Below are 43,070 nucleotides of genomic sequence, written 5' to 3'. Positions count from 1 at the left end.
CACCCTGTCGGTATGAAACCCCCACGGTAAGGATATTCCCCGGGGCAACCATGAGGTCAGATTGGATTTCGGCCTGGCAGGTTTTACTCGGTGATTCCGAGACCTTGCCCGTACCGCTGTCCCAGGTGGCTGAACTATTGGGCGTGGTATACCAGTTCTTGTTTCGGTCGGTCAGGCTGGCATTCAGTTTGAGGGAACAGCGGTCAGCCGGCTGCGTCTCAATTCGGAGGGTATATATGTCCGCAGCCGTCTTCCCCTCCCCAGTTAGAAAATTGGATTCGCTTAAAGACGCCTTTTGTGCTGGATTATCGAAGGTTACGGATCCGCTGATGACCGGGTCGCCGGAGGCATCCCGCAGATAAGACTCATATCGGTCATAATCATAGGCCCGCTGCTGGCGGACATAGCCTAGGGTAAGTTTTGACGTATTGGGCAGGTCCAAAGCAACCTTGGCGTCAAAGTTGCCTTGTGACCAGGTGTTATTACCTGTGTTGCCAACGAGATAGGTAGTAGAACCTGTGCTCGTAGTGGTCCTGGTCCAGCCCGTAACCGGAATGCCTGCTCCAACCGAGGTGGTCTTGGTAACCAGGTTAGCCGGATAACCGTCCGTATCAAGATATTCCGCACCCAGCCGGAAGCTGATTTTATCGAGAACCTTGTTGCCATAACCGAGGCGGGTTGACCAGGTCTGGTCGGTTCCGTATCCGGCCTTGACCAGTATTTCCTGTTTTTCCGGCATCCGGGTAATGATGTTTACTACGCCGCCCATGGCATTGCCGCCGTAAAGGGCAGATACAGGCCCCCGGACGACCTCAATCTGTTCGACAGATTCGACAGGCAGCCCAGCCCACTCCACGCTATTCGTATAACTATCATTTAATGGAAGACCATCCAGTAAAATAGCGGTACGCTCTTTTCCCGGTAGGCCGCGGAGCGAGATATGGGCTAGGGTGTCCATCAGGCCCTTGCCGCGGCGTTCGAAGACGCCCGGCAGTTCCCGCAGGGCCTGATCCAGGGCCTGGATGTTTCTCTTACTGATATCTTCCCTGGTTACCACGCTGGCGCTGGCCGGGACATTTTCTATTTCTTGAGGGGTCTTGGTAGCGGTTACGATTATTTCTTTTATCGAGGCCGTGTCCTTTGTCTCTTCAGCAACTCCAGACGCGGGGGGTAAAAATACCGTAAACAGAATGACCAAAAGCCACAAACAATACATCTTTAAATCTCCCTTCTTCACAGAGTTTGACAAAAGTCCTCAACTCTGTTACGAAGAGAGTTGAGGTGCGTCCGCCTCTGGCGAGACGTACTTCCTGGAAAGGCAGCTCACATCCTGGCAGAGGGGGCTGCCTTTTCCTTATTTTTCCTTCAGCACCATACGGTGATCGAGAAAGTTTATCTCCTGAATATCAGCCTCTACGTACATCTCTTTTCCCAGAAGACCTCGGAGGTATATCTTGCCGTCTTCCGGACGGAGAAGAATGACGCTGTCCATCAAAAGTTCTTCCTTATCATCTTTTAAGATATAGGCGTTTGTCTCACACATATTCACACCCCCTCATTTAAATTTATCAGGACACAGATTTTCGCAGATACCCGCAGAAAAATGTTTTCTATATTTGATGAATCCGTAAAAAAGCTTTTTCACCGCTGAGCACGCAGAGTCCGCAGAGAAAAACCGTAAAACATCCAATATGTTATCTCAGCGTTCTCTGCGACCTCTGCGGTAAAATTTTACTTTTTCCGAAGCCGTCATATTTAACATCTTGTAAATTTGCGTTCATCTGCGTCCAAAAACAGGAATTCCTACTATCTGTTTACCAACTTAAATACCAGCGGTACATCCAGAGAAAGCCTGTTCATGGCCAGTTCCTCTGGGATGGACGGAAATCTGCTGATGCGCCTTACCGTCCGTTCTGCTGCCTCATCCAGGATACTGAACCCGGAAGACCTGGCGACCCTCAAATCCTCTACCTTCCCATCTCTGCATATGACGAAATGCAGACCCACGGTCCCTTCCCGGTTGTTTCTTTGGGCCCACAAAGGATATTCTTTATACTCTTCCAGCAGGGTCCGGATAAGGGCTAAGTACCCTTCAAAGACGTTGTGTTTTCGGGCCGCAGAAGCAGGACCGGGGGACGAGTTCGTCCCTGAACCAGCCGTCCCGGCCAGCATAGCACTCAGAAACGGGCAAGGAGAAGGCCGCTGTGCCACATCCGGCGTCTCATTTTCCATCCTGCCTTCATTTGCGGGAGCAGATGTCTGTTTCGGCGGCAGCTTCTCAGCCTGTACCGTCTCTTTAGGCGTAAGCGGCTGCGCTGCCTTTGTATCCTTTTTAACGGTTCTCTTCCCGGCCTGACTTGCCGCCCTTACCGGATGACCGGGGGCCGCCGCAGTAACCTCAGAAAATACAAAACGGAGGACAGGGGCCGGCAACCGATGTGGCGACACCTTGTTTTTGAGATCCATTCCCCACAGAAAGAGGACATGTAAGAGGCAGGAGACCAGAAAGAAATAAGGTATGTTGTCAGCGGCCCTTCTCACCGGTCTTTTTCCTCCGCTGAAAGAAGCAGGCCGCGGGCGCCGGCCAGCCGTATCTCGTCCATGATCGAGATCAGGGTCTGCACCCGGCAATCCCGGTCGGACTTGACCACGACCTCTTTCCTGCTGGTTTCGGCCAGCCGCATCTGTAAGGCCTGACGCAGGTCCCGTAGGCCAACTTCGACCTCGTCCACAAAAACCCGGCCTTGCCTGTCGATCGAGACTGTAAGGGGGATGGGCCGGGAAGCCCCGGCCACCTTTGACTGGGGGAGTTCGAGGCTGATCCCGGTCTCCTCTATAAAATGGGCCGACAGCATAAAGAAAATGAGGAGCAGAAAGACCATGTCTATCAGCGGAGCCATGTCCAGCCCTAAGGATTTTTTTTGAGTACGGCGGATGTTTACCAGCATCTGTTTTCCATTTAATCCTGGCGGCTTCGTAAAAAGTCCATTTGCTACGAAATAGCCATCAGCCATCAGCTTTCAGCGATCAGCTAATCGAGTGGGTATTTTTTACTCCTCGCCCCCCTTTACTAAAAGGAGGATAATAAGAAGCACGCCTTATTTTAAGAGAAATTTGTCCGCACTCTTTTACGATGAGCCAATATATTAAGCTGAATGCTGATAGCTGAGTGCTGACTGCCCTTGTTATTTGCGCGCCTTGCAACTGGAGCTTTTTACTGTGCCGTCCAACCCTTGACTTTTACGACTTCATCAATCCTGTTTTTTCAGTTCCTTTTCTCCTACGGCGCCGCTGCCGACTCCCGACTTTCCTCAACCGTCGCTAACAGCCGGGAGGCGGCCATTTCCACCTCACCTGCCAGGCTGTCCACTTTTCTTTCCAGGACAAAGTGACAAAAGGCGGTAGGAATGGCCACAGAGAGTCCGAAGGCCGTGGTAAGCATGGCTTCCCAGATACCGCCGGCCAAGGCCATGGCGTTTACTTTGCCGCCGATGTGTTCAATTACCTGAAAGGCCTGGATCATCCCGGTAACTGTGCCAAGAAGCCCCAAAAGGGGCGCAAGTTGCACAACCAGGGGAAGAATCTTTATCCGGCCCTCGATATTGTCCACGGCCTGGCTCCCCACGGCTGAAGCAATCTCGATGAGCTCTGCCCGTTTCTTTCCTTCGGAAAGATTCAGGATCAGGGCGGTCAGAACTACAGCAACCGGGTTTCTGTTGCCGCTGACGAGTGAAAGAGCGCTATCACCCCCCCCGGCATTAACGGCCCGGACTATCGTGTTCAGGTCCACCCTTGGCGTCCTGGCCAGGCGGTAAAGACAAAAAGAGCGCTCCAAAATAATGGCCAGGGCCAATATGGACAGAAAGAGAATGGGGTACATGACAACCCCACCCTGGAAAAAATAATCTATCAAGGCAAACTCCTTAATTTTAATATCTTCTGAAAATAAACGTTTAACAGCCCCGCCGGGGGCTGTCAAGCATAAGTTCTTTCGGGCCGTATGATCCAATTGAGCAGGCACAGGTGCGGCAGACCGGGTCAAATAGTAGCACGAAAATTAATAAAGTGTTACTTAACAAACTTGTAGGCGATTGTCAATAAGTGGGTGTAGAAAACTTGCAAAAAGTTTGTGATGCTATAAAGACGGTGAGTGATGGGTGAATTAATAGCTGATAGCTGATTTCTGGTTAAACGCTTATCTTTCTGCCTGTAAGTTGTAACTTTTCTCTATACTCTTAACCAGAATGGTCAAGACCTCGTTTACCGGGGTGGCGATGCCCAGGGTTTTTGCTTCCTTGACAACAGCCCCGTTTATGGCCTCGATTTCAGTCCGCTTCTTATTTAAGACGTCCTGCAACATTGAGGAGCGATTTTCGACTGTGGCCAGGCAGGCCGCTTTTGCCTCCTCCACGGCTTGGGGGTTGGCCCGGAGACCCTTGCCGCGGGCTACGGCAAGGGCTTCGGTAATGGCCATAGCCATGAGATTCTGTATCTCCGGGAATTTTACCAGATTGCCATTTTCAAGCCTGGTTAGGGCCGAGAGGGCATTAATCCCTATGTTAACCATGAGCTTGTTCCAGACAATTTCTTCAATGTTATCAACCAGTTTTGTAGCCAATCCAGCGGCAGTTAATATCTCCGCCAGCTTGGCAAGTTGCCCTGACATCCTCTCATCTGGAAGAAAAGACCCGATGCAGGTCGGCCCTGCACCCGCATGGCGGATGTGCCCGGTTTCAACCAGGGTTACGCCGTGAAAGGTGACGCCAACAGCGATTTGTCTCTCCGGCAAGACCTTTTTAAGAACCTCGACATGGCCCAGACCGTTTTGCAGGGTGAGGACCAAAGTATTTTGATGAATGAGCGATGGTAACAGAGATGCCGCTGATTCCGTGTCATAGGATTTTACACAGATGATGACCAGATCGCACGGGCCGATGCCGGCCGTATCGGTGGTTACCTTAATAGGAATAGACGTAACTCCGGTGGGTTCCTCCAGCAATAGATCATGCTTTACGAGATAGGCGGCCCGCTCTTCCGACTTATCCAGAAAACGGACATCCAACCCCAGGCGGCTCAAAAGGCCACCGAAAAAGAGTCCAATAGCGCCCGGGCCGATCACCGCTATCCGCAGTGTAGTACTACTAAGAGGGATTTTTAGGGTTTCCGAATGAATACTATTTTGCCTTCCGGAAGTTTTTCTCTGCGTTCTTTGCGTGCTCTGCGGTGAGATATTTTGGTTGCGGCCATGCCGTGCTGCGCGCTCATGCGGAATGTCGGTCAAAACAGAGGCTCCTGGCTTGATTCCCTGGGCTTCTGATTGAGGTATTGATAGGCGAGGCGGGTGGCAACCCGGCCGCGGGGTGTACGGCTTATGTACCCGCACTGGATCAGGTAAGGCTCATAGACGTCTTCAATCGTATCTTTTTCTTCACATACTGCCGTAGAGAGTGTATCCAGGCCGATAGGCCCGCCGTCAAATTTTTCGATAATCGTAAGGAGTATCTGGCGGTCCATCCGGTCGAATCCCCGATCGTCCACCTCCAGCATATGCAGGGCGGCGTCCGCTACATTTTTGGTGATTACTCCGTCGGCCTTCACCTGGGCAAAATCGCGGACACGACGCAGGAGACGGTTGGCGATACGGGGGGTGCCCCGCGAACGGCGGGCTATTTCGAAGGCCCCTTCTTTATCGATAGAGATGCCCAAAATCCTTGCGGAGCGCGTGATAATGATCTCAAGTTCCTCCGGTGTGTAAAAGTCCACACGCAAGACCACACCAAAGCGGTCTCGCAAGGGCGGGGTTAGAAGCCCGGCTCGGGTAGTCGCCCCTACTAAGGTGAAACGCGGGAGTTCAAGCTTGATAATCCGGGCGCTAGGTCCCTGGCCGATAATGATGTCCAGTTGATAGTCTTCCATGGCCGGATAGAGCATTTCTTCTACCACGCGGTTCAACCGGTGGACCTCATCGATAAAAAGGACATCATGATCTTTCAGATTAGTGAGGATGGCGGCTAAGTCGCCTGTTTTTTCAATAACCGGGCCGGAAGTAGCCCTTATATTCACTGAAAGCTCTTTAGCTAAGATATACGCCAGGGTAGTCTTGCCCAGTCCCGGGTGACCATGAAAGAGCACATGATCCAGGGATTCTTTTCGGTTCCGGGCGGCCTCGATAAAAACACGCAAATTAGCTTTCAGGTTCTCCTGGCCTATGTATTCTTCCAGGTTCCGGGGGCGCAGATTGCTCTCATAACGGGCTTCGTCGTCTTCGATGGTCGGTGCTATCGGCGAGGGTCGCTTTTTGTTGTCTGTAGTTGAATTCATGGCCGTGATATGACCCTTAGGACTTGTTTTAAGAGCTCTTCCAAAGAAAACAGGCCGTTATTTTCCCTTTCGACTCTGGCCATGGCAGCTTCCGCAGCGGCCTTTTTATAACCAAGATTGACCAGGGCAGAGACGGCGTCTGCATAAAGCCTCTTGTTTTCTGCGGTCACCGGGATAGTGGCAGGGTAGGATTCAGGCGTTTTTTTACCTATCTTGTCCCTTAATTCGATCACCATTCGTTCCGCCGTCTTCTTGCCTACGCCCGGAATACTGATTATCCGGCTTACATCTCCCGATAGTATGGCCTGTTCCAGATCAGCCACACCGATGCCTGAAAGGATGTTAAGCGCCAGTTTGGGGCCTATACCTGAGATACTTATCAGGGACATAAACATTATTTTCTCGGCCATAGTCTTAAAGCCATAAAGCTGCAACACATCTTCCCGCAGGTGTGTATAGGTCTGCAGGCTGACCGGGCTATCCGCCTCCGGCAACTCATAAAAGGTGGAAAGCGGGATGAACACCTGATAGCCGACTCCATTTACATTAAGGATGACATATTCCGGCGATTTATAAAGTATATTTCCTTCCAAGCGGGCAATCATCGGTTTTAACCTGATATAGTAGTGTGAATATGGCAGATAGCCACGGCCAGGGCATCGGCGGTATCCGGAGACGGCATCTCTTTTAGACTTACAAGGGCCTGCACCATCTTTTGCACCTGCTCTTTACTGGCCTGCCCATAGCCTACGACGGCCAGTTTCACTGCACGGGGTGAATATTCGTAAATTTTCAGACCGGCCTCGGCCGAGGCCAGCATGGTTACACCTCTTGCATGGCTTAATTTTATAGCCGACTTAGGGTTTTTGGCCAAAAAAACATCCTCTATAGCCACCTCGTCCGGCTCAAAATCGTTGATGACTGTCTGAAGGGATCGATAGATACCCTTCAGGCGCACCGCAAAGGATTCCCGGGCCGACGGACGAATCGCACCGCTATGGACATGGATCAGGCCGTTATTTCCCTTCTCCAGTATAGCAAATCCGGTTACTATTGAACCGGGATCAATGCCCAGGACTCTCATCATAATAATTATGTTCGAATCGTTAACCGTTCGAACGTTCGAACGATCCTAATTCTGACAGGAATCAGCCGATAGCCTCCAGGATAGCGTCAGGTATATCAAAATTGGCATACGCATGCTGGACATCATCATAGTCTTCCAGGGCCTCCATTAATCGCAATACCTGCTGGGCCTGCTTTTCGTCTTCTATCTGCACCGTGGTCTTGGGAAGCATAGTGATTTCGGCTGCCAGATAAGAAACCTTTTGGTCATTCAGGGCCTTTTTTACGGTCTCGAAATCAGACGCCGGGGTTACTACCTCATATTCTTCCTCTTGCTCGCGTACATCCTCGGCGCCGGCCTCTAAGGCGATGTCCATCAGCTTCTCCTCGTTTACGGCCTTCTTATCTACGGTGATGAGGCCTTTCTTATCAAACAGCCAGGCCACACAGCCGTTTTCTCCCATGTTGCCGCCGTTTTTGCTAAATATGTACCTTATATCCGAAACCGTCCGGTTTTTATTATCCGTCACGCTTTCCACCAGGACAGCCACACCGCCCGTCCCGTAACCCTCGTAGATCACCTCTTCGTAGGATTGCCCTTCCAGTTCGCCGGTTCCTTTTTTAATCGCCCTTTCGATATTATCCTTAGGCATATTTTCGGTCCTGGCGTCGGCTACAGCCGCCCTCAATCTTGGGTTCATGTTGATATCTCCGCCGCCCAAGCGGGCTGCCACAATGATTTCCTTGGCCAGCTTTGTAAAGATCTTGCCACGTTTGGCGTCAGTAGCGCCTTTCTTACGTTTGATAGTACTCCACTTGGAATGGCCGGACATAACTGCTTGATTCCTCCTGCTATATTACTTTATCCGTTGTTTGTTGACCTTTGCCGCTGATCCGCCGGAGGCGGAACGACGGACCACTGACGGGTAGAGGCGGCATCCGTCCTCTACGGCCTTTTGTTCAAGGCCAGTATAAAGACCTCTTTGCTTTCCGGTCGCGAGCCCTTAGGTTTGAAAAACCTTACCTGGGCGAATGCCTGCTCGACTTCTTTTTTGAACACCGGCAAGTCTTCACCCTGAAAGACCTTGACGAATAATGTCCCCCCGGTCCTGAGCAATTTTCCGGCTATTAAAAATGCCGCACGGGCCAACTCAATAGACTTTGTGTGATCCACGATCTTTACGCCCGATGTCTGCGGAGCCATATCACTCAAGACTACATCAAAGTTATCCCGGATTTTTTTTATTTCTTCCGGGTCCAGGGCCAGGACATCCGCCTGCAAAGATTGCGCGTTAGGGCCGGGCAGTGATTTTAATTCCTGTTGGTCAATACCCAGTACGAAACCCTGCGGCCCTACCGCCTCGGCGCAATACTGTAACCAGGATCCCGGGAAACAGCCGAGATCCAAGACTACACCGCGCCTGTGCAGGAATTTATATTTTTCATTTGCCTCTTTTAATTTATAGACGGACCGTGCGGCATAATGCTCTCTTTTTGCCTTGTAAAAATAATAATCCTTGACTTTGCGACGCAACATGTCTTGAAATTATATTATTTACTGCTATTTGACAAGGGATTTTGTGCGTTGATTTATCGTGTCGTCTGTAGTATAGATTTGAAATAACTGAAAAATATTACGAGGAGGAAGCCATGTCTATAAAAGCGTATGTACTTATCAACACGGCCATAGGCAAGACCGCCGAGGTGGCGAAGACCGTTTCCAGGATAAAAGGGGTTAAAAGGCTGGATGTCATAATGGGGCCGTATGATATTATTATTGAGGTTGAGGCCAGGGATCACGATGAACTCTCGGACGTGGTTCTTACCAAGATACAGACCATAAAGGCCATACGGCACACTATGACCTGCCCGGTGGTAAAGATGCAGGAAGAGAAAAAGGCCGGGAAGGGAAAGTCTGTCAAGGCATAGTTTTTAGATACGTCAAAACCAAATGGCTAACCGTTACATATCCAGGACAGCCGGAACGGCTGTCTTCCCCCATAATTGCTCGTTTGTCACTGGTAGCCTGCCAAAGACGGATCGTCCCGGCGCGTTATTCAGGGGACGAACTGCCGGATATTTCTGCTCCATCATGGTTTGTCTCATTTTGATTTTTGGGGTTACCACCGGAGCCTTTGCCCTTACGACAGAGGAAATCATAAAACTAAAAAAGGCCGGGGTAAGTGACGAGACCATCCAGCTTCTCATTAAGACCGAGTACGAGGAGCGGGAAAGGCATAGGAGATATGACCCGGGGCGTATGGTAGGTTCTAAGGAGATTACCTTACCCGATGGGCGAAAACAGATCATCTATTACAGTGTTACAGACCCTGTAGAGGCGGAAAGACAGCGTAAAGAAGAAGAGGAGAAGTTAGAGAAGTCCTGGGATGTCCTGAAACATTTGATTATTGACCAGAGAACGAATAACTAGTTTTCATCCGGAAACTACCGTTTCCGGCTTCAAGCTCTCAGCGATCAGCTTTCAGCCGTCAGCAAAAACCTAAAACAAACAACATATTAAGCTGAATGCTGATAGCTGAGAGCTGATTGCTCCATCCGAAATTTTGGGTTTTTCGGATGGAAACTAACTAAATACAACACCGCCGTCTGGCCTCGGCATTGTCCAGCCGCAGCCAATGCCCCCTTGACTTATACCACCAGGTCTGTCCATCAAACTTGGCAGCTAATGTGCCGTGGAACCGCATCATTTTTCTGACCTGTTCCGTGGAATAAGGATTACAGTAAGTTCCGCTGGTCTCCCCGTCGGGACGGGCAGCCGCAAAAACCAGCCACGCAGTCAGGCCTATTATCGGCAGAAGAATCCACTTTTGTATAGATGACTTCCATTCCATAAGGCGACTTCTACCCGGATAAGGGCGTAAGTGTCAAGGTTTTTTTGTATATCTCATTGATAACAAAGGAGAAAAATAGCTATTTTTCTGTTCCCTCTGCGGCCTTGCGACTTCCGGCTTTTCTTGGGTGAACCTTTATCTCTTCGCTTCACGGCTTGCGCAGTGACCCTTTCGGGGTTCGCAGGCGGGGACTACTTGCCCCTTCCAGCCTCTAAAGGGCTGGCTTTCCCCTTCCTGCTTGCCCCGGTGGGTGCCCCACTGCTTCAGCAAGTTTCGCTCAGAGAAAGAGGTCTCCTAAAAACTCAGGGAACTCTGGGCCGGTTTAAAACTTGACAACGTATTTTAAGGTTTATATATACTCAAGCTGGAAGTGGATAGCTCTCTGGTGAGGCTCCCGGACTTCAAATCCGGTGCGGGGGGTTAGTAGCCTCTCGGGTGGGTTCGATTCCCATGCACTTCCGCCAATATAACACCTGAATAAGGGCCGCCTTTTTATCTCTCGCGCCTTTGAGTGCCGGATTTTTCTCCGCTACTTGACAGGTATGCAAATATATGTTTAAGTAATCAACTTTTAATAAGGCATTAAATTGTCTTTTATTCCAATTAGATAGATATGGAGATGGACTCATGAAGAGAACATTTCAACCCAGTAACATTAGACGCAAGAGGACGCATGGGTTCTTAAGTAAGATGAGAACACGAGCCGGGAGAGCTGTAATCAACAGGAGAAGGGCTAAGGGGCGAAAGCGCCTTACGGTATAGCGGCCCTAAAGGTTAACTGAGAAAATCATTAGTGGCGTATCAGAAGATATGGGAGGGTATGCGCTCAAGAAGGTTGACAGGGTACGCAGAAGACAAGATTATGTCGCTGCATACAAGTCAGGTAAGCGTATTGCAACACAACACTTTATCATCATTGTCCGGTCCAATGACCTCGGAATACCTCGCATGGGTATAGCTATTAGCCGTAAAATAAAAGGCGCGGTAAGGCGCAACAGGATGAAGCGGTTGATAAGAGAGTTTTTTCGCCTGCATAAATCCTGTTTTCCGCCTTCAAATGACTATATTTTTTCGGTCAGAAGCCTGCCATCGAGGCCTGCATATCCGGATATTGAGCATGAGCTGAAGAAATCGCCTTTGCTTCGAACATGTTGAAGAAATTATGTATCGCAATAATCAGGCTGTATCAGTGCCTTATTTCTCCTGTCTTAAAACCCTCCTGCCGGTTTATACCGACCTGTTCTCAGTATGCCATTGAAGCTATAGAACATTATGGGCCGGCAAGGGGGATTCTCATGGCCGGCATGCGGATTCTAAGGTGTCATCCCTTCCATAGGGGCGGATACGACCCTGTTAGAGAAAAATAGGCGACCTTATTCACCGGAGAAGATAATACATGGACCGCAAAACTGTTTTTGCCGTAGTCTTGTCTATACTTACTTTAGTAATATACCAATATTTTTTTGCCGAACAGCCTGAAACACAGAAAACGCCTACGGCAAAATCAGAGGTGCAGTCCACGCCTGCCCAAAGCCAGTCGGCTGTTCAGCCCGTTCCTGTACCGCTAAAACCCTCGGAAAGCGCGGCCGGCGATATTTCCTCGGCCAAAGATATTGTTGTTTCCACAAATTTTTATGAGGCTACCTTTACCGAATTCGGCGGACGTCTCAAGAGTTTTAAGCTGAAGAAATACCGGGAGAGTTTGGACGAAAAATCCCCCCTTAAGGAGCTGATTAAGGTAGAGCAGCCCGTTTACCTTCCTCTGGGGATGAGTTTCCCCGGCGGACTCCTTCCGCAGGTGCAGGATGCCGTATTTAAGGCCGACTGCTATGCCATAGACCTTGATCCGAAAAAAAATCAGGCTGCCCTTTCACTGGCTTATGTTTCTCCGGAGGGCTGGCAATTTATAAGAAAATATATTTTTTATAACGATACATATAAGATAGACCTCGAGATGATGGTTTTTAACCCGACTACCCAGCCGGTGCGCGAAGACGTGTCTTTGGACCTCATTAACCGCCCCTATGACAAAGACAATGGCTATACCTTTAATGGCCCGGCCGCTTATGTTAATGATACCCTGGAAGAGATAGCGGCTAAAAAATTGAAAGAAGACAGGGTACTTAACGGTAAGGTGTCCTGGGTGGCTTATGAGGATAGATACTTTATATCCGCTATTGTCCCGCGGGTCGTGGAATCAGGTCATGTGAGGATGTCGAAAATAAAGGGGGATGTTACTCTCACCTCTTTTATTTATCCTTCGGTGGTTATCCCGGCCCAGAAGCAAACCACTCTGAATTACCAGCTATATCTTGGTCCCAAAGACCTCTCTTCCCTCAAGCCGTTGGGCCTGAAATTGGAAAAATCCGTGGATTTTGGCTGGTTTGACATCATTGCCAAGCCCCTGTTGCTTACATTAAATATTTTTGACCGCTTTATCCATAATTACGGGGTTGCTATTATTCTGGTAACAGTCTTAATCAAAATCCTTTTTTGGCCTCTTACGCATAAGAGTTACCATTCCATGAAGGAGATGCAAAAGCTACAACCTAAGATGGCCAAAATCCGCGAGAAGTACAAGGATGACAAACAGAAAATGAACGAAGAGCTCATGGGGCTTTACAAAACCTACAAGATCAACCCCCTGGGGGGATGCCTGCCCATGTTTCTCCAGATCCCGGTCTTTTTCGCCCTTTATAAGGTGCTGTTGAACGCCATAGAATTACGCCATGCCCCGTTTGCGTTGTGGATAAATGATCTCTCGGCGCCGGATCGGCTGCCGGTAGGTTTTGATATACCGTATGTGGGCGGATTGCCGATTTTAACCATTTTTATGGGGGCATCCATGTTTATTCAGCAGAAGATGACCCCTACCACCGGCGATCCTGTCCAGGCCAAGATAATGTTACTCCTGCCGGTCATCTTTACTTTTTTGTTTGTCAATTTCCCTGCCGGCCTGGTCTTATACTGGCTGGTTAACAACATTCTATCCATTGGTCAGCAGTATTATATCAACAAGAAGGCTGCATGATAAGTGGGGGGTCGCATGTCAGAAAGTATATTTGAAGGAAAAACAGTAGAAGAAGCTATAGAGTTGGCCTGTCAGGAGTTGGGTCTCCCCCGGGAACATTTAAAGATCGAGGTTATTTCTACCGGGTCGAGCGGCGTGTTTGGTCTGGGTTTGAAAAAGGCAAAGGTTCGGGTCAGCGTCCCGGCTCCGGAAGCGCAGCCTGAAGAACCCGGAATAGAGAAGGCTGATCCGGAGCAGATATTACAGGAATTGATTGCTTTGCTTGATTTTGACCTGGCCGTAGAAAGCAGCGTTGAGAATGGCTTCGAAGTCCTTAACCTCCGGGGTAAGGATGCGGGTCTCCTTATTGGCAAACAGGGGCAGACCATTGATGCGCTGCAATATCTCTTAAACAAGATGCTCAGTAAGGTAGCCGGAGAAAAAATCCAGGTGGTTTTGGACTGTGAGGGTTACCGGGAGAGGCGAAAGGCTTATCTTACCGAGATGGCCATGCGCCTTAAAGAGAGAGCCCAGAAGACGGGAAAATCATTCTATACAGACCTGCTTAGTGCTGCGGACAGGCGCGCCATACATATCGCCCTGCAAAATGATCCGGTCGTTAAGACCAAAAGTATCGGGGATGGACTGTTGAAAAAGGTTGCCGTTTTCGCGCGGGAGCGGGGAAAAGCAAAAGGTATGTCCCGTTAGATCCTCTAAGTCCGACAGGCTCCTAGGGCGGATAAATTCCGGCGGGAATCCAGGGGTAAACTCTAACGGGAATTTAGGATATAGATTCCTGCTCCCTGGCTGGGGTCAGGGACAAGCTTCGCAGGGATGACTTATTCTGCCTACCGCATATATGTATCGTCACGGGGATACCATAGCGGCTATAGCCACGCCGGTAGGCGCAGGTGGTATCGGGATAATCAAAATCAGCGGCCCCCGGGCCGAAGACATAGTTCGTAATATCTTTCGGCCCCGTAACCCCATCGATCACTTCCAGAGTCATCACCTCTATTTCGGACACATCGTTGATCCGGCAAACGGAGAGGTCATAGACGAAGTCCTCCTCTCCGTGATGCGCCGTCCGCATACCTACACGCGTGAAGACGTGGCCGAGATAAACTGCCACAGCGGCTATATCATTTTGCAGAGAATACTGTCTGTGGTTCTGGCCTGTGGCGCCCGCCTGGCTGATACGGGTGAATTCACCAAACGGGCCTTCCTGAACGGGCGGATTGACCTTACGCAGGCCGAGGCGGTTATGGAGAGTATCGCGGCGCGAACGAGCCGTGGCCTCAAGCTGGCTACCGGCCAGCTTATGGGCGGACTTACGGAGCGGGTGAATACTATAAAAAACGGCCTGTTGGATGCGCTGGCTGTCCTGGAAGTGGCCATAGACTTTCCGGAGGAGGATGTGGAGATCGTGGAGGCCGAAAAACTGGCCCACCGGCTGGAAGGCGAGGTGGTCAAACCCATTCGGGCCCTCCTGGCCTCTTACGAACAGGGAAGGGTTTACCGGGAAGGAGTCACGGTGGCCATAATGGGCAGACCCAATGTCGGCAAATCCAGTCTTCTGAACGCCTTACTGGAGGAGGAAAGGGCCATTGTTACGGCCATACCCGGGACAACTCGGGATATTATCGAAGAGCTTTTAAACGTGCAGGGGATACCGGTTAAGATTATCGATACCGCCGGCCTCCGGGAGGCACGCGATGAGATAGAGGGAATCGGCATAAAGCTGACCCGAAAGCGGATAGCCGGGGCCGATCTGCTCCTTTTCGTGATAGACGGCAGCGCTGATTTGAGCCCGGAGGATTACGAGATTTATAAGGACATCCAGGGCCGGGTCTTCATAGTCGTAGTCAATAAGATGGACTTGGGCATTAAGCTGGATACAGAGAGGCTGCGCGAATTTTTTGGCCCCAGAGACCTGGTAGTGATTTCCGCCCTCCGGGGGACGAATCTGGGAAAACTCAAAGAGGCTGTTTTTTCGGCTGTGGTCGGAGGCGCAGCGGATATGCCAGATACCGCCATTATTCCCAATGCCCGGCAGTATGCGGCCCTGGCCCAGGCCCTGCCTTTTCTTGGCCAGGCCCGGGAGAACCTTCTTAAGGGGATCACGCCGGATATAGTAGCTATCGACATTCAGGAGGCCCTCGATCGCCTGGGTGAGATCACTGGGCAGTCCACACCGGAAGACGTCCTGGACCGTATCTTCAGCCAGTTCTGCATCGGCAAATAATATTCTTTGGGGACAGTGTCATTACGAGTCCACCGGGATAGGGCGATTTCCCTTTTATCAAAGGGGTCAGGGGGATTCTCAGGTGAAGGGATCGGCATCAGAGCTTTTACTACAGGCAGCCGCTGAGATCAATATATTCCTTTCTGACTCCCAGGTAGAGAAATTTCTGTTCTATCTTGCGGAGTTAAAGGAATGGAATAAAAAAATAAATCTGACCGCCCTGAAGACCGACCGAGAAATTATCTCTAAACATTTTATAGATTCACTGACGCCGCTTCCCCTTATCCCGCCGCACAGCCATGTCCTGGATATAGGCTCAGGGGCCGGGTTCCCGGGTATCCCGCTGAAGATAGCCAATCCGGGATTTTCTATAACCCTGGTCGAGGCCAGAGAGAAGAAGGTCTTTTTTGTAAGACATATAATCCGCGCCCTCGGCCTTCGGGGAATCCGGGCCGAGCGTCTGCATCTGGATGCGGCTATGGCCCAAGAGCTGCAATGGCGCGAAAAATTTGACGTGGTCATCTCGCGGGCGGCTTTTGACTTAAAAATCTTCCTCGATTTGTCCCGATTTGTTCTCAAAGAGAAGGGTTATGCCATTGCCATGAAAGGGCCGCGGGTGCAGGAGGAGATTGACGCCGTGGCCCGGGATGCCCGGCTCCAGGTCTTTCATCTGGTCAATAACCTGGGAATTACCCTGCCGGTTACGCACGAAAAACGGCGGCTTGTCGTTTATCGCAGGAATTGACACTATGCCACAGTAATAGGTGGCCTTTGGAATCGTGTGGACTTTCCCCACATCTTTATGGAAACCATCATTTCTGAGCGTAACTTGCCGGTAATCAGGGGCCCCAAATCCACCGTCTAATTTAGCTATCGAGATTAAAATCAGCAGGTTATGGATTATTCCTGATCACCAGCAAGATATTAGATGCAAGGCGCCGAGGAGCGATCGAAGGCAACGCCGCAGATGATGCCTTGCTGGTGGATCAGGGGGGCAATCGTTCCTTGACAGATACCGGCAAAGATATTAAAGATACAGGCAGATTAAGGTGTTTAATGCCAGAGGGGATGTAGCTCAGCTGGGAGAGCGCCACGTTCGCAACGTGGAGGTCGTGGGTTCGATCCCCATCATCTCCACCAGGAAGATCAAGGGGCTATCTGATACAGTCAGATAGCCCCTTTCGGTTTTAGTAACGTATTAGTAACCACCTGCAAAAAACAGGTAACCAATAGGTGACCAAAAACAAAAAGGCTATCCGCCGAGGAGGATAGCCTTTAATTTTACTGGTGCCCCCGGCGCGACTCGAACGCACGACACCCAGATTAGGAATCTGGTGCTCTATCCACCTGAGCTACGGGGGCGCAAAAGATGGTACAATTTCTCGTGTTCTCTAACACGGAGAAGGCTTACTGTCAAGTGACCGGGCCGTTTAGGGCGCAGGAAGTGATTTTGCGGACTGAAGCTTTATAAGCCCTATTCTCTCCTTCATCCGGTTTAGATGGCTGCCCGGCCAGTAAACCTTCCCACAAAGGGGACACCGGGCGAATGAAGAAGCCGTCCGGCGTACGTATTCCGGCACCAGGGTATCTACCGCTTCATTGGAGACATTTGTAAGCGGCACGTTACACAAAATACAGCGGCTAAACCACATCTCCTCTTTAAAGTCGATATGGCCTGTCCTGTAGAGCTGTCCGAGCTGCGCATCCACATGGTCTGAGGAGATAAATACCTCGCCGGGAACGTTATGTAGCAGTCTTCTGTCGCGGGTTAAAAAGATGCGCCCTTGCGCTACTTGCTCCCTTATTTCAGGCAAAACAGGATACTCCAGATAAATGGTATCAAAACCCAGGATGCGCAGCCACCTGGCAAGCTTGCCCAACATTTTGTCGGCCAGGAACCGCATATTAATTGAAGGTTTTATGCTGGAATCCTGGCGGGCAGGGGAGGGAAAATACCATAGAAGGCGCATTGGATAAAAGATTTACCTTTTTGTAGGCCATGGATAGGCGCAGTCCGGATAACGGCAGAGAAAAACAGACCGCTCCCGGATAAGAGAAATCCCCATTTTTTACCACGCCATCGCTTTCTGCAGTTAGAAGCTCATTGTCCCGGATATCCTTTAATACCAGTCGCCTAACCACGCCTTCCGATGGTTCAAGCCAGACCTCCTCCCTTAATCCTGATCGTTCATTCGATAGTTCCATTACCACCAGAGACGGATTAAGCTTATGAGGATAAATGGAAATCAGCCGCCGGTCTTTAAAATCAAAGCCTCCCAGGAACCAGTGATATATATCCTGTATTTGTACGCCGCCTGGGATAAGAGAGGCCACAGCCGGTGACGACAGATTCCCGTCGTAATATCTCATGGCCAGGACAGAAATAAGGGCAAAATGTTCTCCATCCGTGGCAAAAGATAAGACCGGTTGGCTGAAAAGACCGAGACAGTCCAGACGCAGTGAAGACGGCCCCTGTCCTACAATCAGGGCTTGGCCTCTGTAATCTACGCCTGAATACGCAAGGGTTATATCAGCCTCGGCCTCAAAGCCGCTCATTGCCCCATTGCGCCGGTCAAGGCAGGCCCTTATCTCCTTTTCAAGGGCGCTTGTCTTATCGCCGGGCTGTTCAATAGCTTTCGGCGCTACTGCACAGGAGGCCGTTGTCAACAAAATCAGCAAGAGAAAAATCAGTTTTTTCACCTGGGAATACCTCTTATCTGTCATTCCGTGCCTGACACGGAATCCAGGGGTTTAGTTTCTGGATTCCTGCTCCCTGATCGGGGTCAGGGACAAGCTTCGCAGGAATGACACACGGGGCAGGAATGACTTTTTCACCTGAAAATCCCCCTGTATCCCCCTTTTCCAAAGGGGGACTTTTAACACCCCCCTTTAGCAAAGGGGGGCCTGGGGGGATTATTTTCATTGTCCTTTGTGTCGCTATGCGACATGTGTATTTTATTGTTCTTTGTGCCGACCTGTCGGCGTTTCATTGCGTACTATTTTTTGTTTTTATTTGTCGTTCAGGCTATCTTTCCCCAGTATAGACATGACTTCCTCTATCTTGGCGGAAACCTTGTCCTTGTCTTCCTTTTTGGTATAGGCAGACTCTGCTTTAAGATAACTTTCCAGCGCTTTGGGGAAAAGTCCTTTCTTGTAATAGACATCCCCCAGGTGTTCGGATATTACAGGATCTCCTCCCACCGATTCGTTCGCCTTTTCCAGTTCCTTAATAGCTTCGTCATAACGTCCTTTTTTGTAATATACCCAACCCAGGCTATCTGTAATATAGGCATCGTCAGGCCTTATCTGGAGGGCCTCTTTGATCATTTTTTCCGCTTCGTCCAGCTTAACTCCTAAGTCCGCATAGGTATAACCCAGATAGTTCAAGGCATAGGCATGCCGGGGATTAGCAACGAGAACCTCCTCCATCTTCGCTATGCTCTTTTCCTTCTCACCACGCTTATCAAAAACCACTCCTAACTGAAACTGGAGCTCTATGTCTTCAGGGAACTTTTTGATGCCCTCCCGCAAAACGGACTCTGCCTGGTCCAGCCGGTCGGTATCCTCATAAGCATAAGCCAGGGCGATATAAAGCCCGGACTTTATTGATTTGGAAGATATGGCTTCCTGTAAGATCGCTATAGCTTCATCCGGCCTCTTCTGCCGACGCAGGATATTGGCCAGTTGTATGCGTGCCTCAACGTAGGCCTCTGATCCATCCGGGATTTTCTTATATTCTTCAATGGACCGGTCAAGCTCCCCTTTCTCGGCATACGCCGCGGCCAGGTAATAACGCGCCCTGTCATCATCGGGTTTGGCCGAAAGCGCCTTCTCCAGTTCCTTAATAGCTTCGTCATACTTGCCTTCCGCCAGATAGACCATGCCGATACGCGCCAACACCCTGGTATCATCGGGAGAGACCTTCTTGGCCTCTTCGAATTGTTTAAGGGCGTCAGAAAATCGGCCTTCGCTGAGATAATAACCCCCTAACCGGATTAACACCTCAGTATTATGGGGATGAAAGGAAACGATCCGTTCATACATGGAAATTACTTTATCCTGTTTCCTCTCGGCCTCATAAAGGGCCGCCAGGTCGAAAAGCGCCGGCTCAAAATATGGATTAATATCCAGGGCCTTTAAGTAATATCTCTCCGCCTCCGTCCAGAGCCTTGTCTCAGAGTAAACCCGCCCCAGATAATAATAGGCCATTAATGCCTCATCGTTTTTTTCTATCAGACGTTTTAAGGTCTTAACCGCCATCTCGTATTCTTTGTTTTTCGCATAAAGCATTCCCAAAAGTAGATAGGACTCCTGATCTTCGGGGTTTGACTTTATTATCTGCTCATACTCATTAATAGCCTCCCCGAACTGTTCAAGGCTTGTATAAATACGGCCCAACAGCAGGTGAACAGATACCGAATCATCAAGTTGCGCAGACTTTCTCGCCCAGTAAAGGGCGTCCCGGAAATGTTCTTGTTGGGCCAGGGCAGAGGCCAGTTCAAACATCAACTGAGCGGACTGCGGGTCATAATCCAGGGCCTTTTTATATTGGTCAACAGCACCTTTCAGGTTACCGGCCTTCCACTCCATCTGGGCCTGCAAATAATAATAGTAGGCTTTTCCCTGTCCTTCATCTGCTCCTGAATACGCCACAGAAGCGCTTAGGCACAGGAAGGTAAGTGTTAAAATCAAAAGGTAACCAACTCTACAATACGGCATTAAGTTATACCTCCAATAAACCCATAACCATGAACTATGAGCCATTATATAGAACCTACTCTCCGGTAATTGCCACATAATCTTCGATATTCGGCAGTTCCTTCTTCAAATAGTCCTTGAGGCGTTTCATCAGGCCGGCCTCAATCTGGCGTGCCCGTTCTCTGGTTACACCAAACCTGTCGCCGATTTCCCGGAGAGTAAGAGGAATTTCTGCCAGCATGCGCATTTCAAATATCTCTTTCTCCCGCCCTTTCAGCGTATCTCCAAATTCCCTTAGCTTACGTTGCAGTTTCTCTGAAAGCTCTGAGTGTGCTATTTTATCTTCAACCGCCGGCCCTTCCGCCCTTATAGTGCTGCCGTACGTACTACCCGTATCGTCTTTTTGGGCCGGGGCATCAAGCGAAACCCCCCATCCTCCCATCCGTTCCGCCATCTCTATTACGTCCTGTTCTTTAACCTGGAGCCTTTCTGAAATAAGTTTGGGGACCGGCTCATATCCCAACGCATCCAGCCGATCCCTTTCCTTCTTAAGATTATAGAAAAGCTTTCGTTGTGCCTGGGTGGTTCCGATCTTTATCAGGCTCCAATTGTCCATGATAAATTTCAAGATATACGCCTTAATCCAGTAAGAGGCATAATAGGAAAACTTAACCCCCTTAAAGGGGTCGAATTTCCGCACCGCCCGCATAAGCCCGATATTCCCTTCCTGGATAATATCCAAAAAATTCTGCATCCAGTACTTCTGGAAATCAAGCGCTATCTTCACAACCAGACGAAGATTGGAAGTCACCAGCCCGTAAGCGGCCTCCATATCTTTATCTTTAAAATAGCGCAAGGCCAGGTCTTGCGCTTCTTCCCTGGTGAGGAGGGGATAACGGTTGATCTCCATTAAATATTGACGCAGCGGGTCATGGGAGACGAGCGAGTTTGTTTTCTTTTCAGACGCATTGGTATCTTCTTCAGAACGGTGGCTACTATTTATGGAGTCTGTCAATATACTGCCTTTAACCGGAATTTTAAATGGAGGGCGGGCGCACTGTCTGGCTAAAATTAAAGCTATTTTAACATAATATTGATATTCGTCAACAGCGTTAAACTTTGCCGAGATAGACGAAAAAAGGACTTCCTAACCCTTATTGTGGCTATTGACTTTTAGGCCTCTGTGCACTATAAGAAAGACCTTCTTGTGCATCCCTTGATACTAAAATATATCCGGAAGGATTTCTAATTTTGCCATGAGTAAATCATCTCGTTATACCGAAGCCGGTGTTGATATTACACGGGCCGACCGTTTCATAAGCAAGATCAAGCCCCTGGTGGCCTCTACTTTCAAAAGCGCGGTCATATCCGAACTCGGCGGGTTTGCCGGCCTGTTCTCCTTAAGCGCCATCAGATATCAAAAACCAGTGCTTGTCTCTTCAACAGACGGTGTGGGGACGAAGCTAAAGATAGCCGCCCTTCTTAATAAACACGACACCATCGGCATAGATCTGGTCGCCATGTGCGTAAACGATATAATTGTTCATGGCGCCCAACCCCTCTTTTTTCTTGATTATCTATCTACCGGTAAGTTGCTGCCTGATGTAGCGGTCGACATAGTCAAGGGCATTGTCAAGGGGTGTAAGGAGGCCGGGTGCTCTCTAATAGGCGGGGAAACAGCGGAAATGCCAGGAATGTACGCACCGGGTGACTATGATCTGGCCGGATTCGTGGTCGGCGTAGTCGAACAGGATAAGATTATATATGGCTCTGAGATATCTGTGGGCTGTAAATTGATCGGCCTTGCCTCCAGCGGCCTGCATAGCAACGGCTACTCTCTGGTGCGTAAACTCTTTTTTGAAGAGCTGAAGTGGGAGTTGGAACAGGAGATTCCTGAGTTAGGCCGGACGTTAGGCAAAGAGCTGTTAGAACCGACCCGGATTTACGCCAAAACTATACTCAATATCCTGAAACATCAAAAGATATCCGGTATTGCACATATCACCGGAGGTGGTTTCATAGATAACATCCCGCGCATCCTGCCACAAAGCTGTAAGGCCATCATCCATAAGGGATCGTGGGATATCCCCCCCATATTCAGCCTTATTCAGAAAGAAGGCCGTGTTACAGATGACGAGATGTATAGGGTGTTTAACAACGGTATTGGCCTGGTACTTATCGTTCCCTCAGAAGTCTCCCAGGACGTGCTTTTCCAGGCTCAGGCCAATAAAGAAAAGGCCTTTGTCATTGGCGAAATAGTGCCCCGGAAAAAAGGTGAGGTTTCCGTTCAGATTGTGGGCTAAGTGACCGTTCACCGTTGACCGTTAGCCGACAAGACGTTTTTCTCGGATCTTACGGACAGTGGTGGCCAAACGAAGGAAAGCACGATTGGATTTACGAAAATGCCGCTTTTCAGGTCCTTACGGACAACGGTGAACGGATACAAACATCTTAAGCTGAATGCTGATAGCTCCATCCAGAACTGTTTCGGTTCCGGATGAAAGGGCCGTCATCCCACTTTTCACAGTAGATCATCCCTAGTCCGACAGGCTCCTAGTGCCCGCTCGGAAAAAAGACCGAGCTGACCCAGTAAAGGACGAAAAGCAGGCCTACACCAAGGCCTATGCTCCACCCTATCAGTTGTTTCTCAACCCGAAGAAGCGGTTCGTACTCCATCTTCTTCAGTTCTTCTGCCAACTTCGGTTCTTCTGCTAACTTCTGTTCCTGCACCATACGATCTCCTTGCCCTTTGAACTCTTGTACTTTTTATGGGGCTATGCCCCGTAACCGTTGACCGTTAGCCGTTCACCGAAAAAGACGTTTTGTTCGGTTCTTACGGACAGTGGTGGCCAATAACCGTTTACTGCTTACCGTCCACCGAAAGAGATCCGCTGCGGCGGACTATTCACGGACAACCGTGGCCGAACAACGAAGAAGGGATTGCCATTTTCTGCCTGTCCGCAGAGAGGCTCACCGAAAAGGAGCACTTTTCATGTCCATACGGTCAACGGATAACGAATAACGGTGAACGGTTGCTATGCCCCTATCACCGGTGGTTTTACCCCGTGGAAGAAGAGCCATGAGATGAGCAAGGCCACCCAGATAATAAACCCGAACAGGCACAGTACGTACACCGCAGCCAGTTTGCCTATGCCTTCCTCCCACAGTTTCCGGAAATTGGATATGATACCGATGGTAAAAAAGGTGAATACAAAGAACATTACCCTGAATACGTTGCCTTCATCGGTTGCCGTCTTTGCTGCGGCCATGGTGGCCTTTGGTTCCCTGATCTGCTCATTCAACGCCTCTATCCTGGCCTTGGCGTCCTTGACTTGCGCATCCAGGGCCGCCAGTGCCATTGGATCGGCCGTGGTTGCCATGCGCTTTTCCGCGCCGGAGATCTCCTGTTTGAGCGGTTTGATCTGTCTTTCCACGGGGCCGATAAGCGCACCCGCCGGCAAACAGATTGTCAGCAGGAGGAAGAAGGTCACAACATATCCGATCACAAACTTCGGGAATCTCCTCCATATCTCCACCGCCTGAACCTTCTGCCCCTCTTTGCGGTCAATCTTGGTACACCAGACTATGGCCAACACGAATGCCCATATCCCGATGAAGACATCAATAAACATCTTCACTGTGGTTGCTGTCATGGTTATCCAGCCGTCCTGATAGTTGATGCCCGCCATGGCAATGGCCTTCGCCCTTATCAGCGCGTCCGCAATCGCGCCGCTTGCCACAGCCCCTCCATCAGTCTTGACCGCGAGGGCCATCCATGCCCCTGCCACCAGCGGCTCCGTCCACAGAAAGGTCTGTGCCAGGAAGGGCAGGATAATCATCTCCACCACGGCAAAGACAACTACAAGGGACGAAACCATAATCGGCACCACCGGCCGCGCCCTTATGGCCGCACCCGTAGCTATTGCTGCCGAGACGCCGCAAATAGATATGCCCGATGCCAGGGGAGCCGCCCATTCTCTGCTGAACTTGAAGTACTTCCGGGCAACAAAATACACCACCGCCCAGTAAATCAAATAGGCCTCCACGATCGCGCACAACCCGCGAAACATGACGTTTGTCGCCAGGCTGAGCGACTCGGCCGCCTTAAGACCCAGTCCGGCGCCCATAATGACGATCGCGGTCTTTATGTACAGTTCAGGGCGAGACGCCTCCTTCAACGTCTCAGATAGTTTTGGGAAAAAGTTGCCTACGACCAGTCCGGCAAGGAGGGCAATGATGAACCCGGCTTCCCCCGTTAGACTCATTGACCATGGGATGCCGTAATCTTTCAACTCGTTTGTTGTCGCCGCTATGTATGCATAGTGTCCGAGAAACCAGCATACATAACTTATCCAGAACACGACGGAAAAACCCACGATAAACTTGACTACGTCCGTGCCCAGCAGTCTGGCCCCTACCCCCATTATGATGAGCATGGCAAGATAGGTTAAGAACAGAGAAACCATGCCGGACAGCCCCTTCTTCTTGTACTCTCCTCCGACCTTGAGGCCCGCTGTGTCCTCTGTTACGGTGACGGTCTCCTCTTTGCCGTCCGCCTTCTTGAGAGTGAGCTTTTGGCCGTCAATCTTGGTAATCACTCCGGCCACCGAAGCATAATTCTTGGACACGGGCGATATGGCTTTGGATGAGTCCATCCATACCTTGGTCTTTGTCCCCCATCCAAGGATGTCGAGGCCTCCAAAAGCACCCAGAGAAAGGACAAAAATAAAGAGGCCGAGCCACAGGGCCAGCCAGTCTTCACTAATACCCCGCTTATTCTCCTCCATAAGACATACCCCCTTTTGTATGGCTTGATCTAACCGATTAGGCCCTTGCAAAAGGCCTTGTTCTGTCATTCCCGCGGTGATTCTCAGCGGGAATCTGGTTCTAACCGGCTGAAAACCGTATCCCCGATAGATACACTCGGGGATGACTGAGAGTTTTGCAAGAGGCTACGATAATATGCAATCCTCCTGAGCCTCTTGCAAAACGTCCTCTTTTGCCCAATCTCTGCGTCAGGCTCAGATTCTAATCCTCAAAATACGTCCAGTATTCCTCCGGTTAAAATCTTCGCCTTCCTTGACCTTGGCCAAAATTGAACATTTTGCAAGAGGCTCGCCTGTAATGTGCAATCCTGTTGCCTCCGTACGCGTCCCGTTCACCTCCTTCATATTCTTTGGCTACCTGAGCAGGCCGTTTGGCCACACATGGGATAAACGGCCTTGAGTCTTCTAGGGCAGGGAAGCGGAAGTACCGCCGGTAACTGACTTTACCCAAACCGCGAAGATCTCGATCCACTCATTAACAGCATGTACTTGCGAGATTATCTGACATAAACACAAAAAGTCAAGTCTTTTCGTTCACCCGACTTCGCCGCCAACGTACTCCTTGACGCTGCGTCCCATGCCGATATGCTTAAGGTGAACACTTGCCCTTTCCAGCCTCTGAGACTGTGTCATAATCATCATTTGTCATTGCGAGCGACCGAATGGCGTAGCAATCTCTATGATTTCAACACGTTGTGAGATTGCTTCGGTCGTTTCACTCCCTCGCAATGACATTGCGACACAGTCTCTCTGAAGGGCGGGCTTTCCCCTTCCTGCTCACCCTCGATCCGCCTAAGGTCCGCCGCAGGCGGACTCCAGTAAATTTCGCTCAGGAACGTCGGATTCCATTAAAAATGGGGAAAGTCCAGCTTATGGGAGAATTTTTGTAGAATTACTGCTTAAACGTTTTATCCGTTTAGGGGAGAGCCGGGGAATTAATAGGTTGATCCGATGGCGCTTCTTACCACCCGGGCCATATTTTGTATCTTATAAGGTTTTTTTATAAAACCATTCGCCTTTTTATCCAACAGGGGTTCCAATACCCCGTCCTTGGCATAGCCGGTTGAGATAACTACCTTGATATCTGGATTTATCTGCCGCAAACGCTCAAAGGTCTCTTTCCCGCCCAGATTAGGCATGATCAGATCCAGGATAACCAGATCGATCTTATCCCGGTGTTTTTCATATAAGTCTATAGCCGCCAGACCGTCCTCGGCCACGAAAACATTGTACCCCAGTTGTTCCAATGCGTCTTTGCCCAGTTCACGGATTATGCTCTCGTCATCCACCAGGAGGATGGTTTCACCCTTTCCTTTAGGAACATCGGGGGCCTTCTCCTGCTCCTCTATCTTTTCTGCTTCAGAAGGGCTTTTAGAAATGGGTAAGAATACGCTGAATGCTGTTCCGGCCCCGGGTGTACTCTCAACTTCAATGTATCCGTTGAATTCATTAATTACACCATAGACCATAGCTAAGCCCAGGCCGGTGCCGCCGGATTCTCCTTTAGTGGTAAAAAAAGGGTCAAATATCCTCTGCCGGGTTTCGCCATCCATGCCCCCACCGGTATCAACAACAGAAAGCCGGACGTACTTCCCATCTGTCGGCTGATGGGGCAATTTCTTCTCCATGCCGTCAAAAGAATAAAAAGACACCTCGGTCTTAATGGTCAGTTTCCCGCCATTGGGCATAGCCTCGACGGCATTAACGCAGATATTCATAACAACCTGCTCCATCTTGGCTGAATCTATATCCACATAACAAGGCTTAGGTGACAGAATATGGCCGATCTTAATACTGCGATCCGTTGTTCGCCCTAGTATTTGTAATACCTCCAGGACAATCTCATTAAGGTCGGCTGTTTTGATCTCAAAACGGCCACGGCGGGCAAATGTCAGTATCATACTGGTAAGCTCTGCGGCCCGTACGGCCGAGCGTTCGATCTGCATAACATAGCGCGCGATAGGGCTGTCTGCAGGGAGCTTGGTCCTGATAAGAGAGGCAAACCCCAGGATGCCGGTTAAGATGTTATTAAAATCATGCGCAATTCCTCCAGCCAGGGTGCCCAAAGACTCCATTTTTTGGGCCTGCAAAAGCTGTCCCTGCGTCATTTTTAACTCTTCAATGGCCATGTCAAGTTCGGCATTCCTCTCCGCCAATTTGGCGCGGGAGACTTCCAGATCAGACATGATTTTTTTAAAAGGTGAGATGTCGCGAAAGGCATACAAATACCCCACGAGTTTGCCGGCTGAGTCCTTGATCAGGGAGGCGCTGACCAGGGCAGGGATGGTTTCGCCGGTAGCCGTAGTTATGGTGGTTTCAATATTAAAGATATTTTGATCGCTGTCCAGGGCGCGTTTGACAGCACATTCCGTCTCACAAAGCCCTGACTTTAAAACATCTTTGCAATACATCCCCTGGGCTTCATGGCCCCGGAACCCGGTTATCTTCTCTGCGGCCCTATTAAAATAGGTGATGCGCGCCTGCAGATCGGTTACAAGGACGGCATCCGGCAGAGAATGCAGAATAGCCGACGCACTAATATTCCCTGCCCAAGTCTCCGGGCTTCTATATCCTTCGGTCAAGGCTTTCTACTCCTTGATGTTACGTTCGGCTATAAATCGGCAGATAGGAGCTCCCGTGGAACGGCATGAAATCTCGCGGGAGACAAACGTACCCATTCCGGTCGGGTAACGAGGCCCATAAACCAGGTCCATATAGGAGGCTGTACACGCATTAAACATATAACATCGGCCATGCGGTTGGGGGCCATATTCCTCCAGATAACGGCCGGGATCGTAGGCGTTCTTAACTGTCGTGACCAGTCTCTCGCCCGGCGCCAGCTCTTCTACTTCTATGTATCCTATACCAAAGACATTGGTAAAGGCCACCAGGGCCTGAACTTCGTCTTCCGGAGACTTGATCATGGGCAGGATGTGTTCCCGCCAGTGCATGGATGTCCGTGCCCCGTGGAAGGTATGATACCCGCATTCCAGCACCGCGTCATAAAGTTTTTGCTCTACTACCTGCGCCGCATTCTCATCTACCTTATGGATGACACGGGAGACGGCCTTAAAAAAGAATTCATTGTAATTTATGGCCGCGTATATCCCAAAAGCAGCCATGATCCCCCGCTCATTACTTTCAATGGGCAGGCGCGAAGCCAGTTCTATTACCTTTTTGCTGTCCATAGCCATCACTTATTAACTGATACGGTAAATTCACATCGATCGCAGCCCGTAATCATGCAATGATCTTCCTCAACCCTATATTTACCCACCGTCCCTCCATAAATGGCCGCCAGTATTCCCGCCAAAAAACCACGGGTTAAATGGCAGACTGGTCTCCGGCGACGGCCATATTTGGCCAACCAGCCTACCACATAGTAAGAGGAATCAGCCCAGGCCCTGCCCCCGGATTCATTCAACTGCGAGAAATCCAACCGGCCGAACCCCATAAACCGGTACAGTTCAGTGGCGGCCTCCAGCTTGTCCCGATCGGTCTTGTCCTTTCCCAGACTCAATATATAATTATTGAAATTAAGGTAAAATTCTTCGGCTGCCGCACGGACAAAGATATCCACCGCATTAATTTCCTCTATTTCTTCAAGCGCCTTGACTAACCCACAATTATAATGATGGCAATGGAGGGATACCATCACCCCGTCAAGTTTCATGATATTAAGATTGGAGTCAAAACAGACAAGCATAACAAAGAAATCCTTAGCATTTGTAGTGTATGTTACTTATTTAACAAATTCCATCGGCAAATATCAAGTAATTCTTTAGTAAGACCTCGGGGACATGGGCATGATTTCTGGTTGTGCGATGTAGATTAATGAGGAGGGGTTGAGACCTAATGCAGAGGATTGGGTTAGAGAAATTGCAGGAATGCAATAATCAGTTGCAATAACGCAATGATATTCCGGTATTTTAAAAGATGAACCTATCTAATCAAGCGGATATATTTTAATTTTTGTGAACGCTATAAGGGCAACCGACAAGAAAGCAGGACAGAGATAATATTGGCACATTAATTGCTTAACCTAAGGTTAGGCTGTTAGGTGCCGGGAGAGGGAACAGGGATGAGAATTTTGCCCCCTATCTATCCTGTTCCCCTCCCGGTTTTTTTATTGTAATATACAAGCGAAGTTAGACCAATGGAGGTAGGATACATGTAAATAGTGCTCATCCGGAAACCGCCGTTTCCGGCTTCACTAACTAGCGATTTCGGCAAAGGTTCCTTGTGGTTAATCTTTTGATAATACGACGAATAACAGACGAAAGGGAAAAGTATGGCAGAGGAAAACGGAAAAAGTTGCAGTTGTGATAACGCGCGGGATGCGGCTCTGGCGGTTCAAGACGAGATGATAAGAGACTCGCTGGGTAAGATTAAAAATATCCTGCTGGTCATGAGCGGCAAAGGCGGCGTGGGCAAAAGCACGGTGGCCACGAATCTGGCGGTTGGCTTGAGCCAGTCCGGGTATAAAGTAGGCCTGATGGATGTTGACCTGCATGGGCCGAATATTCCACGGATGCTTGGGGTTACCGGGCAACCGGAGAATCTTCCGGGACATCGGGTTGGGCCGGTACGGTATTCGAATAACCTCGGGATTATTTCGATCGAATCAGTGATGAGCGATAAGGATCAGGCCGTAATTTGGCGCGGCCCGGTAAAAATTTCGGCAATTCGTCAATTTTTATCGGATGTGGAATGGGGTGAGATGGATTATCTGATTGTCGATGCTCCTCCGGGGACAGGGGATGAACCGTTGACTGTGGCCCAGACTATCCCGGAGGCCCGGGCAGTGATTGTGACCACTCCGCAGGAGGTCTCTTTGGCCGATGTCCGTAAATCCATAAATTTTTGCCGTGAGGTAAAGCTGGAGATACTGGGTATTGTGGAGAATATGAGCGGACAAAAATGTCCGCAGTGCGGGCATGAAATCTCGTTGTTTAAGAGCGGCGGCGGTGAGAGAACGGCCCGTGATATGGGGATACCGTTTTTAGGCAAAATACCCATTGATCCGGCGGTAGTGACGGCAGGCGATGCCGGCAAACCTTATGTGCTAAATACGGATAATGGCGTTGCGGCGAAGGCATTTAAGGAGCTGATTGATAAGATAATTTCGATGAGCAAATGATGTTTTCCCCGTGTCGGCATTTTGTATGGTGATCGGATGACGCGAGAGGCCGCTACGGCGTTTGATGCCTTGGCTCGTGAATATGATGCCTGGTATGAAAAGGAGCCGCTCCTTTTTGCTATAGAGCTGGAGGCGATAAGATGCGTCTGCCCTTCCCCGGGTAGGCCGTCGTTAGAAGTGGGAACGGGAAGCGGCCGTTTTGCCGCAGCCTTAGGGGTTGAGTTTGGAATTGACCCTTCCATGACTATGCTTAATCTGGCCAAGGCCAAGGGAGTTATATCCGTCCGGGCCATGGGGGAGGCTATTCCTTTCCGGAGTGAGACCCTTACCGCCGTCTTTATCCTTTTTGCATTGTGTTTTGTACAACGTCCCTTGAATTTATTTAAAGAATGCGGGCGGATTTTGAGGCCGGGGGGACGGATAGTCACCGCCTGCATTAATAAAAACAGCGCATGGGGCAAGCTCTATGCGGAAAAGAAGCAGGCCGGACACCCCTTATATAGATATGCCACTTTTTATGCTTCTACTGAGGTGGAAGGGTTGCTGATTGCAGCCGGATTCAAAGTGGAAAGATTATACTCGACCCTTTTGCAGCCACCGGGGCAGGTGGAGTCGATGGAGTATCCGAGAACCGGACTTTTAGACGAGGCAGGTATTACCCTTTTTTTAGGCAAAAAATGCTGAACTGCGAATTTGGGGAGATTTGTTATGGCGTGGAAAAGTTGTTGACATCAGGGACAGGATGAATAAGATAGCTGTCAAATTTTGCCGTCTTCATTTTGGCTTACCGGTTTGCGGGGGGGATACGACATGGGTACGAAATTGAGCTTAAATGGTTTTAAAAATCCATTACTGGTGTTCTCGGTAACCGTCTGGTTTACAGCCTTTCTCCTGTTTCCGTCTTTAGCTACGGCCGCCCTTTCTGGCTCCATTCTGAGCAGCCCGGGGGCATCTCTGGCGCGGGAGGCAGAACTGGCTAAGGTCAGGCAGGTCCTGGAGAACAAGATAGCCGCGCAGAAGCTAAAGGATTTTGGCCTGAGCCCGGATGAGGTCTCAGGCAAGCTATCTTCGATGACTGATGAACAGATTCATCACCTGGCTTCGCTTTCTGATCGCATCACCGCCGGCGGTGATGGGGTAGGCACGGTCATCGGCGTATTATTCATCATTATTCTGGTCATAGTAATTATCAAGCTTCTGGATAAAAGGATTATCATAAGATAGCGCCATCGTGACCCCGTTCCTTTCCGTGGCCTGGCGCAGGAATATAGGATTGCTTGCCGTCGTTCTACAGGTTTTTCTGGCAACCTCCTGCAGCCGCATAACTACACGTCTCCAGATTATCGAGGCAATTACAAGCGGAGAGGAACGAGGTTACTACATCTCTTCCGTTCCTTTTATTTATCAAAAAGATAAGCGTTGCGGGACGGCGGCCCTGGCCGGCGTCCTTCACTATTATGGGGATCCAATCAGTGAGGAGGCAATTGCCGGGGATATTTTTTCTCCGGAGCTGGAGGGCACATTGCTATCCGACCTGGAAAATTTTGCCCGCCGCCGGGGATTCTACACCCGTGTCTATCCGGGAAGTCTGTCCGACCTCAAAAGGCATATCAAACGTAATGAGCCTGTTATTATCCTTATCGATGAGGGTTTTTCAGTCTATCAGCGTCTCCACTACCTCGTAGCGGTGGGGTATAGTGAAAAGCGGAGGCTGGTGATTGTCCATACCGGGACAGAGGCCGATGCCCTCTGGTCTTACGGACGGCTGGAATCGGCCTGGGCCCGGATGAATTATCTTTGCCTCCTTATTATGCCTGTTTCTAAGGCCACAACAGAGTGATATGCGTTCTATTATTACAACGGCATTTAAATACATAAATTCGCCAAATCCCCCCTCACCCCCCTTTAGAAAAGGGGGGATGGGGGGATTTAGGCTTTTTAATTGCCGTAGCTATATCTTCCGGGCTTTTGTACTATTTTGGATTTTTTTGTGCCTGGGCTGCGGAAAACTGCCGGAAATCGTCATTCTTCACGATCCGCTCACGGCGGAGGAACACAATGACCTTGGTGTCTCCTACGAAAACAAGGGAGAGTATGCCTTAGCCGAACGTGAGTACCGGGAAGCGTTAAAGAAAAAGAAGGATTTTTTCAATGCCCAATTTAACCTCGGGAACCTCTACTTAAAGATGGGACGAGAGAACGAGGCGGAAGATGCCTACAACAAGGCTGTAGCCCTTGATCCCGCGCAGCCTGATGTTTATAACAATCTGGCCCATCTTTATCTTCAGGGCGGGCGCCATCCGGATGAAGCGCAAAAAATGGCTGAAAAGGCCGTGAGCTTATCCGGCCCTACGCCTCGGCGTATCTTCGAGCGGCGCTATCGTTATCTGGATACCTTGGGCATGGCTTATCTTGGTCAGGGAGAGGTTGATAAGGCGCTCCGGTGTTTAGAGGAGGCGCTTGACATTGCGCCGGATGAAGACAATATCTTTCTGGTTGAGGTCTATAGGCATCTGGGCGGGGCCTATCGGATAAAAGGGGACGAAATCCAGGCAAAAAAATATCTGGATAAGGCCCTGGAGTTGACAAAAAAAAGCCGTTCTTTTTAGGTTATTTATCTAACTGCCGATAAAACAATAAAGGAGGCAGGGCCATGAAGATAAAAGAGACAGTAACCCATTTGCCTGGCGGGGCCGGCCGGTTACAGCCCGGGAAAAAAATAGAAGGGGCGTCCTTTCGGGATGTCTTTTCCAAAGTTGCGGGGAAGGCAGATCAAACGCCTGCGAGCGCAGGGCTAAATAATGCGCCGCCGCTTTCTTCTATTGAGGCGCTTGCCGCTCCGGGGACAGATACCAGGCTCCGGGGAGTGGCCAGGGCAGAGGAATTGATTGCCCTTCTGGATCAATACCGTATGGCCCTTGCTGATCCAAAGAAAACCCTGAAAGATGCCGGTCTCCTGCTTAATTCGGCTGGTGAGAAGGTCAGACAGCTTGATCCTGTTATCCAGGGATTGCCTTCAGGCGACCCGCTCAAAAGGCTTCTGAATGAAACAGGGGTTATTATTGCGGTTGAGACCATTAAATTCAATAGAGGCGACTATCTTTAATACCAGGTTGCAATCCTTACTTACCCCTCAATGACCTTAACATAAACCTTTCGAGTGCGCGGGCCGTCAAATTCGCAGAAAAAGATGCTCTGCCACGTCCCCAGCAAGAACTTACCTGATTCTACAATTACCTTTACCGAAGAGCCCATGATACTGGCCTTTATGTGGGCCGGCGAGTTGCCCTCAGCGTGACGGTAGGGGAAACGAAAAGGTATTACCTCATTCAGGACGGCCAGGATGTCCTTTTGCACGTCTGGATCCGCCCCTTCATTAATGGTAACCCCGGCGGTGGTATGGGGCACAAAGATACAGCACAAGCCGTTCTGGACGCCTTTTTCCTTTAAAACCCGCTCTACCTGTCTGGTTATGTCTATTAATTCAGTCTGATTTGTCGTCTTTATGGTGATAGCGGCAGACATGGAGGTGTTCCTCTTAAGATGTCAGTTTTGAGCCTCGGCTATCAGCAACCTGACTATTACCGTTGTTCCTTTCCCGGCCTCACTTTCGATGTGGATGGTCCCATTTGACCCGGTCACTATCTGATAAGCTGTCCATAAACCAAGCCCCGGCGACTGGGTCCCTTTTGTAGTAAAGAAAGGCAGAAAGACCCTGGAGATATCTTCGCGCGTGATCCCCGATCCCTGGTCAATAAATCGAATCTCGACCATGTTCTGATCCCTGATCCGGTTTATGTTAACCTCGATACCTCCTTTGCCATGCATGACCTCAACGGCATTCTGCACGATTTTTTCAAAGGCCAGGGAGATATTGTCTAAGGCCTTCACGGACAGGGCCTGCCCGTCACCGGTAACCTTTATGGTGAAGGGCGCAAATTTTTTTCGGAGTGAGGAGAAAATAAAGGGAATATCTGCCGTAAATAACCCTTCTTTTTTGACGTAGGAAGTAACCATAAGAAGTTCGTTGACTACTTCCGTGACGCGCAGCGCGGCCTCAACAGCAGATTTTAAGCGGTCTCTGGCCTTCTCTATCTCGCTATGCTGCAGATGTCCGAGGGCAAGGTCCCCCAGGGCCACTACCGTGGTCATCCTGTTGTTCAATGTGTCGGCTAGGCCCCGCACCAGTTCCAGAAGGGCGTCTTGTTTCTCTTTTTGCTTGGCTATTTTCCCCAGGCGTTGTCTGTCCAAGGCTCGTTGCACCTTAAAGAGTAGATCAGCCTGTTCACAGGGTTTAAGGATGTAGTCCATGGCCCCGGCATACATGGCATTTACGGCCGTTTCAACGGAGGAATGCCCGGTTATCATGAGGACTACCGATTCCGGCGAGATTTTTTTGGCCTCTTTAAGCAGGGTGAGCCCATCCATGCCATCCATGACCAGGTCGGTAAGGATCAGGTTATAAAATTCACGGCCCAGGCTGGCCAGGGCCTCTTTGCCGCTGGTGACCGGCGTGACCTGATACCCGTCTCGTTCCAGCATGCTGGTCAGGATGTCCAGCGTGAGCTTGTCATCATCTACAACCAGAATTTTGGGGTGTGCTGTATTGGACATATTTTTACCTGATGGGTTATAGGAATATTATGGGTATTTGGATTTCATGTCAAGAAATCTAATTTTTGCCTTGACGTATGGGCAGCTTAGTGAGAATTAAGTTATAGAGACCGGGAAGAGTGACAATTATATGAATGCTACGCCTGTTTTTAAAAGCGACATCTTAAAGGCCCGCACACAGCGGCTCCAGGAAAAGATGCAGACGTTGGGCATCGCTGGGGCCCTCATAAGACAGAATGCAGACCTTTACTATTTTAGCGGCACGCTGCAGGATGCGTATCTTTTTGTGCCCCTGAGCGGCGCGCCCCTTCTCATGGTCAGGCGCAATCCGGCACGGGCGAGAGCGGAGTCTTCCCTTGAAAACGTCATACCGTTTGGCGGTGTGCGGGAGATAACCAAGACGATAGCCGGGCATGGTTATGATGTCCCGGGGTTTCTGGGCCTGGAAATGGATGTCATCCCGGCCAAGCTATATCTTTATTTAAGAAATGACGTATTTCCGGGAGTGGAAATAACAGACATCGCTCATGCCATTCGCGAGGTGCGGATGCTCAAGTCTCCCCTGGAGATAGAATGGCTGCGGCAGGCCGCCGGACAATTGAACAGCGTTATTAAAGAAGTGCCGGATTTATTGCGGCCGGGGATGACCGAACTGGAACTTTCCATTGAGCTTGAATACCGGCTCCGCCGGGCCGGCCACCAGGGATTTATGCGTATGCGGGCCTGGAATCAGGAACTCTTCTTTGGGCACATACTATCCGGGCCGTCCGGCGCGGAACCTTCTTACTTTAAGGGGGCCACCGGAGGCAGGGGTATCAATCCGGCCTTCAGCCAGGGGGCGTCAAGCAAGGTTATCTCGGTGGGGGAGCCGGTTAGCATTGACCTGGGAGGATGTGTAAATGGTTATATGACCGACCAGACCAGGATGTTTGCCCTCGGTTTCCTGCCCGAGGAGTTGAAAAAGGCTTATGAGGCGGTCATTGAGATACACTATGGACTCCGGGAAAAGATAAGGGTGGGCGAGACCTGTGGCCGCATCTATGAATGGGCCTCTGACAAGGCGGCCTCTCTGGGCTATGCGGACAACTTTATGGGCTGTGGAGAGGCCAGAATGCCGTTTATCGGCCACGGCATAGGGTTGGAAGTAGATGAGCTGCCGGTCTTTTCGGCCCGGAATCCCCTGCGGCTGGAGGCCGGGATGACTTTTGCCGTCGAGCCAAAGCTCATCTTCCCCGGGGTGGGGCACATAGGCGTTGAAGATACCTACGTTCTTACGCCGGAGGGCCTTGAGGCGATCACCACGTCACCGGATGAGATGGTGATTATCAACCCCAGGTAAGCGTTCAGCTATCAGCAGTCAGCTTTCAGCTTTGAGTCGCGCCTGGAGGTCGCTCCTATAAGGCAGCGCGTAGCCTGTAGCGCATAACAAATAACAAAGTGGGTGCGCTTTATTTTTACTAAACGCTAAGCCCTAGTCGCTAATAAGTGGTATTTTTTCACCAAGCAACGCAACCCGAAGCCACCTGCACGCAAACTTAAAGAGAGAAAGTTCGTCTTGTAACGCTGGCCTTATCTCTTCGCCCTTAAGGTTGTATGTATCCAGGAAGCCTTGTCTGCACACCAGTTGAGCGAATTCGTCCAGGCTGTAACTGGCGAGAAAGAACATCTGTATGCCCGTTTTGTCCAGACCGCCGGCGGGAAACCTCTCGCTAAGGGTTACCTGAGACCACAGGTCGTTCATCTCTTCGTAAACGGCCGTCCCTTGTCTCTCCCGCCATTTCCTTATGGTTAACAAGTTATTTTCTCCTGGCAATCCCCCTGTATCCCCCTTTCCCCAAGGAAAATTTTTTTCATTAAAGCCCAGGCAAAATGGCCTCTTAACTACTGAATACAAGGGCGTTGCCGGTCTGCTGTCCCTGGCTTTGTCAATACATGGTTCCAGCGGAAAGATGCGGCATGACCAAGGGCGGTCTGGATATACCCGGCATCCATCCGGACTGGAAAACGGGCAGAGTTTCTCGTCCCCTATCATCTTCATTACCACCAGGGGGTGGCCGATCTCTTCCATATAGATGGCCGCAGTATATGTATCCAGGAATTTTCTCGATGAGAGTCCCAGATTATTTTTTAGGCGCATTATGTCGTAAGGAGTCAGAAAAAGGTTGATATCCCGGCAGCACCGGTTGAAGCAGTTCAAGCCCTTCCGGCAGTCAAAGGGAAATATGTCATCCAGGCCAAGCGTCATTGTCTCGTTCATTATTGTCTCCTCAAGGCTGAACGCTGAATGCTGACGGCTGATTGCTTATTAATTTTTCACTGCAATAAAGGCCATCTCTACCCGCGCGTCTTTGGGCAACCCGGAAACCTCCACGGTGGCCCGGGCCGGCGGATCGTCTTTAAAGAATTCACCATAGACGGCATTCATGGCGGCAAAGTCATTCAAGTCTCTCAGATAGACAGTAGCCTGCACCACATCCGCATAGCCCATACCTGCCGCTCTTAATATCGCCCCAAGATTTTTCAGAATCTGCCCGGTCTCGGCGGCTATATCTACATTGACCATCTCTCCGGTGACCGGGTCAAGGGCGATCTGCCCGGAGATGAACAACTGGCCGCCGGCCATGACCGCCTGACTATACGGCCCTATGGCCTCCGGCGCCGCTTTTGTAGTAATGATCTTTTTCATCTTTTTTCCCTGTCAGGACACAGATTTTCGCCGATATCCGCAGAAAAATTTCCCCCCAAATTATCTGTCTATATTTAAAATCCTTGTAACACGTTAGGTGTTTTAAACAGTCCTACATTCAGAAAAGGCTATTAATCTGGAACTCAGAAAATCAGGAAAAGATAGACCCGCTTTATTTGGGTTTGCACTTCCCTGAGTCCCTGATTTCCAGATTTGATATGTTTCTTTGCACTTTTTATCATGTATTTTCAAAAGCTAAATTATTACAAATCCTGTCAATCTGCGTTCATCTGCGTCCAAAATTCCTGGTTTATTCGAGAAGTTTCCTCCCCCGGCCGAGAAGACCATAGGTAAGGATACTGGCAAGCACCACTATGTCTTCCGTAGGGAGGAAGGAAGGGATCGTTTCATCAAAGAGGATGTTTCCTTCTGCCGGGAATTCGTCATCCCCCTGCCAGAGTACAAAGGCTAGGGGGATATTGGGGAGCGGACGACACACGAGCGAGATGTCGCCCAGCCCAATAGAGGACAGGGTAGGCAGCCCCTTGGAAAATTCCCGCAATATCTCCGGGTGACGGCCAAATAAACCGGTGAAAGGCTTAATGCACCTCTTGACGAAAGGTTCATAGTAAAACTGGCCGGACGGGACCTGCCGGAAGGTTATCCAGTTTCCCGTGATCGGAACTCCCCGGGCGTGTATCAGGTAATGGAGGATAACGATTTGTTCCGTTGGTTTTAGCGTTTTTGGGCCGGTGATAACTTCGATTTCCACTTCCGGGAAGTGGATGGCGCACTCTCCGGCCCAGAAAGTGAGATGGAGGAGCCCTTCGCCCCGGGCGTTTCCTTCCCAGCGGCCGCCGGTTCTTATGGAGATTGGTTCCGGCTCCATCACGGCCAATGTTTTCCTGGCTAACGAGATCGATTCCTGGTAAGCCTCTTCAAAAGGCATGTTTCACCCGACAATATGCTCACCGCAAAGACGCAAAGCACGCAAAGTTAAATGACAAATGACAAAGCTCAGATGTCAAGTCAAGCCCAAAGTTAAAATGTCAAAAGTATCACTGGCTTAGTGTTTTGGCATTTGGGCTTAATACATTTTTTCTCTGCGTGCTTTGCGCCTTTGCGGTGAAAAAAGTTTTTACGATCTTTGCAAAAACAACCTTACCTGCCGGACGATTTCATCTGCATCCGACGGCGCATACCACTTTATTTCCGGGTCGCCTCTGAACCACGTCAACTGTCTCTTGGCATAACGCCTGGTGTCCCGGATCATGGTACGCAGCATCTCATCAAAGGTGTATTCACCTTCGAGATACCGGATGACGTGCCGATAGCCGAGCGACTGCATGGGTTTGAGGTCATTAGCGTAACCGGCCGCAAGAAGTCCCTTGACCTCATCAATCAGGCCCGCCTCCAACATCTCATGTGAGCGAATCTCGATCCTTTCATAAAGCTTATCACGCTCGAGTTCAAGCCCTATTTTTAACGTGTCATATTTGCTGTCGCTAAATTCATGCTCGGATTGATAAACTGAAATAGGTTTGCCGGTCAGGCGGAATACCTCGATGGCCCGCAGGATGCGCACCTTATCGTGGCTGTGGATTTTCTCGGCGGTCCCCGGATCTACCTCTTTCAATTCTGCATAGAGGCGGTCCGGGCCGTTTTTTTCCATTTCGTTCCGTAACGTCTGGCGTATGGTCTCGTCTGCAACCGGAAGATAAAAGAGGCCGCGCGTCAGGGCCTTGATATAAAGGCCGGTTCCTCCGGCCACAAAGGCGCATTTCTCCCGCCCGGATATATCCCCGATAACCCTTTCCGCATCCTGCCGGTAGCGGGCGGCATTATACACCTCATCCGGATAGACGATATCCAGGAGATGGTGCGGCGCCAGTTTTCTTTCCTCTGGTGAAGGCTTGGCCGTGCCGATGTCCATCAGCCTATAAATCTGCATGGAATCGGCATTTATGATCTCACCGCCGGACTCCCGGGCCAGCGCAATGGACAGGCCGGTCTTTCCAACTCCCGTCGGCCCGGCAATGATAATCAGCGGCAGTTTTTTATTTACGCTTGAAGCCTTTTTCCAATTCATAGTACGTGTAGAGCTGCCGGATGGGCCGGCCATGCGGGCAGTTTGAAGAAACGGGACAGGAGTTAAGCTGCTGCAAAAGGCTCTCCATTTCCTCGACCGTCAGCGGTTGTCCGGCTTTTATGGCGGCGTGGCAGGCCATAAGGGCCAGAATATCATTAAGGAGTCTTTCGTCCAGGAACGAGCCTCCGGCAGTGGCCATGATAGCCAGGGCCGATTCCACCAATCCCTTTATATCCCGGTTGGAGAGTATGGCGGGCGCAGCCCGGATAACAAAGGTTTCTCCGCCAAACGGGGCTATCTCCATCCCCAATGCGGCGAAATCCGCAAGATGGCCGGATAAGGCCTCTCTTTCGGATCGGGCCAGTTCAAGGGTTACAGGAAAGAGGAGTTGCTGGCTATCAATCCCACCCTTCCGGAGTCTGTCTTTGAGACTCTCAAAAAGGATGCGTTCGTGAGCGGCATGCTGGTCGATGATAATCAGCCCTTCTTCCGACTGGCAAAGGAGGTAGCTTGCGGCCAACTGGCCGATAAGTCGCAAATCAGAAGGTGGGGGTTGGGTCAATGGAAGAGAACCGGTGTATGGAGCCGCTTTTTCCTGCACACTGCCCCCGACCTTTAGAGGTTCTTCAGAAAAGAGGCCCTGTGTCTGATGGATAGCCACGCCGCAGGCAGATTTATAGGGTTCTCTATATGGTTCCCATGAGCGGTGCGTCTCGGCCGGTCCCGGCCCTCCGGCTTTTTGCCGGGAGAGAATGGCCGCGCGGATGCCTTCACTGACTATCTGATGTATCAACTTGGGTTCCTTGAAACGAACCTCATGTTTGGTTGGGTGCACATTTACATCCACCCCGGCCGGAGGAAGCATTACGTAGAGGGCTCCGACCGGATAGCGTCCCTTCATAAGGAAGCTTTCGTAGGCCTCAAGGACGGCATGCTGGATGATCCGGTCACGTACAAAACGTCCGTTGATAAAGATGCAGAGGGACCGTAAAGAGGCCCGGTTTATCTCCGGCCCGGCTATATAACCGGAGAGGGCTATCTCTCCGCGGACATTTGACACCGGGATCAGTTTACTGCTGTGGTCAAGATGAAATATGGCTTGCAGGCGATCCTCGGGCTTTTCGCCGGATGAAGTGGTAAACACCCCGCGCCCATCATTAGAGAAGATAAATTGCACGGCGCAGGCGGCAAGCGCTATATGCTCAACGACGTCCTGGATATGTCCGGTCTCCGTGTCGTATGACTTAAGGAACTTCCGGCGGGCCGGCAGGTTGCCGAAGAGATCCCTTACTTCAACCACTGTCCCTTCCGGGCAGCCCGTTTCCAGGACTTCTTTTATGCGGCCATAATGGATGATAACCCGATGCCCGGATATATCACCGCGGCGACGGGATATCAGTGCCATCCTGGAGACGGAGGCGATGCTGGGCAGGGCCTCTCCCCTGAATCCCAGGGTGTTAATGTGGAACAGGTCCGTATCGGTCGCAATCTTGCTGGTGGCGTGGCGTTCCAGAGAAAGGAGGATATCCTCACGATCCATCCCCTCGCCATTATCTATGACCCGGATAAGCTGCTGTCCGCCGCCCGTTACCTCCACCTCTATGCGCTTTGCCCGGGCATCTAAGGCGTTTTCAATGAGTTCTTTCACCACCGAGGCCGGACGTTCGATGACCTCTCCGGCCGCAATCTGATTGGTAAGGGATTCAGAGAGTATCCTGATTTTTGCCAAAGTTTGATGATCTCGTGAAAAGTAAAATTTTACCGCAGAGGTCGCCGAGGACGCTGAGGTTATATGTTTTATGGTTTAGGGGCTTTCTCTGCGCACTCTGCGTACTCAGCGGTGAAATAGGCTTTTTATGAAGCCGTCTAGGTTGCTCAGTTGGATAATTTCAAGGTGACATTATCCTGGATCCAGTGTTCATCCCACCACTCGACCGGATTGACAAATGTCCCGCCTACCAGCATGGAAAAGTGGAGGTGGTCGCCGCCGGCCAGACCGGTAGAACCTGAGCAGCCCAACACCATCCCCTTTTCCACCATTTGCCCGGGAGCGACATTGATGCTGCTTAAGTGGGCATACAGGCTGAAGATCCCCTGCCCGTGGTCCATGATAACGGTATTCCCGTAAATACCGAGGTATCCGGTAAAGATAATCTTGCCGGTATTGGCGGCCTGGATGGGCGCCCGTTCGTTTGAGGCCAAATCAATACCCAGATGGACAGCACGGTCTATTTCCTGCCCGTTGTAGGTGTAGATACGCTGATCGGCAAAGAGGCCCATGGGCGCTGCGTTTTGCATACGCAGAAATGCCCCGGTCCAGAGCGGCCCGGCCTCAGAACGGGAACAGATCTCCGCTACTTTGCGGTCATTTTCAACCCTGATTTTGTGGTTAACCTGCACAAAGACCTCTTCATGGCTCCCCTTAAGGTCTGGATAATGTTGCATAAGCTCCGGCATCTTGGTCTGCAGAAAGGCCGGAGAGAGAGCGATATTATCTGCCCTGAACCGGCGGGTTTTTATACGATACGTAAAGGGCACCCGTGCCGTATTGCCGGCCTCGTCGCGAGCGGCAAGGTATAGGGGAACATCGGCCGGTGCGTCCCACGGCAAGGCGAAATAGGCCACATAAACCCCTTTAGGGCCTTCCGGTTTTGGATACCCGCGATAGAATTTCCGGCCTACATAGACACCGCTCACCGGAACATCATTCTCTGCCTGATAGACAACGAGCCCGCTGCCCCCCAGGTTGATATTATGGGCGGTGCTCAGGGCATAAACGTCAGGCGGCCTGCTGTCAATGGAGACCTTTTTATCTATGATGCGCCTGTTGCCTGAAAACCACCCCCACCATGAATAATCCCGGACCGATACCCGGAGAACGGCCTCACCATTAACCAGCCCCGCGCCAAGAGGGCGAAGCGTTACAGGCGTAGAGTGTCTTTTTACGTTTCCTCTCAAAAGCAGGCCTCCTCTGGGAAAAGACTGCCTTGCCATTTCTACCTTTTTACCTCCCTGGAGAAGGGTTACCTCTATTTCCCTGAGTCCGCTCAGCCTGTCTTTAGCGGTAATAGTTATGGTCTTTTCCGTGCCTACGCGGTTAACATCAGGTGCAATGCGCACCTCCGGCTTAAAAAATTCAAATTTTAATGCGGCTACTGCAAGTATTAAAAAGAATATTAGTAGTCCGAATACAGTGATGGGAAAGCGGGATTTAAGCATAAGGCGAGATTTACTCCTTTTAGGCTGTTATAACTTACGAAAGTATACTGAAACAGGCAAAACGTCAAGTGGCACAAGATTCCACATCCCGGAATGACACCATGACTAAGTTAGTTTTCATCCGAAAATCCCCCTGTATCCCCCTTTCATAAAGGGGGATTTCAATATTTTCCCCCCTTAGCAAAAGGGGGGTGTGGGGGGATTTGGCATTTCCTCTCTTTGGAAAAGGGAGGACAGGAAGGATTTTAAATCAGCTTTGTCCGGTTAGGTTTTTGCATGTAAGTATTCCCATTGATCTTTGATAT

45 protein-coding genes and 3 tRNA genes are annotated in these 43,070 nt (G+C 50.3%); 18 read left to right on the top strand and 30 right to left on the bottom strand.

Annotated features, from left to right (window positions below; all coding sequences use genetic code 11):
• The 11 genes from RDU59_09765 to RDU59_09715 all read right to left on the bottom strand — a co-directional run.
• The coding region (locus RDU59_09765) for a TonB-dependent receptor plug domain-containing protein (protein ID MDQ7838757.1) at positions 1-1,216 on the bottom strand (1,216 nt) is incomplete at its 3' end.
• A 138-nt stretch (positions 1,217-1,354) separates the two neighbouring features.
• Complete coding sequence (locus tag RDU59_09760) at positions 1,355-1,543, bottom strand: CooT family nickel-binding protein (GenBank protein MDQ7838756.1); 189 nt, start codon at positions 1,541-1,543, stop codon at positions 1,355-1,357.
• A gap of 263 nt (positions 1,544-1,806) precedes the next feature.
• A complete protein-coding gene (locus RDU59_09755) occupies positions 1,807-2,541 on the bottom strand; it encodes an energy transducer TonB (protein MDQ7838755.1) in 735 nt (244 codons plus the stop codon).
• A complete protein-coding gene (locus tag RDU59_09750) occupies positions 2,538-3,014 on the bottom strand; it encodes a biopolymer transporter ExbD (protein ID MDQ7838754.1) in 477 nt (158 codons plus the stop codon). Before RDU59_09750 ends, RDU59_09755 begins: the two co-directional genes overlap by 4 nt.
• A gap of 266 nt (positions 3,015-3,280) precedes the next feature.
• Entirely contained in the window at positions 3,281-3,913 is a 633-nt protein-coding gene (locus RDU59_09745) for a MotA/TolQ/ExbB proton channel family protein (protein ID MDQ7838753.1), read from the bottom strand.
• 282 nt (positions 3,914-4,195) lie between these two features.
• Positions 4,196-5,281, bottom strand: a complete 1,086-nt coding sequence (locus RDU59_09740; protein MDQ7838752.1) for a 2-dehydropantoate 2-reductase — start codon at positions 5,279-5,281, stop codon at positions 4,196-4,198.
• The gene (gene ruvB, locus RDU59_09735) at positions 5,278-6,321 is read right to left on the bottom strand and encodes a Holliday junction branch migration DNA helicase RuvB (GenBank protein MDQ7838751.1); all 1,044 of its coding nucleotides are present in this window, start codon (positions 6,319-6,321) and stop codon (positions 5,278-5,280) included. The genes RDU59_09740 and ruvB overlap by 4 nt, the downstream gene beginning before the upstream one ends.
• Positions 6,318-6,926 (bottom strand): Holliday junction branch migration protein RuvA, encoded by a 609-nt coding sequence (gene ruvA / locus RDU59_09730; protein ID MDQ7838750.1) that lies wholly within the window; start codon positions 6,924-6,926, stop codon positions 6,318-6,320. Before ruvA ends, ruvB begins: the two co-directional genes overlap by 4 nt.
• A 5-nt stretch (positions 6,927-6,931) precedes the next feature.
• Positions 6,932-7,405: a crossover junction endodeoxyribonuclease RuvC gene (gene ruvC / locus RDU59_09725; GenBank protein MDQ7838749.1), complete on the bottom strand. Its 474-nt coding sequence runs from the start codon at positions 7,403-7,405 to the stop codon at positions 6,932-6,934.
• Between the two features lie 64 nt (positions 7,406-7,469).
• A complete protein-coding gene (locus RDU59_09720) occupies positions 7,470-8,219 on the bottom strand; it encodes a YebC/PmpR family DNA-binding transcriptional regulator (GenBank protein MDQ7838748.1) in 750 nt (249 codons plus the stop codon).
• Positions 8,220-8,332: 113 nt separating this feature from the next.
• Complete coding sequence (locus tag RDU59_09715) at positions 8,333-8,923, bottom strand: RlmE family RNA methyltransferase (GenBank protein ID MDQ7838747.1); 591 nt, start codon at positions 8,921-8,923, stop codon at positions 8,333-8,335.
• A gap of 113 nt (positions 8,924-9,036) precedes the next feature.
• Here RDU59_09715 and RDU59_09710 point away from each other — a divergent pair, with 113 nt between their 5' ends.
• Both RDU59_09710 and RDU59_09705 read left to right on the top strand, forming a co-directional pair.
• Positions 9,037-9,315, top strand: a complete 279-nt coding sequence (locus tag RDU59_09710; protein ID MDQ7838746.1) for an Lrp/AsnC ligand binding domain-containing protein — start codon at positions 9,037-9,039, stop codon at positions 9,313-9,315.
• Positions 9,316-9,478: 163 nt separating this feature from the next.
• On the top strand, positions 9,479-9,817 hold the full coding sequence (locus RDU59_09705) for a hypothetical protein (protein ID MDQ7838745.1): 339 nt from the start codon (positions 9,479-9,481) through the stop codon (positions 9,815-9,817).
• A 157-nt stretch (positions 9,818-9,974) separates the two neighbouring features.
• Here the strand turns inward: RDU59_09705 and RDU59_09700 are convergent, their stop codons facing one another.
• On the bottom strand, positions 9,975-10,238 hold the full coding sequence (locus RDU59_09700; GenBank protein ID MDQ7838744.1) for a hypothetical protein: 264 nt from the start codon (positions 10,236-10,238) through the stop codon (positions 9,975-9,977).
• Positions 10,239-10,604: 366 nt separating this feature from the next.
• Between RDU59_09700 and RDU59_09695 the strand changes: the two genes are divergently transcribed.
• The 8 genes from RDU59_09695 to RDU59_09660 all read left to right on the top strand — a co-directional run bounded on the left by RDU59_09695 (position 10,605) and on the right by RDU59_09660 (position 16,633).
• Positions 10,605-10,702: transfer RNA gene (locus RDU59_09695), tRNA-Sec, on the top strand.
• Positions 10,703-10,865: 163 nt separating this feature from the next.
• Complete coding sequence (gene rpmH / locus RDU59_09690; GenBank protein MDQ7838743.1) at positions 10,866-11,000, top strand: 50S ribosomal protein L34; 135 nt, start codon at positions 10,866-10,868, stop codon at positions 10,998-11,000.
• A gap of 386 nt (positions 11,001-11,386) precedes the next feature.
• Complete coding sequence (gene yidD / locus RDU59_09685; GenBank protein ID MDQ7838742.1) at positions 11,387-11,605, top strand: membrane protein insertion efficiency factor YidD; 219 nt, start codon at positions 11,387-11,389, stop codon at positions 11,603-11,605.
• A gap of 29 nt (positions 11,606-11,634) precedes the next feature.
• Positions 11,635-13,269: a membrane protein insertase YidC gene (yidC, locus tag RDU59_09680; GenBank protein ID MDQ7838741.1), complete on the top strand. Its 1,635-nt coding sequence runs from the start codon at positions 11,635-11,637 to the stop codon at positions 13,267-13,269.
• 15 nt (positions 13,270-13,284) lie between these two features.
• Positions 13,285-13,956, top strand: coding sequence for an RNA-binding cell elongation regulator Jag/EloR (jag, locus tag RDU59_09675; GenBank protein MDQ7838740.1), 672 nt, complete (start codon positions 13,285-13,287; stop codon positions 13,954-13,956).
• A gap of 151 nt (positions 13,957-14,107) precedes the next feature.
• On the top strand, positions 14,108-15,493 hold the full coding sequence (mnmE, locus tag RDU59_09670; GenBank protein ID MDQ7838739.1) for a tRNA uridine-5-carboxymethylaminomethyl(34) synthesis GTPase MnmE: 1,386 nt from the start codon (positions 14,108-14,110) through the stop codon (positions 15,491-15,493).
• Positions 15,494-15,575: 82 nt separating this feature from the next.
• Positions 15,576-16,238, top strand: a complete 663-nt coding sequence (gene rsmG, locus RDU59_09665; protein MDQ7838738.1) for a 16S rRNA (guanine(527)-N(7))-methyltransferase RsmG — start codon at positions 15,576-15,578, stop codon at positions 16,236-16,238.
• Positions 16,239-16,557: 319 nt separating this feature from the next.
• Positions 16,558-16,633: transfer RNA gene (locus RDU59_09660), tRNA-Ala, on the top strand.
• A 145-nt stretch (positions 16,634-16,778) separates the two neighbouring features.
• On the opposite strand, the gene RDU59_09655 is transcribed toward RDU59_09660, so the two are convergent.
• The 5 genes from RDU59_09655 to RDU59_09635 all read right to left on the bottom strand — a co-directional run bounded on the left by RDU59_09655 (position 16,779) and on the right by RDU59_09635 (position 21,206).
• Positions 16,779-16,855, bottom strand: a tRNA-Arg gene (locus tag RDU59_09655).
• Between the two features lie 68 nt (positions 16,856-16,923).
• Positions 16,924-17,397 (bottom strand): Mut7-C RNAse domain-containing protein, encoded by a 474-nt coding sequence (locus RDU59_09650; GenBank protein MDQ7838737.1) that lies wholly within the window; start codon positions 17,395-17,397, stop codon positions 16,924-16,926.
• Between the two features lies 1 nt (position 17,398).
• The gene (locus RDU59_09645) at positions 17,399-18,193 is read right to left on the bottom strand and encodes a hypothetical protein (GenBank protein MDQ7838736.1); all 795 of its coding nucleotides are present in this window, start codon (positions 18,191-18,193) and stop codon (positions 17,399-17,401) included.
• Between the two features lie 309 nt (positions 18,194-18,502).
• Positions 18,503-20,212 carry a tetratricopeptide repeat protein gene (locus RDU59_09640; protein ID MDQ7838735.1) on the bottom strand — a complete coding sequence of 570 codons (1,710 nt, stop codon included), beginning with the start codon at positions 20,210-20,212 and terminating at the stop codon, positions 18,503-18,505.
• A gap of 55 nt (positions 20,213-20,267) precedes the next feature.
• Positions 20,268-21,206, bottom strand: coding sequence for an RNA polymerase factor sigma-32 (locus RDU59_09635; protein MDQ7838734.1), 939 nt, complete (start codon positions 21,204-21,206; stop codon positions 20,268-20,270).
• A gap of 241 nt (positions 21,207-21,447) precedes the next feature.
• On the opposite strand from RDU59_09635, the gene purM reads away from it, so the two are divergent.
• Complete coding sequence (gene purM, locus RDU59_09630; GenBank protein MDQ7838733.1) at positions 21,448-22,494, top strand: phosphoribosylformylglycinamidine cyclo-ligase; 1,047 nt, start codon at positions 21,448-21,450, stop codon at positions 22,492-22,494.
• A gap of 250 nt (positions 22,495-22,744) precedes the next feature.
• On the opposite strand, the gene RDU59_09625 is transcribed toward purM, so the two are convergent.
• The 5 genes from RDU59_09625 to RDU59_09605 all read right to left on the bottom strand — a co-directional run bounded on the left by RDU59_09625 (position 22,745) and on the right by RDU59_09605 (position 28,723).
• Positions 22,745-22,924 (bottom strand): hypothetical protein, encoded by a 180-nt coding sequence (locus RDU59_09625; GenBank protein ID MDQ7838732.1) that lies wholly within the window; start codon positions 22,922-22,924, stop codon positions 22,745-22,747.
• Positions 22,925-23,226: 302 nt separating this feature from the next.
• The gene (locus tag RDU59_09620; GenBank protein MDQ7838731.1) at positions 23,227-24,978 is read right to left on the bottom strand and encodes a putative sulfate exporter family transporter; all 1,752 of its coding nucleotides are present in this window, start codon (positions 24,976-24,978) and stop codon (positions 23,227-23,229) included.
• Positions 24,979-25,952: 974 nt separating this feature from the next.
• A complete protein-coding gene (locus RDU59_09615; protein ID MDQ7838730.1) occupies positions 25,953-27,599 on the bottom strand; it encodes a response regulator in 1,647 nt (548 codons plus the stop codon).
• 6 nt (positions 27,600-27,605) lie between these two features.
• Positions 27,606-28,205 carry a hypothetical protein gene (locus RDU59_09610; GenBank protein MDQ7838729.1) on the bottom strand — a complete coding sequence of 200 codons (600 nt, stop codon included), beginning with the start codon at positions 28,203-28,205 and terminating at the stop codon, positions 27,606-27,608.
• A gap of 5 nt (positions 28,206-28,210) precedes the next feature.
• On the bottom strand, positions 28,211-28,723 hold the full coding sequence (locus tag RDU59_09605) for a 4-vinyl reductase (protein MDQ7838728.1): 513 nt from the start codon (positions 28,721-28,723) through the stop codon (positions 28,211-28,213).
• Positions 28,724-29,308: 585 nt separating this feature from the next.
• On the opposite strand from RDU59_09605, the gene RDU59_09600 reads away from it, so the two are divergent.
• The 6 genes from RDU59_09600 to RDU59_09575 all read left to right on the top strand — a co-directional run bounded on the left by RDU59_09600 (position 29,309) and on the right by RDU59_09575 (position 33,263).
• Entirely contained in the window at positions 29,309-30,157 is an 849-nt protein-coding gene (locus RDU59_09600; GenBank protein ID MDQ7838727.1) for an Mrp/NBP35 family ATP-binding protein, read from the top strand.
• A 36-nt stretch (positions 30,158-30,193) separates the two neighbouring features.
• Entirely contained in the window at positions 30,194-30,841 is a 648-nt protein-coding gene (locus RDU59_09595) for a class I SAM-dependent methyltransferase (GenBank protein ID MDQ7838726.1), read from the top strand.
• 126 nt (positions 30,842-30,967) lie between these two features.
• Entirely contained in the window at positions 30,968-31,381 is a 414-nt protein-coding gene (locus RDU59_09590; GenBank protein ID MDQ7838725.1) for a PA2779 family protein, read from the top strand.
• Positions 31,382-31,388: 7 nt separating this feature from the next.
• Complete coding sequence (locus RDU59_09585) at positions 31,389-31,997, top strand: cysteine peptidase family C39 domain-containing protein (GenBank protein ID MDQ7838724.1); 609 nt, start codon at positions 31,389-31,391, stop codon at positions 31,995-31,997.
• Positions 31,998-32,076: 79 nt separating this feature from the next.
• Positions 32,077-32,766, top strand: coding sequence for a tetratricopeptide repeat protein (locus tag RDU59_09580; protein MDQ7838723.1), 690 nt, complete (start codon positions 32,077-32,079; stop codon positions 32,764-32,766).
• Between the two features lie 44 nt (positions 32,767-32,810).
• Positions 32,811-33,263, top strand: coding sequence for a hypothetical protein (locus RDU59_09575; GenBank protein MDQ7838722.1), 453 nt, complete (start codon positions 32,811-32,813; stop codon positions 33,261-33,263).
• Between the two features lie 20 nt (positions 33,264-33,283).
• On the opposite strand, the gene RDU59_09570 is transcribed toward RDU59_09575, so the two are convergent.
• The gene (locus RDU59_09570) at positions 33,284-33,682 is read right to left on the bottom strand and encodes a secondary thiamine-phosphate synthase enzyme YjbQ (GenBank protein MDQ7838721.1); all 399 of its coding nucleotides are present in this window, start codon (positions 33,680-33,682) and stop codon (positions 33,284-33,286) included.
• 21 nt (positions 33,683-33,703) lie between these two features.
• Positions 33,704-34,771, bottom strand: a complete 1,068-nt coding sequence (locus RDU59_09565; GenBank protein MDQ7838720.1) for a response regulator — start codon at positions 34,769-34,771, stop codon at positions 33,704-33,706.
• 130 nt (positions 34,772-34,901) lie between these two features.
• Here RDU59_09565 and RDU59_09560 point away from each other — a divergent pair, with 130 nt between their 5' ends.
• A complete protein-coding gene (locus tag RDU59_09560; protein MDQ7838719.1) occupies positions 34,902-36,110 on the top strand; it encodes a Xaa-Pro peptidase family protein in 1,209 nt (402 codons plus the stop codon).
• Positions 36,111-36,242: 132 nt separating this feature from the next.
• Here the strand turns inward: RDU59_09560 and RDU59_09555 are convergent, their stop codons facing one another.
• The 6 genes from RDU59_09555 to RDU59_09530 form a co-directional block, all read right to left on the bottom strand.
• Positions 36,243-37,028 (bottom strand): YkgJ family cysteine cluster protein, encoded by a 786-nt coding sequence (locus RDU59_09555; GenBank protein MDQ7838718.1) that lies wholly within the window; start codon positions 37,026-37,028, stop codon positions 36,243-36,245.
• Positions 37,029-37,076: 48 nt separating this feature from the next.
• Entirely contained in the window at positions 37,077-37,457 is a 381-nt protein-coding gene (locus tag RDU59_09550) for a RidA family protein (protein ID MDQ7838717.1), read from the bottom strand.
• A 310-nt stretch (positions 37,458-37,767) separates the two neighbouring features.
• Positions 37,768-38,406, bottom strand: a complete 639-nt coding sequence (locus RDU59_09545) for a DUF3786 domain-containing protein (protein MDQ7838716.1) — start codon at positions 38,404-38,406, stop codon at positions 37,768-37,770.
• 189 nt (positions 38,407-38,595) lie between these two features.
• Positions 38,596-39,546 carry a tRNA (adenosine(37)-N6)-dimethylallyltransferase MiaA gene (gene miaA / locus RDU59_09540; protein ID MDQ7838715.1) on the bottom strand — a complete coding sequence of 317 codons (951 nt, stop codon included), beginning with the start codon at positions 39,544-39,546 and terminating at the stop codon, positions 38,596-38,598.
• Positions 39,515-41,275 (bottom strand): DNA mismatch repair endonuclease MutL, encoded by a 1,761-nt coding sequence (gene mutL, locus RDU59_09535; GenBank protein ID MDQ7838714.1) that lies wholly within the window; start codon positions 41,273-41,275, stop codon positions 39,515-39,517. The genes miaA and mutL overlap by 32 nt, the downstream gene beginning before the upstream one ends.
• A 146-nt stretch (positions 41,276-41,421) precedes the next feature.
• Entirely contained in the window at positions 41,422-42,765 is a 1,344-nt protein-coding gene (locus RDU59_09530; GenBank protein MDQ7838713.1) for a M23 family metallopeptidase, read from the bottom strand.
• Between the last annotated feature and the right edge of the window lie 305 nt (positions 42,766-43,070).

The organism is Thermodesulfobacteriota bacterium (assembly GCA_031082315.1).
Classification (GTDB): Bacteria; Desulfobacterota; QYQD01; order QYQD01; family QYQD01; genus QYQD01.
Note: the sequence above shows the minus strand (reverse complement) of the source record. Positions and strands in the feature narration are given on the sequence as shown.

Bases quoted from the DNA above. Each gene is read 5' to 3' on its own strand.
- RDU59_09760 (MDQ7838756.1), bottom strand. From the start codon at position 1,543: ATGTGTGAGACAAACGCCTATATCTTAAAAGATGATAAGGAAGAACTT.
- RDU59_09750 (MDQ7838754.1), bottom strand. From the start codon at position 3,014: ATGGCTGATGGCTATTTCGTAGCAAATGGACTTTTTACGAAGCCGCCA.
- ruvB (MDQ7838751.1), bottom strand. From the start codon at position 6,321: ATGAATTCAACTACAGACAACAAAAAGCGACCCTCGCCGATAGCACCG.
- ruvA (MDQ7838750.1), bottom strand. From the start codon at position 6,926: ATGATTGCCCGCTTGGAAGGAAATATACTTTATAAATCGCCGGAATAT.
- ruvC (MDQ7838749.1), bottom strand. From the start codon at position 7,405: ATGAGAGTCCTGGGCATTGATCCCGGTTCAATAGTAACCGGATTTGCT.
- RDU59_09720 (MDQ7838748.1), bottom strand. From the start codon at position 8,219: ATGTCCGGCCATTCCAAGTGGAGTACTATCAAACGTAAGAAAGGCGCT.
- RDU59_09715 (MDQ7838747.1), bottom strand. From the start codon at position 8,923: ATGTTGCGTCGCAAAGTCAAGGATTATTATTTTTACAAGGCAAAAAGA.
- RDU59_09710 (MDQ7838746.1), top strand. From the start codon at position 9,037: ATGTCTATAAAAGCGTATGTACTTATCAACACGGCCATAGGCAAGACC.
- RDU59_09705 (MDQ7838745.1), top strand. From the start codon at position 9,479: ATGGTTTGTCTCATTTTGATTTTTGGGGTTACCACCGGAGCCTTTGCC.
- RDU59_09700 (MDQ7838744.1), bottom strand. From the start codon at position 10,238: ATGGAATGGAAGTCATCTATACAAAAGTGGATTCTTCTGCCGATAATA.
- rpmH (MDQ7838743.1), top strand. From the start codon at position 10,866: ATGAAGAGAACATTTCAACCCAGTAACATTAGACGCAAGAGGACGCAT.
- yidD (MDQ7838742.1), top strand. From the start codon at position 11,387: ATGTTGAAGAAATTATGTATCGCAATAATCAGGCTGTATCAGTGCCTT.
- yidC (MDQ7838741.1), top strand. From the start codon at position 11,635: ATGGACCGCAAAACTGTTTTTGCCGTAGTCTTGTCTATACTTACTTTA.
- jag (MDQ7838740.1), top strand. From the start codon at position 13,285: ATGTCAGAAAGTATATTTGAAGGAAAAACAGTAGAAGAAGCTATAGAG.
- mnmE (MDQ7838739.1), top strand. From the start codon at position 14,108: ATGTATCGTCACGGGGATACCATAGCGGCTATAGCCACGCCGGTAGGC.
- RDU59_09650 (MDQ7838737.1), bottom strand. From the start codon at position 17,397: ATGCGGTTCCTGGCCGACAAAATGTTGGGCAAGCTTGCCAGGTGGCTG.
- RDU59_09640 (MDQ7838735.1), bottom strand. From the start codon at position 20,212: ATGCCGTATTGTAGAGTTGGTTACCTTTTGATTTTAACACTTACCTTC.
- purM (MDQ7838733.1), top strand. From the start codon at position 21,448: ATGAGTAAATCATCTCGTTATACCGAAGCCGGTGTTGATATTACACGG.
- RDU59_09625 (MDQ7838732.1), bottom strand. From the start codon at position 22,924: ATGGTGCAGGAACAGAAGTTAGCAGAAGAACCGAAGTTGGCAGAAGAA.
- RDU59_09620 (MDQ7838731.1), bottom strand. From the start codon at position 24,978: ATGGAGGAGAATAAGCGGGGTATTAGTGAAGACTGGCTGGCCCTGTGG.
- RDU59_09610 (MDQ7838729.1), bottom strand. From the start codon at position 28,205: ATGGACAGCAAAAAGGTAATAGAACTGGCTTCGCGCCTGCCCATTGAA.
- RDU59_09605 (MDQ7838728.1), bottom strand. From the start codon at position 28,723: ATGCTTGTCTGTTTTGACTCCAATCTTAATATCATGAAACTTGACGGG.
- RDU59_09600 (MDQ7838727.1), top strand. From the start codon at position 29,309: ATGGCAGAGGAAAACGGAAAAAGTTGCAGTTGTGATAACGCGCGGGAT.
- RDU59_09595 (MDQ7838726.1), top strand. From the start codon at position 30,194: ATGACGCGAGAGGCCGCTACGGCGTTTGATGCCTTGGCTCGTGAATAT.
- RDU59_09590 (MDQ7838725.1), top strand. From the start codon at position 30,968: ATGGGTACGAAATTGAGCTTAAATGGTTTTAAAAATCCATTACTGGTG.
- RDU59_09580 (MDQ7838723.1), top strand. From the start codon at position 32,077: ATGGGGGGATTTAGGCTTTTTAATTGCCGTAGCTATATCTTCCGGGCT.
- RDU59_09575 (MDQ7838722.1), top strand. From the start codon at position 32,811: ATGAAGATAAAAGAGACAGTAACCCATTTGCCTGGCGGGGCCGGCCGG.
- RDU59_09570 (MDQ7838721.1), bottom strand. From the start codon at position 33,682: ATGTCTGCCGCTATCACCATAAAGACGACAAATCAGACTGAATTAATA.
- RDU59_09565 (MDQ7838720.1), bottom strand. From the start codon at position 34,771: ATGTCCAATACAGCACACCCCAAAATTCTGGTTGTAGATGATGACAAG.
- RDU59_09560 (MDQ7838719.1), top strand. From the start codon at position 34,902: ATGAATGCTACGCCTGTTTTTAAAAGCGACATCTTAAAGGCCCGCACA.
- RDU59_09555 (MDQ7838718.1), bottom strand. From the start codon at position 37,028: ATGAACGAGACAATGACGCTTGGCCTGGATGACATATTTCCCTTTGAC.
- RDU59_09550 (MDQ7838717.1), bottom strand. From the start codon at position 37,457: ATGAAAAAGATCATTACTACAAAAGCGGCGCCGGAGGCCATAGGGCCG.
- RDU59_09545 (MDQ7838716.1), bottom strand. From the start codon at position 38,406: ATGCCTTTTGAAGAGGCTTACCAGGAATCGATCTCGTTAGCCAGGAAA.
- miaA (MDQ7838715.1), bottom strand. From the start codon at position 39,546: ATGAATTGGAAAAAGGCTTCAAGCGTAAATAAAAAACTGCCGCTGATT.
- RDU59_09530 (MDQ7838713.1), bottom strand. From the start codon at position 42,765: ATGCTTAAATCCCGCTTTCCCATCACTGTATTCGGACTACTAATATTC.